The sequence below is a fragment of the Actinomadura rifamycini DSM 43936 genome, assembly GCF_000425065.1.
Lineage (GTDB): Bacteria > Actinomycetota > Actinomycetes > Streptosporangiales > Streptosporangiaceae > Spirillospora > Spirillospora rifamycini.
In genome coordinates, this window is the sequence record NZ_AULB01000022.1 from 115112 (window position 1) to 160350 (window position 45239).

The 45239-nt window shown below is 75.0% G+C and carries 36 protein-coding genes (1 of these 36 cut by a window edge); 20 read left to right on the forward strand and 16 right to left on the reverse strand.

All coding sequences use genetic code 11. The features are described 5' to 3' along the window. The 6 genes from H505_RS43540 to H505_RS43560 form a co-directional block, all read left to right on the forward strand. On the forward strand, positions 1–1366 hold the 3' portion of the coding sequence (locus tag H505_RS43540; RefSeq protein ID WP_211238528.1) for a bifunctional glycosyltransferase/CDP-glycerol:glycerophosphate glycerophosphotransferase. The gene continues 914 nt to the left of window position 1, outside the view; 1366 of the gene's 2280 nt are visible here — the last part of the coding sequence; its start codon lies off the left edge, out of view; its stop codon occupies positions 1364–1366. 87 nt (positions 1367–1453) lie between these two features. Next, the gene (locus tag H505_RS0121690) at positions 1454–4873 is read left to right on the forward strand and encodes a bifunctional glycosyltransferase/CDP-glycerol:glycerophosphate glycerophosphotransferase (protein ID WP_026403659.1); all 3420 of its coding nucleotides are present in this window, start codon (positions 1454–1456) and stop codon (positions 4871–4873) included. 33 nt (positions 4874–4906) lie between these two features. Further along, on the forward strand, positions 4907–6931 hold the full coding sequence (locus tag H505_RS43545) for a glycosyltransferase family 2 protein (RefSeq protein WP_051301000.1): 2025 nt from the start codon (positions 4907–4909) through the stop codon (positions 6929–6931). A gap of 87 nt (positions 6932–7018) precedes the next feature. Beyond that, entirely contained in the window at positions 7019–7774 is a 756-nt protein-coding gene (locus tag H505_RS47910) for a hypothetical protein (protein ID WP_051301001.1), read from the forward strand. Next, positions 7771–8916, forward strand: coding sequence for a glycosyltransferase family 4 protein (locus H505_RS43555; RefSeq protein WP_084550626.1), 1146 nt, complete (start codon positions 7771–7773; stop codon positions 8914–8916). Before H505_RS47910 ends, H505_RS43555 begins: the two co-directional genes overlap by 4 nt. A gap of 166 nt (positions 8917–9082) precedes the next feature. Next, positions 9083–10114: a CDP-alcohol phosphatidyltransferase family protein gene (locus tag H505_RS43560; RefSeq protein ID WP_051301003.1), complete on the forward strand. Its 1032-nt coding sequence runs from the start codon at positions 9083–9085 to the stop codon at positions 10112–10114. Between the two features lie 66 nt (positions 10115–10180). On the opposite strand, the gene H505_RS0121715 is transcribed toward H505_RS43560, so the two are convergent. From H505_RS0121715 to wecB, 4 genes are all read right to left on the reverse strand, one after another. After that, positions 10181–11008, reverse strand: a complete 828-nt coding sequence (locus H505_RS0121715) for an alpha/beta fold hydrolase (RefSeq protein WP_026403660.1) — start codon at positions 11006–11008, stop codon at positions 10181–10183. A gap of 118 nt (positions 11009–11126) precedes the next feature. Continuing rightward, positions 11127–13271 carry a glycosyltransferase gene (locus H505_RS0121720; protein ID WP_245592603.1) on the reverse strand — a complete coding sequence of 715 codons (2145 nt, stop codon included), beginning with the start codon at positions 13269–13271 and terminating at the stop codon, positions 11127–11129. A gap of 86 nt (positions 13272–13357) precedes the next feature. Further along, positions 13358–14122 carry a hypothetical protein gene (locus H505_RS43565; protein ID WP_125613193.1) on the reverse strand — a complete coding sequence of 255 codons (765 nt, stop codon included), beginning with the start codon at positions 14120–14122 and terminating at the stop codon, positions 13358–13360. Next, entirely contained in the window at positions 14115–15242 is a 1128-nt protein-coding gene (gene wecB / locus H505_RS0121730; protein WP_034519128.1) for a non-hydrolyzing UDP-N-acetylglucosamine 2-epimerase, read from the reverse strand. The genes H505_RS43565 and wecB overlap by 8 nt, the downstream gene beginning before the upstream one ends. A 24-nt stretch (positions 15243–15266) precedes the next feature. On the opposite strand from wecB, the gene H505_RS0121735 reads away from it, so the two are divergent. The 3 genes from H505_RS0121735 (at position 15267) to H505_RS0121745 (ending at position 19394) form a co-directional block, all read left to right on the forward strand. Further along, positions 15267–16769 carry a glycosyltransferase gene (locus H505_RS0121735; RefSeq protein ID WP_064743687.1) on the forward strand — a complete coding sequence of 501 codons (1503 nt, stop codon included), beginning with the start codon at positions 15267–15269 and terminating at the stop codon, positions 16767–16769. A 56-nt stretch (positions 16770–16825) separates the two neighbouring features. Next, positions 16826–18088: a nucleotide sugar dehydrogenase gene (locus H505_RS0121740; RefSeq protein WP_026403664.1), complete on the forward strand. Its 1263-nt coding sequence runs from the start codon at positions 16826–16828 to the stop codon at positions 18086–18088. 181 nt (positions 18089–18269) lie between these two features. After that, the gene (locus H505_RS0121745; protein ID WP_026403665.1) at positions 18270–19394 is read left to right on the forward strand and encodes a glycosyltransferase; all 1125 of its coding nucleotides are present in this window, start codon (positions 18270–18272) and stop codon (positions 19392–19394) included. Here H505_RS0121745 and H505_RS47915 read toward each other — a convergent pair. Beyond that, a complete protein-coding gene (locus tag H505_RS47915; protein ID WP_051301004.1) occupies positions 19369–21741 on the reverse strand; it encodes an outer membrane protein assembly factor BamB family protein in 2373 nt (790 codons plus the stop codon). The genes H505_RS0121745 and H505_RS47915 overlap by 26 nt on opposite strands. A gap of 109 nt (positions 21742–21850) precedes the next feature. Between H505_RS47915 and H505_RS0121755 the strand changes: the two genes are divergently transcribed. The 5 genes from H505_RS0121755 (at position 21851) to H505_RS0121775 (ending at position 26839) form a co-directional block, all read left to right on the forward strand. Next, the gene (locus tag H505_RS0121755) at positions 21851–22441 is read left to right on the forward strand and encodes an HD domain-containing protein (protein WP_026403666.1); all 591 of its coding nucleotides are present in this window, start codon (positions 21851–21853) and stop codon (positions 22439–22441) included. Positions 22442–22461: 20 nt separating this feature from the next. After that, positions 22462–22965: an SRPBCC family protein gene (locus H505_RS0121760; protein WP_034519129.1), complete on the forward strand. Its 504-nt coding sequence runs from the start codon at positions 22462–22464 to the stop codon at positions 22963–22965. Between the two features lie 32 nt (positions 22966–22997). Further along, the gene (locus H505_RS0121765) at positions 22998–23693 is read left to right on the forward strand and encodes an acetoacetate decarboxylase family protein (protein WP_026403668.1); all 696 of its coding nucleotides are present in this window, start codon (positions 22998–23000) and stop codon (positions 23691–23693) included. Beyond that, positions 23690–24289: an SDR family NAD(P)-dependent oxidoreductase gene (locus H505_RS0121770; RefSeq protein ID WP_026403669.1), complete on the forward strand. Its 600-nt coding sequence runs from the start codon at positions 23690–23692 to the stop codon at positions 24287–24289. Before H505_RS0121765 ends, H505_RS0121770 begins: the two co-directional genes overlap by 4 nt. A 135-nt stretch (positions 24290–24424) precedes the next feature. Further along, positions 24425–26839 (forward strand): HelD family protein, encoded by a 2415-nt coding sequence (locus H505_RS0121775; RefSeq protein ID WP_026403670.1) that lies wholly within the window; start codon positions 24425–24427, stop codon positions 26837–26839. 257 nt (positions 26840–27096) lie between these two features. Here the strand turns inward: H505_RS0121775 and H505_RS0121780 are convergent, their stop codons facing one another. The 6 genes from H505_RS0121780 to H505_RS0121805 all read right to left on the reverse strand — a co-directional run bounded on the left by H505_RS0121780 (position 27097) and on the right by H505_RS0121805 (position 31942). Beyond that, the gene (locus H505_RS0121780) at positions 27097–27951 is read right to left on the reverse strand and encodes a glycosyltransferase family 2 protein (protein WP_051301005.1); all 855 of its coding nucleotides are present in this window, start codon (positions 27949–27951) and stop codon (positions 27097–27099) included. A gap of 23 nt (positions 27952–27974) precedes the next feature. After that, complete coding sequence (locus tag H505_RS0121785) at positions 27975–28838, reverse strand: CDP-alcohol phosphatidyltransferase family protein (RefSeq protein ID WP_026403672.1); 864 nt, start codon at positions 28836–28838, stop codon at positions 27975–27977. Beyond that, entirely contained in the window at positions 28816–29889 is a 1074-nt protein-coding gene (locus H505_RS0121790) for an iron-containing alcohol dehydrogenase family protein (RefSeq protein ID WP_034519130.1), read from the reverse strand. Before H505_RS0121790 ends, H505_RS0121785 begins: the two co-directional genes overlap by 23 nt. Positions 29890–29976: 87 nt before the next feature. Beyond that, the gene (locus H505_RS0121795; protein ID WP_026403674.1) at positions 29977–30708 is read right to left on the reverse strand and encodes a phosphocholine cytidylyltransferase family protein; all 732 of its coding nucleotides are present in this window, start codon (positions 30706–30708) and stop codon (positions 29977–29979) included. Next, a complete protein-coding gene (locus H505_RS0121800; RefSeq protein WP_233617955.1) occupies positions 30705–31304 on the reverse strand; it encodes a DUF5941 domain-containing protein in 600 nt (199 codons plus the stop codon). Before H505_RS0121800 ends, H505_RS0121795 begins: the two co-directional genes overlap by 4 nt. Further along, the gene (locus H505_RS0121805) at positions 31301–31942 is read right to left on the reverse strand and encodes a hypothetical protein (protein ID WP_026403676.1); all 642 of its coding nucleotides are present in this window, start codon (positions 31940–31942) and stop codon (positions 31301–31303) included. Before H505_RS0121805 ends, H505_RS0121800 begins: the two co-directional genes overlap by 4 nt. Positions 31943–32060: 118 nt before the next feature. On the opposite strand from H505_RS0121805, the gene H505_RS0121810 reads away from it, so the two are divergent. After that, on the forward strand, positions 32061–32762 hold the full coding sequence (locus H505_RS0121810) for an IspD/TarI family cytidylyltransferase (RefSeq protein WP_026403677.1): 702 nt from the start codon (positions 32061–32063) through the stop codon (positions 32760–32762). Beyond that, a complete protein-coding gene (locus H505_RS0121815) occupies positions 32759–33508 on the forward strand; it encodes a glycerophosphodiester phosphodiesterase (protein WP_026403678.1) in 750 nt (249 codons plus the stop codon). Before H505_RS0121810 ends, H505_RS0121815 begins: the two co-directional genes overlap by 4 nt. A gap of 60 nt (positions 33509–33568) precedes the next feature. Here the strand turns inward: H505_RS0121815 and H505_RS0121820 are convergent, their stop codons facing one another. Together H505_RS0121820 and H505_RS43575 are read right to left on the reverse strand one after the other, a co-directional pair. Next, positions 33569–34306: a hypothetical protein gene (locus H505_RS0121820; RefSeq protein ID WP_125620021.1), complete on the reverse strand. Its 738-nt coding sequence runs from the start codon at positions 34304–34306 to the stop codon at positions 33569–33571. Positions 34307–34548: 242 nt separating this feature from the next. Then, complete coding sequence (locus H505_RS43575) at positions 34549–35619, reverse strand: glycosyltransferase family 2 protein (protein WP_051301006.1); 1071 nt, start codon at positions 35617–35619, stop codon at positions 34549–34551. Positions 35620–35865: 246 nt separating this feature from the next. Between H505_RS43575 and H505_RS0121830 the strand changes: the two genes are divergently transcribed. The 3 genes from H505_RS0121830 (at position 35866) to H505_RS47920 (ending at position 39121) form a co-directional block, all read left to right on the forward strand. Next, positions 35866–37542 (forward strand): LCP family protein, encoded by a 1677-nt coding sequence (locus H505_RS0121830; protein WP_026403680.1) that lies wholly within the window; start codon positions 35866–35868, stop codon positions 37540–37542. A gap of 28 nt (positions 37543–37570) precedes the next feature. Next, positions 37571–38356, forward strand: a complete 786-nt coding sequence (locus H505_RS0121835; RefSeq protein WP_026403681.1) for a thioesterase family protein — start codon at positions 37571–37573, stop codon at positions 38354–38356. 111 nt (positions 38357–38467) lie between these two features. Continuing rightward, on the forward strand, positions 38468–39121 hold the full coding sequence (locus H505_RS47920; protein WP_051301007.1) for a hypothetical protein: 654 nt from the start codon (positions 38468–38470) through the stop codon (positions 39119–39121). A gap of 63 nt (positions 39122–39184) precedes the next feature. On the opposite strand, the gene H505_RS0121845 is transcribed toward H505_RS47920, so the two are convergent. Continuing rightward, positions 39185–40318: an alkene reductase gene (locus tag H505_RS0121845; RefSeq protein ID WP_245592601.1), complete on the reverse strand. Its 1134-nt coding sequence runs from the start codon at positions 40316–40318 to the stop codon at positions 39185–39187. Between the two features lie 14 nt (positions 40319–40332). Then, entirely contained in the window at positions 40333–41532 is a 1200-nt protein-coding gene (locus tag H505_RS0121850; RefSeq protein WP_026403683.1) for an MFS transporter, read from the reverse strand. Between the two features lie 276 nt (positions 41533–41808). Here H505_RS0121850 and H505_RS0121855 point away from each other — a divergent pair, with 276 nt between their 5' ends. Then, the gene (locus H505_RS0121855; RefSeq protein ID WP_026403684.1) at positions 41809–44901 is read left to right on the forward strand and encodes an ATP-binding protein; all 3093 of its coding nucleotides are present in this window, start codon (positions 41809–41811) and stop codon (positions 44899–44901) included. Positions 44902–44909: 8 nt separating this feature from the next. On the opposite strand, the gene H505_RS0121860 is transcribed toward H505_RS0121855, so the two are convergent. Beyond that, the coding region (locus H505_RS0121860) for an acyl-CoA dehydrogenase family protein (protein ID WP_026403685.1) at positions 44910–45239 on the reverse strand (330 nt) is incomplete at its 5' end.

The window sequence follows — 45239 nt, forward strand, 5'->3', positions numbered from 1 at the left end:
GGACGAGCCGCGCCTCGCCGACAAGCACCGCGCGATCGAGCGGAACGACTTCCGCGCCTGGGAGCGGCTCAGCTCGCCGAAACTGGCGGCGAAGGCGAAGAAGGGCACGAAGAAGGTCCGCAAGCTGCAGAAGCGCGGCGTCGTCCGCTCCAAGCAGGTCGCGAAGGAGCGGTACTTCTACCAGATGCGGCTGCGGATGCCGATCGAGGAGAACCTCGCCGTCTTCGCCGCCTACTGGTACCGCGGGTACGCCTGCAACCCGGCCGCGATCTACGAGAAGGTGCGGGAGCTCGCCCCCCACATCCGCTGCGTGTGGGTCGTGAAGCCGGGCGGCCGCAAGGACATGCCCGAGGGCGTCGAGTACGTGGTGTCGGGGTCGGCGGACTACTACCGGACGATCGCCGCCGCGAAGTACTTCGTGAACAACGTCAACTTCCCCGACCACCTCGTCAAGCGGCCGGGGCAGGTGCACCTCCAGACGCAGCACGGCACGCCGCTGAAGAAGATGGGCCTCGACCAGATGGAGTACCCGGTCGGCGCCGCCGACATGGACTTCAAGGCCCTCATCGAGCGGTGCGACCGCTGGGACTACCTCGTCTCGTCCAACCCGCTGTCGAGCGAGGCGTGGGAGCGGGCGTACCCGTGCCGCTACGAGATGCTGGAGATCGGGTACCCGCGCAACGACCGCCTGGTCCGCGCCACCGGGAAGGACCGGGTGCGGGCGCGCGCCGACCTCGGCATCCCCGAGGGCAAGACGGCGATCCTGTACGCGCCGACCCACCGCGACTACCAGCGCCGCTACAGCCCGATGTTCGACATCGGGCGGGTCGTCGAGCAGCTCGGCGACGACCACGTCCTGCTGCTGCGGGCGCACTACTTCTACAAGCTCAAGGACATGGCGGCCGACATGGGCTGGCCCGAGGACCGCGTGATCGACGTGTCCAAGCACCCGTCGGTCGAGGACCTGTCCATCGCGTCGGACGCGCTGCTCACCGACTACTCGTCCGTCATGTTCGACTACGCCAACCTCGGCAAGCCGATCGTGATCTACGCCAACGACTGGGAGACCTACCGCCTCACCCGGGGCGTGAACTTCGACCTCACCGAGTTCCCGCCCGGCGTCGTCGCCCGCACGGAGGCCGAGCTCGTCGACGCGTTCGTCTCCCGGTCGGCGTGGGGCGACGCGGCCGCGAAGAACCTCGAGGCGTTCCGCGCGCGCTTCTGCCCGTGGGACGACGGGGACGCGGCCGAGCGGGCCGTGCGCCGCGTCTTCCTCGGCGAGAAGCTCCCGGCGGTCGCCGCGCCCCGCGAGTCGGGGAGCGTCGAGGCGGCGGGCGCCGGGCCGGCCGCGTCCGGCGCGTCCTGACCGCCGCACCGCAGGACCGTCACATCCCCCAATGACCGTCCCGCGACCGGACCCCCGTCCGGCTCGCCGGCTCACGAAGGAGTGGGCATGACCGCCCGCATCAGCGTCATCGTGCTCTCCCACGGCGCCGGGGACGACCTCGGCGACGTCCTCGGGTCGCTCGCCGCCCAGACGTTCCGCGACCTGGAGGTCCTGGTCGTGGACGACGGGACCGGCACGGCCGCGCGCGCGCCGCTGCCCGACGACCGGTTCCGGCTGCTCCGGCGGGGGGCGCCCAGCCGGGGCGCGGCCCGCAACCTGGGCGTGGCCGAGAGCGGCGGCGAGTTCCTGCTGTTCGCCGACTCCGGCGACCCGCTGCCGGAGGGCGCGGTCGCCGCGCTGCTCGGCGCCCTCGAGGCGTCCGGCGCCGAGCTGGCGAAGGGCCCCGACGCGTCCCGCAAGTGGACCGGCCAGGTGTCGCAGTGGAAGGCGCGCGGCGACACGGCCGCGCCGGCGACGGGCACCGACCTGCGGCGCAGCCCCGACCTGCTGTCCGACCGCAAGATCGTCGGGACGCTGCTGCGCCGCTCGTTCTGGGACGCGCACGGCCTGGAGTTCCCCGACCTGTCCCGCGACGACGACCTGCCGGTCATGGTGCGGGCGCTGCACCTGGCGAAGTCCGTCGACGTCGTCCCGGACGTCGTCCTGCACCGGCGGTCGCGGCGGTACGCGCCGACGACCGAGCTGCAGGAGATCGCGGACGGCTTCGCCGCGGCGAACCTCGCCACCACCTTCGTCGCCGAGCAGGGCGACGCCCGGGAGCTGCGGCGCCTGCAGCTCGCCCTCGTCGGCAACGAGCTGAAGGCGTTCCTGGACGTCCTGCCCGACCTGTCCGGGGACGAGCGGGAGCAGGTCATCGCGCTGGCCGCGGCGTACGGGAAGGGCGTGTCGGCGAAGGTGTTCGCCGAGGCGCCCGCGCTGACCCGGCTGAAGTGGCACCTCGCCGCGAGCGGGCACACGATGGAGCTGGTGAAGGTCGTCCGGTACGAGCGCGGCAAGTCGTCGCCGTCGATCGTCCGGGACCCGCTGCGCCGCTACGTCGTCTACCCGTACTGGAAGGACGCCAAGGTCGACGTCCCCCGCGACGTGTACCGGGCGCGCGACGAGGTGAAGATGCGCGGCCGGGCGCACAGCGTGGCATGGGACGGCGACCGGCTCGTCGTCACCGGCGAGGCGTACATCAACTCGGTCAGCTCCCGCCGCCGCTGGACGGCGATCAAGACGGTGACGCTGCGCAGCGGCGGCCGCAAGATCACCGTGCGGGCGCGGCAGACGCCGAAGCCGGGCAAGTCGTCCGGCGGCTGGACCGGTTTCGAGTTCGCGCTGGAGGCCGGGAAGCTGAAGGGCCGCGGCGGCTGGGCCGAGGGCACCTGGGAGGTGCACGCCTCCGTGCTGAACGCGGGCGTGTTCCGGCAGGGCCCGGTCCGCGGCGGCGGCTCGGGGACGGGCGCGAACCCGCCCTACCGGTACGTCGCCGACGACGTCCGCGTCGTCCCGAAGGTCGTGGAAGGCAACCTGGTCGTGCAGGTGGAGCGCGTCCGGGAGAAGGCGACGGCGCTGCGCTGGGACGACCGGACGCTCGTCGTCGAGGTCGAGTCGGCGGGCGGCGCGCCCGCCGAGGCGGTGCTGACGCTCGGCGACTCGCGGGTCCCCGTCCCGGTGGCGGCGCGGCCCGGCGGCTGGACGGCCCGCATCGACCCGGACGCCCTCGACGTCGACATCGACCCCGACTCGATCGACGACACCCGCGACTGGTCGCTGTCGGTGCCGTCGGACGGCGGGGACGACCGCCCGCTCGTCCTCGCGGAGGGCGTCGCGGAGGCGCCGCGCACGTTCGGCGCGCTGGAGGTGAGCGCGGGCCGCGGCCCCAGCGGGTACGTGCGGGTGCGGCGCGCGACGATCCGGCTGTCGGTGGACGAGTGCGGGTGGCGTCCCGACGGGACCCTGACGCTCGCCGCGACGCACCCCGCGCACGCGTCCGGGCAGATCGTCGTGCGCAGCCGCGGGCGCCGCAAGGAATTCGCGTTCGACCTGGTCGGGGACGGCTCGGGCGTGCTGCGCGCGGAGGTCCCGACGGCGGCGGTGCCGAGCGTCGCGGGCGTGCTGCCGCTGCGGCCCGGCCGCTGGGACGTGCTGTTCCGGCCGCCCGGCGAGCGGGCGCTGACCGTCCGGCTGACGGAGGACGCGCAGCGGTCCCTGCCGGAGCCGGTGGAGGTGGCGCGGCGCGGCTACGAGTTGGAGACCAAGAACGGGCGGCTCGTCGTGGCCGTCACCGGCGACGTGTCGGGCGAGGAGAAGAGCGCGGGCGCGAAGTACCGCGAGGAGGCGCGCAAGCGGGTCGCCCGCGACGGGCTCCGCGACGCGGTGCTGTTCTCGTGCTTCAACGGCCGCCAGTTCTCCGACAGCCCGAAGGCGATCCACGAGGAGCTGCTGCGGCGCGGCGCCGACCTGGAGCAGCTCTGGGTCGTCAACGACGCCCAGTGCGAGCTGCCCGACACGCTGAACGCCGTCCGGCTGAACGGCAAGGAGTGGCAGGAGGCGGTGACGACGTCCCGGTACATCGTCACCAACCACCGGCTCGGCGACTGGTTCCAGCGGCACCCCGACCAGATCGTCCTGCAGACCTGGCACGGCACCCCGCTGAAGAAGATCGGCCGGGACGTCAAGGAGGTCCACTTCGCGTACGCGCCGGGGATGAAGTCCGCGCTGCAGAGCAAGGACAAGGGGCCGTCCGGCCCGTCCGTCCCCGAGTGGAGCCACCTGCTGTCGCCGAACCCGTTCAGCACCGAGATCTTCAAGCGCGCGTTCGCGTTCAAGGGCGAGATGCTGGAGGTCGGGTACCCGCGCAACGACCTGCTGCACAGCCCCGACGCGGACGCCGTCGCCAAGCAGGTCCGGTCCCGGCTCGGCATCCCCGAGGGCAAGCGGGTGGTGCTGTACGCGCCGACGTGGCGCGACGACCAGTACTACAGCCGCGGCCGGTACAAGCACGACATGCGCCTCGACCTCGACCGGGCGCGCGACGCGCTCGGCGAGGACCACGTCCTGCTCGTCCGCCTGCACAGCAACGTGGTGGACGGCGTCCAGGAGGACCCGGACGGCTTCGTGCGGGACGTGTCGCTGTACCCCGACATCACCGAGCTGTACCTGATCTCCGACATGATGATCAGCGACTACTCGTCGGTGATGTTCGACTACGCCAACACCCGGCGGCCCATGCTGTTCTTCACCTACGACCTGGCCGACTACCGGGACCGGCTCCGCGGCTTCTACTTCGACTTCGAGGCGGAGGCGCCGGGCCCGCTGGTGGAGACGTCCGACGACCTGATCGACGCGATCCGGGACGTCGAGTCCGCCACCGCGGGGCACGCCGGCCGGTACGACGACTTCGTCGCGCGGTTCTGCCCGCTCGACGACGGCCACGCGGCGGCCCGCACGGTCGACCGCGTCTTCGGGTCGTCCGGCTGACGCCGGGCGACGACCTAGAGAGAACAACCGCACGTGACAACCATCAAGGTCAGCGTCGTCGTGCCCGTCTACGACTGCGTCGGGACGGTCGCGACGGCGCTGCGGAGCGCCCTGGAGCAGTCGATCGCCCCGGAACTCGTCGAGGTGATCGCGGTCGACGACGGCTCCACCGACGGCAGCGCCGAGGAGCTGGACCGGCTCGCGGCGCTGCATCCGCGGCTGACCGTGCTGAAGCGCCCCAACTCCGGCGGGCCCGGCGGGCCGCGCAACACCGGTATCGCGGCGGCCCGCGGCGAGTACCTGTTCTTCCTCGACGCCGACGACCGGCTCGGTCACGAGGCGCTGGAGCGGATGTGCGCCGCCGCGGACGCCCACGGCACCGACGTCGTCATCGGCCGGTACGTCGGGGTGGGGCGGCCCGTCGCGAACTTCACCGAGAACATCGCGCACGTCTCCGTGGACGACCCGGACTTCGACATCTACGCGAAGTCGCTGACCGCGCAGAAGCTGTTCCGCCGGTCGCTGGTCGAGGAGCACCGGATCCGGTTCCCCGAGGACGCGCCGACCGGCGAGGACAAGGTCTTCACCGCCCACGCGCTGCTGCACGCGTCCGGCGGCGTGTCCGTCGTCGCCGACCACGACTGCTACTACCTGGTCGAGCGCGACGACGGCAGCAGCCTCATGCAGAACGGGCTCGCGGCGCGGCCGGGCTACTACGCGAAGGCGGCGCGGCCGCTGCTGGAGAACGTCGTCACGCACCGCGAGCCCGGCCCGATCCGGGACCGGATGCTGCTGCGCCACTTCCACCGGGACGTCCTGCACGCGTTCAACCCCGACTACCCGGGGTCGTCCGAGGAGCGGCGCCGCCGCCTCTGGGAGGAGGCGCGCGCGCTCTGCGACGAGTTCCTCACCGAGCCGGTGCTGATGCGGATGCCGCCGAAGTTCCGGCTGGTCGCGCACTGCCTGCGGCACGGCAACGAGGACCTGCTGGTGCGGGTCATCGAGGCCGCGGACGCCGGGCCGGTCCCGGTCGTCGTCGACAAGGACCGCGCGCACGCCCGCTACCCGGGCTTCCGCGACCCGGCCGCCGGCGTCCCCGACGAGTACTACGACGTCACCGACCGGCTGCGGCTGCGGCGGTCGCTGACGTCGCTGGAGTGGGCCGGCGACCGGCTGCGGGTCGGCTGGACGGCGGAGATCCCCCGGCTGGACCCGGCGGACGGGGCCGTCGCGCTGCTGCTGCGGTCCCGGAAGGGGCGCGCCGAGCGGCGGCTCGCCGCCGAACCGGACGGCGACGGCCACCGGGCCGACCTCGACGCCGCCGCCGGCGGCGTCTGGGACCTGCACGTCGAGGCCCGGCACGGGCAGCTGGCGAAGGAGGCCCGGCTCGGCGCCGCGCGCGCCCCGGGCATCACCGTGCCCGCCGGACGGTTCGTCCGGTGCGCGGACGGGACCGGCGCGGCCGTCGAGCCGTTCTTCACCCGCGAGTACGGCAACCTGTCGTTCACCGTCACCCGCGGCACCGCCGGGGCGGTGCGGCTGCTGCGGTTCGAGGGCGCCGAGTGGGCGCCGGACGGGCGGCTGCGGGTGCGCGGCCGGCTCCCCGCGGCGCCCGCCGCGGCGGCGCTCGTCCGGCTCGGCGTCGCCATCGACCACCGCACCCAGGGCACGTCCCTGCCGGGCGAGGTCCGGTGGGACGAGCTCCCGGGCGGGCCGGCGGGCGACGGGGCCGGCGGCGGCACCGGCGGCGGGTACGGCTTCGCGGCGCTGCTGGACCTGCGCGGGCTCGCCGCCGGGCGCTGGGACGTCTGGCTGGAGGTCACGGTCGGCGGGGACCGGTCGCGGGTGCGGGTGCCGCTGGCGCCGGCGCCGGGCGCGGACCGGTCGGCGCCCGTCCCGTGCGCGCCGCTCGGGCTGCGCCACGCGTCGTTCTACCGCACCGAGGGCGGCAACCTGTCGGTCGAGGTGGTCCCCGGCAAGGTGCCCGCGCTCGCCCGGTCCGCCAAGCGGCGCCTCCGCGCGCCCTTCCCGAAGAAGGACGCCGGCGGCAAAGGGTGACTTCAGGGGCCCCAGCCGTCGTCTGACGTCCCATGGGCGTTGGTAAAATCTGCGTTTTCATCGGGGGAGGGCCGCACCTTGGCAACCGTGGCGAACCACGTCAGGGTCGATGCCGACGACGTCCTCACGATCGGCTGGGACGCGCCCCTGCCGGACGGCGAACGCGTCGTCCTGCGGCACGCGGCGTCCGGCGCCGTCCGGGCCGGACGCGCCGCCGGCGACGGCGCCCGCTGGACGCTGCCGGCCGGCGACCTCGGCACCGGCGCCTGGGAGGCGTGCATCGAGGCGGGCGGCATCGTCCGTCCGTTGCGCACCGACGACCCCGGGTTCTCCCTCGACGGCCTCCTTGTCTACGCCGACCGGCCCCGCGACCGCGCCGTCCGCGTCACCCGCACCCCGGACGGGCGCGCCGGGCTGCGGGTCCGCGCGGTCGCCCCGCACGCCGAGGTCCGCACCGTGCACCCGGGCGGCGGCGAGATCCGCATCGCGGGCCGCCTCGCCTACACCGGCCCGCGGCGCGGCGCCGCCCGCCTGGTCGCCGTCGCCCGCGGCACCGGCCGGCGGGCCGCCTGGCCCGCGCGCCTCGACGGCACCGCCTTCCGCGTCAGCGCGCCCGTCGACGTCCTGACCGCCGAGCCGCCCGCCATCTGGGACCTGTGGCTCGACGCGGACGACGTCCACGCGCGGCTCGCGACCCGCCTCGACGACGCCCCCGGCAAGCGCGGCATGGTCTCCTACCCGCGCCAGCTCGCCGGGGACCGCTCGGTCCGGCCGTACTACACGGTGCGCGACGAGCTCTCCGTCGCCTGCCACGCGCTCGACGGCGGGGACGGCGCCCGATGAGGATCGTCTTCATGCTGCTGGACGCGGCGGCGCTCGACGGCACCGTGCGCAGCACGTTCACGCTCGCGGGCGAGCTGGCCCGCCGCCACGACGTCGAGATCCTCAGCGTGCTGCGCACCACCGACGCCCCCGCGTTCCCGCTCCCCGACCGCGTCCGGCTCCAGCACCTCGTGGACGCCCGGGACGACGCGCGGCTCGCGCGGCTGCGGCCCGGCCGCGCCCGCCGCCTCCACGAGGAGCCCAGCGCGCTCGTCCATCCCGAGGAGCGCTCCTACCGCTTCTTCTCCGCGCTCACCGACGAGCGCATCCCCCGCGCCATGCGGCGGCTCCGCGCCGACGTGCTCGTCACCACCCGCGCGGGCCTGAACGTCGCCGCCGCCCGCTTCGCGCCGTCCCGCATCGCCCGCGTCGGGCAGGAGCACCTGCACCTCGGCATCCACGAGCCCGGCATCCTCGCCGAGATCGAACGCTGGTACCCGAAGCTGGACGCGGTCACCACGCTGACCGGCGCCGACCGCGAGAGCTACGAGCGGCTCATCCCCGGCACGACCGTCCGGACGCTCCGCAACGGCCTGCCCGACCGCGTGTACCCGCGCTCCCGGCAGGAGAACAAGATCGTCGTGGCGGCCGGCCGGCTCGCCTGGATCAAGGGCTACGACCTGCTGATCAAGGCGTTCGCCCGGGTCGCGGAGAAGCACCCCGAGTGGACGCTGCGGATCCACGGCAAGGGCGGCCGGTTCGAGCAGCTCCGCCGCCTCGTCACCCGCCTCGGGCTCTACAACAACGTCATGCTGATGGGCCCGTCGGACGACATCGAGGGCGAGTTCGCGAAGGCGTCGATCCTCGCCGTCCCGTCCCGCGCCGAGGCGTTCGGCATGACGATCGTCGAGGGCTTCGCGTGCGGCCTGCCCGCCGTCGCGTTCGACTGCCCCCGCGGCCCCCGCGAGATCATCACCGACGGGCACGACGGCCTGCTCGTCCCGCCCGAGGATCCGACCGCCCTCGGCGACGCGCTCGTCCGGCTCATCGACGACGGGCCCCTGCGCCGCCGGATGGCCGCGGCGGCGCCCGGCAGCGCCCGCCGCTACGCCGTCCGGTCCGTCGCCGCCGACTGGGAGGACCTCCTCACCGCGCTCCGGTAGCGGCCTCGCCCCGCGGCCCCCGGCAACGCCCATCGATACCGGACATGTCCGGAGGGTGAACGCGCGGTTCCGCTGATCTCACCCCGGCAGTCGGGGAGAATGCCGGAGGCCACTTCCGGACAGTCGCTAGCATCGGAACGGCCCTGACGACGAAAGGACACCCACCATGGCGAACTTCACGCTCGACGACGTTCGGCAACGGACGTACAAGGCGCGTGACGCGTGGTGGACGGTCCTGCTCGTCGACCCGCTCGCCGCGCGGCTGGTGAAGGTCACCGCCAACCGCACCCGCATCACCCCGAACCAGCTCACCGTCGCGGCGCTCGTCCTCGGCCTGGCGGCGGGCGCGTGCTTCGCGATGGCCGACTGGCAGTGGCTGCTCGCGGGCGCGCTGCTGTACCACCTGTCGTTCACGCTCGACTGCATGGACGGCAAGATCGCGCGGCTGAAGGGCACCGGTTCGGTGTTCGGCGCGTGGCTCGACTACATCTTCGACCGGCTGCGGGTCCTCGCCTGCGCGATCGCGCTGATGGCCGGGCAGTACGCCGCCACCGGCAACGTCGCCTACGTGTGGACGGCGCTCGCCGTCGTCTTCCTCGACATGCTCCGCTACATGGACTCCCTCGAGATCTTCAAGGTGCGGGCGCAGATGCGGTCGACGCTGGCGAAGACGCGGCGGGAGGCCGAGTCGCTGGAGCTGGCGGAGCTGCGCGCCGGGGGCGCCGCGCAGGACGAGGTCGGCGCGCGGCTCGCGTCGGCGGAGCGCACCCTGGACGAGGGCGACGCCGAGGACGAGAACCGGGTCGTCGGCGAGGAGGCCGCCGAGAAGGCCGCCGACGCGGTCATGCAGCGGGGCCTCTACACGCGGTTCCCCTGGTACATCCGGATCCGCGACGTGCTCATGCGCGGGCGCATCCGGCCGCACCTGTTCAGCGGCATCGAGTTCCAGATGGGCGTGTTCATCGTCGCGCCGGTCGCCGCCGCGGTCGTCTCGGGCGCGATCATCCCGGTCGTCGCGGTCAGCGCCGCCGGGATGCTGTTCTTCGAGCTCGTGGTCATCTACAAGTTCTGGATGGCGACCCACGCCTACAACCGGAACATGGCCGCGCTGGAGGAGAAGATCTCCGGACACCGGGACCGCCTGCCCGCCGAGGAGTTCGAGCGGATCCAGGCGGGCGCCGGCACCAGCGCCGGCTGACCCGCCCCTCCGGGCCGCCCGCCCGGTGCGCCCGTCCGGCACGCCCGTCCGCGCCGGGGGCCGGGGTCAGCGCTTGATGAACTCGAGCAGGTCGCGGTTGAAGCGCTCCTTGTCGCCCGGGACCATCGCGATGCCGTGGGACCCGCCCTCGTAGACCTTGAGCTCCGCGCCCGGGATGAGCTGCGCGGACTTGCGGCCGGTGGCGTCGATCGGGACGATCTGGTCGTCGTCGCCGTGGACGATCAGCGTCGGGACGTCGAACCGGCGCAGGTCGCCGGTGAAGTCGGTGCGCGCGAACGCGTCCACGCACTTCAGACCGGCCTGGATGTTCTCGTGCATCGCCATGAACCAGAACGCGTCCCGGTTGCCCTGGGTGGCCTTCGAGCCCGGGCGGTTCGCGGAGAAGAACGCCTCGGACGCGTCCTTCCAGTACTGCGAGCGCTCGGTGGCGATGCCCTTCTTGATGTCCTCGAAGACCTGCTCGGGGACGCCTTCCGGGTTGCCCGGCCCCTGGATCATCAGCGGCGGGATGGCCGACAGCAGGACCGCGCGGGAGACCCGGCCCGTGCCGTGGCGGCCGATGTAGCGGGCGAGTTCCCCGCCGCCCATGGAGTGCGCGACGAGCGTCGCGTCCCGCAGGTCGAGCCGCTCCATCAGGTCGTTGAGGTCGTCGGCGAAGGTGTCGAAGTCGTAGCCGGTGAAGGGCTGGCTGGAGCGACCGTGGCCGCGCCGGTCGTGCGCGACGCCCCGGAAGCCGTTGTCGGCGACCGTCCGCATCTGGTCCTCCCAGGCGTCGGCGTTCAGCGGCCACCCGTGGATGAACACCACCGGGTCGCCGTCGCCCCAGTCCTTGTAGAAGATCTCCTCTCCGTCGCGCGTCTTCACGTACCCCATGCGGGTGCCCCCCCGGTTCGCGATGGTGTCGGCCCTTCCTCGGGCGTGACTGCCCGAGGAAGGGCGTCCGGTAAGCCACCGGCGGACCAAGAAACCTTTGCGGCGCCCCGGTGCCCGGCTACGGCGCGGCGGGCGCCTCGGTGCGCGCCGGGGGCCGCGCGAGGAGGTCCGTCCACCGGCGGCAGACCTCGTCGAGCCCGTACGCCGCGCGGACCTGCTCGCGGGCGTCCGCCGCGTCGCCCTCCCAGCGGCCGAGCGCGACGGTGTCGGCGATGGACGCCGCCATGGCGGCCGGGCCGTCGTGGATCCACCGCCGGTCGTAGATCGTGTCGGAGCCGGGCCACGGCAGCAGGGCCGGGACCGCGCCGGACGCCATGCCCTCGGCGGGCGCGAGGTGGAAGCTCTCGTCGTCGCTGGTGGACAGGACGAACCCGATGCGGCGCAGCCAGGACGCGACGTCGCGGCCGTAGGAGTCGAACACCACGCCGCCGGCGAGGAGCGGGGAGCGCCGGATCCGGCGGAACAGCTTCTCGTAGTGCTCCCGCTCCTCGTCCTTCTGCCAGATCCACCAGTACTCCCACGGGAGCTTGGACTTGACGAAGAGCGTGAAGCGCGGGTCGTCGCGGCGCAGCTCCTCCAGCACGTCGACGGCGAGGTCGAGGCGCTTGCGGGACGGCGCGATGCCGATGATCCCGAGGTGGTGCTCCGCCCCGGCGAGCTTCGGCCGGTCGAGCTGCCGGTCGTCCACCCAGTTCGGGACGGTGACGACCTTCTCGGCGGGCCAGCCGGTCATCTCGCGGGTCAGGTCCGTGTAGTGCGGGCTGACGCAGACGACCTGGTCGACGGCGTCGATGTCGAGTTGCTTGGGCCAGGGCGCGTACAGCTCGAACCGGTGGAGCCGGACGACGAGGCGCTGCCCCGCGCGCTTGTTCTTCGCGTACCAGAGCGCGTTCGGGCCGCACCATTCGCAGACGACGACGTCGGCCCACTCGACGAGTTCGCGGCTGCGGTCGGCGTCGTGGGCCTTCAGCGCCGCCCAGTGGTCGACCCGGATCTCCATGTCGGGGCGCGACCGCAGGTAGTCGAGGAGGCGGGTGAAGAACTTCAGGTCGTGCCCCGCGACGCCGACGCGCAGCTTCCGCGCCCCCGGACGGTACGCGGCCGCGGCCGCCGCGACCTGTTCGGCGGGCTCGGGGAACGTCTCGGCGAGGTACCCGCGGAGCCGCGCGGCGGCGGCGTCGAGGCCGAAGCCGGCGGCGGCCGCGCGGCAGCGGTCGACGGCGAGGGTGAACACCTCGGGGTTCTTGCCGATGAGCGCGAGCGCGTCGAGGACGTCGCTCTCGGACGCGGCGAACAGCGGGTAGTCGGCGCCGAACAGCCGCTCGTGCATGGGCGTCCGGTTGAGGACGACCGGGACGCCGAGCATGCCGCATTCGAGGAGCTTGGTCGACAGTTCGAGGCTCGCGTCCATCTCGGGGTGCCGCCACGACAGGCCGACGTCGCAGCCCGCGGTGAGCCGCATCGCCTCGGCGCGCGGGTGGCCGCCGTGCCAGACGACGCCCTCGCCGGTCTCGAGGGCGGTGCGCATCCGGTCGGCGTAGCCGGGGTCGTCCGGGTCGTCGTGGATCTTGTCGCCGACCATGTGCAGTTCGGCGTCCACCCCGCGCCGGCCGAGCAGGCGCGGCAGCGCGCACATCTCGTAGGTGTTCCAGCGCGGCGCGAACTTGCCCGTGTAGACGAGGCGGAGGGCGCGTCCGTCCGGGGTCCCGGCGGGGCGCGGCTCCAGGCCGTCGGGGAGCACGACGACGGGCGGGAACAGGACGCTCTTGCCCGCGGTGGCGGGGACGGCGGCCTCCAGGAAGCCGCGGAGCTCCTCGGTCTGGCAGAGCAGCAGCCGGGACGCGTCGGCGATGCGGCGCAGGTCGGCCTTGGCGGCGTTGTCGAACCGCCCGGCGGACTGCGGCACGTCGGTGAGGTACGTCCACAGCCGTCCGGCGAGGGCGGTGTGGCACAGCTTCCCGGCGAGCCGGCGGCCGCGCACGACGGCGAGGTCGAACGGCCGCTCCGCGTCGATGCGGGCGAGCGCCACCGCGGCCGTCCGCGGCTGCATCGGGGCGTCGCCGTCGATGAGGCGCTCGGCGTGCGGGCTGCGGACGGTGACGCCCGGCAGGCCGCGCAGCGGGTCGACGAGGCGCCCGGTGCGCACCGGCGCCTTCAGGACGAGCGTCACCTCGCAGCCCGCGCGGGCCAGCGCCTGCACCATGCCCTGGACCCAGATCGCCGACCCGTCGATCAGGTTCAGGTCGACGTCGCCGTAGACGAGTGCGCGCGGCTTCACGTGGTCTCCTTTCAACGGGCCGGCTCCAGCGGGGCCCCGAGCAGCTCGGCGAGCCGGCCGGGCGTCGCCGCGACGGCGTCCCAGTGCAGGGTGGCGAGGGTGGCGGGCACGGCCGCGGCGCCGTCGTCCCGGCCGTTCCACAGGACGAGCGGCAGGTCGCGGGACGCGGCGAGCGCGCGGACGTCGTCCAGCGCGCGGTCGCGGTCGTACATGCCCGGGACGCCCAGGTACGCCCACGCCTCGCCGGGGGCGCCCGCGGCGGCGTCGACGACGAGCAGGTCGGCGTCGGCGGATTCCAGCGCGATCATGGCGTCGTGCGGGTACAGCCGGATGACCTTGGCGTGCGCGGCGAGGGTCTCCGCCGCGCGCGCGCCGAGGATCCCCGCGACGACGATGCCGTCGTAGGGGGCGGCGACGAGGAGCCGGTCCTCGCTGCGGGCCACCGGGTCGAGCCGGACCTGCCCCGCGTCGGTGGTCTTCGGGGCCGCGACGGGGGCGCTGCGCTTGCGCCACAGCCGGTACAGCTCCTTGGGCAGCCGCGTGCCGCGCCGCGTCGGGTTGCGGGCGGCGCCGGCGACGAGCCGGCCGAACTGCACGGTCGTCGAGCCTTCGAGGGCGGCCAGCCGCCGCTCGAGCTCGTGGACGCGGGCCTCCCGCTCGCGCAGCGCCGCGCGCAGCCGCGCGGCCTGCTGCTTCGCCTTGGCGCCGTCCTTGGCGGCGCGGGCGGTCGCGGCGGCCCGCGGGTCGTCCCCGCCGCGCCGGATCGGATCAGTCACCGATGAACTCCATGATCACTTCTGCGATGCGGGGGCCGGCCGCGCCGTCCCAGAGCGGGGGCCTCCGCGCGTTCTCGTACCGGGCCGCGGCGTCCTCGCCCGCCGCGGTGTTCGCCTCCAGAACCTTCCGCACCTGCGGCACCAGCTCCTCGAACGTGACGAGGCGGTTCGTGCCGTGGGTGACGGTGATGGGGCGCTCGGTGTTCGGCCGGACCGTCAGGCACGGCACGCCGAGGATCGTGGTCTCCTCCTGCAGACCCCCCGAGTCGGTGACGACGGCGGCCGCGCCGCGCACGGCCCCGATGAAGTCGGTGTAGCCGAGCGGCTCCAGGACGTGGACGCCCGCGTGGTCGTCCAGCCCGGCGGCCAGCAGGTTGGCGCGGCCGCGCGGGTGCACCGGGATGACCAGGTCGGCGAGGTCGGCGATGCCGTGCAGCCGCCGGACGAGGTCGGCCGCGGTGTCCGGGGCGTCCACGTTGGTGGGCCGGTGCATCGTGGCCAGGACGTACCGGTCCGGCAGCCCGTGCTCCGCGCGGACCCGACCGGTGTCGAACGCGTCCAGGTTGGCCAGCAGCGTGTCGATCATCGGGTTGCCGACCAGGTGGGCGCGCTCCACCGGGACGCCCTCGTTCGCCAGGTGCCCGATCCCCTCCGGGCTCGTGACCAGGCAGATGTCGGAGAGCTGGTCGGTGAGCCGGCGGTTGACCTCCTCGGGCATCGTCATGTCGAAGCTGCGCAGCCCGGCCTCCACATGGGCGACCGGGATGCGCAGCTTGGCCGCGACGAGGGCGGCGGCGATGGTCGAGTTCACGTCGCCGTACACGATGACGACCGAGGGTGAACGGCTCGTGAACTCCTCCTCCAGCCCGGTCATCAACGCGGCGGTCTGCGCCGCGTGCGAGCCGGAGCCGACGCCGAGGTTGACGTCGGGCTCCGGAAGGCCGAGCTCCGCGAAGAAGACCTCGGACATGCGGGCGTCGTAGTGCTGCCCGGTGTGGACGACCGCCTGCTCGGCGCCGGCGGCCTCCAGCGCCCGGATGACCGGAGCCGCCTTGACGAAGTTCGGCCGCGCCCCGAGGACGTGCACGATGGGTGCCAACACAATTTCCCTTCTGTTCATCGGGTCTGCCTACGCTTCCCCGCCGTGCTGAAGAAATCGGTCTACCTGCCGGGACTCGCCGTGCGGCAGCTCCGCGACGACCCGGCGCGCGCGCCGCGGCTCGCCGTGCGGATGCTGGCCCGCGCGACCCCGGGACGGCCGGGGGCGCGGCTCGCGCGGTCCCGGCTCGCGGTCCCGCGCCCCCGCGTCGTCGCGCGGGAGAACGCCGAGCTGCGCGCCCTGCTGGCGCACGTGCCGCCCGCCCCGCAGACCCCGCCGGCCGGTGCGGGGGCCGCCGTGCCGGCCGGCGGGCCCGCCCAGGAGGTCTCCCCGGCGGACGGCGCCGTCCTGCAGTTCGTGACGAACGCCTTGCCGAACACGAACGCCGGCTATACCGTCCGCACGCACCGCATCGCGCTGGCGCTGCGGGCGCAGGGCCGGGACGTGCACGTCGCGACGCGGCTCGGCTACCCGCTCAGCCAGGGCTTCGGCGACGCCCGGCCGCGGGTGGACGTCGACGGCGTCGCCTACCACCGGCTGCTGCCGTGGCTGCCGCCCGCCGACCCGGTGCGGGCCGTCGAGCGCGGCGCCGACCTGGCCGAACGGATCGTGGACGCGGTGCGCCCGGCCGTCCTGCACGCGGTCAGCAACCACCTGAACGCGGCCGTCGCGCTGGAGCTGCGGCGCCGCCGCGGGCTGCCGGTCGTGTACGAGGTGCGGGGCTTCCTGGAGGACTCGTGGCTGTCGCGCGACCCGGCGCACCGCGAGACGGACGAGTTCTACCGGCTCACCCGGGAGCTGGAGACGCGCCGGATGGCCGAGGCGGACGCGGTCGTCACGCTCGGCGAGGCGATGCGCGCGGAGATCGCGTCCCGCGGGGTGCCCGCCGAGAAGGTCTTCACGGTGCCGAACGGGGTGGACGAGGCGTTCCTGGAGCCGCTGCCGGACGCGTCCGGCCTGCGGGCCGAGCTGGGCATCGCGCCGGACGCCTTCGTGGCGGGGCTGACGTCGTCGTTCTTCGGCTACGAGGGCATCGACACGCTGATCGACGCGGCGGCGCTGCTGCGCGACCGCGGGACGCCCGTCACGCTGCTGCTCGTCGGGGACGGGCCGGAGCGCGGCGCGCTGGAGCGGCGCGCGGCCGCGCACGGCGTGCACGCCGTGTTCACCGGCCGTGTCCCGATGCGGTCCGTACGCCGCCACCACGCACTCCTCGACGTCTTCGCGGTCCCCCGGCGGGCGGACCGGGTCTGCCAGCTGGTCACGCCCCTGAAACCGATCGAGGCGATGGCAGGGGGAATCCCCGTTATAGCCAGTGATGTCAAGGCTCTTCGCGAAATCGTCGAACCCGGCGTGACCGGGACGTTAACAGTTCCGGAAGACCCGGAAGCATGGGCCGATCACCTGGAGGAACTGGCTTACAGTCCAGAAAGAAGGCGAAAAATCGGTCAGGCGGCCCGTGAATGGGTCCGGGCCGAGCGCACATGGGGCGCCGTCGCGTCCGGATACCGCGCCGCATACGCGTACGGGGCGGACGACGACCGATGATCGCGATTCGCCGTGAAAGTCCGTGATTTCCGTGAATCCGTGAAGGGAGCCGAGTGATGGATCTGGTCGTCATCGGACTCGGCTATGTGGGGCTTCCCCTCGTCCGGGAGGCGTGCCGCGCCGGGCTGAAGGTCGGCGGGCTCGATCTGGACGAGCGCGTCGTCGAGGGCCTGCGGGCCGGGCGCTCGCACGTGGACGACGTCTCCGCGGAGGAGGTCGCGGAGCTGCTCGCGGCCGGGTTCGCGCCGAGCACGTCCGAGGACGTCCTGGACGGCGCGCCCACCGTGGTGATCTGCGTCCCGACGCCGCTGTCGCCCGAGGGCGGGCCCGACCTGACGGCCGTGCGCGGCGCGGCCGGGGCGGTGTCCCGGCACCTGGCGCCGGGGGCGCTGGTGGTGCTGGAGTCGACCACGTACCCGGGCACGACCGAGGAGGTCGTCCGGCCGATCCTGGAGGAGTCCGGCCGGACCGCCGGCGCGGACTTCCACCTGGCGTTCTCGCCGGAGCGGATCGACCCGGGCAACCCCGTGTACGGCGTCCGCAACACCCCGAAGATCGTCGGCGGGCTCACGCCGGCGTGCGCGTCGGCCGCCGCGGCGTTCTACGGCAAGTTCGTGGAGCGGGTCGTGGAGGCCAAGGGCACCCGCGAGGCCGAGATGGCCAAGCTGCTGGAGAACACCTACCGGCACGTGAACATCGCGCTGGTCAACGAGATGGCGGTGTTCTGCAACGAGCTGGGCATCGACCTGTGGGACGCGATCGACTGCGCGGCGACCAAGCCGTTCGGCTTCCAGGCGTTCCGGCCCGGCCCGGGCGTCGGCGGGCACTGCATCCCGATCGACCCGAACTACCTGTCGTACAAGGTCCGCTCGCTCGGCTACCCGTTCCGGTTCGTGGAGCTGGCGCAGGAGATCAACGACCGGATGCCGCGGTACGTGGCGGAGCGCGCCCAGCAGCTCCTCAACCGGGAGGGTCGGGCGCTGAAGGGCGCGAAGGTCCTGCTGCTCGGCGTCACCTACAAGGCCGACATCGCCGACCAGCGCGAGTCCCCGGCCCGCCCGGTGGCGCGGCGGCTGGCCCGGCTGGGCGCCGACCTCGCGTTCCACGACCCGTACGTGTCCGGCTGGGAGGTCGACGGCGCCGCGGTGCGGGACGCGGGCGACGACCTGCCGGCCGCGCTGGCGGACGCCGACCTGGCGATCGTCCTGGCCGACCACGCGGACTACGAGCCCGCCGTGCTGGCGCGGCACGCGCGGCTGCTGTTCGACACGCGGGGCCGCACGCGGGGCGCCCGGCAGGAGACGGTGGAGCTGCTCTGACCGGCCGGTCCGGACGGACGGACGGCCCCGGGCGGCCCCCCATACCAGAGATCGGCAATCGCCCGGTGCCGTCCACGCGGTGGTCGGCGGGAATTCATCCACCATTTCCATCGCGGCAGCAGACTCCCGAGGAGAAGCCGGTTCGGCGGCATTGGTTCGGCAGGGTTGCGGAGTGAGTGGAATGCGTGTCTGTGTTTGCACGATCGTGCACCATCCGGAAGATGCACGCATTCTGCACCGGCAAATCCGGGCACTATTGGATGCCGGTCATGAAGTCACATATATGGCCCCGTTCCGGGCATGCAATGTGGCGCCGTGGCGCGAGGTCAGCCCCGTGGACGTGCCCCGCGCCACCGGCCGCCGCCGCCTGAAGGCGATGCGGGCCGCCCGCCGCGCCCTCGCCGACCACGCGTCCTACGCGGACGTCATCCTCCTGCACGACCCCGAACTGCTGATGGCGCTGCCCCGCCGGGCGCGCGCCCGGACGGTCGTCTGGGACGTCCACGAGGACACCGCGGCCGCCCTCGGCATGAAGGGCTGGCTGCCCGCGCCGGTCCGGCCGCTCGTGCGCCCGGCCGTCCGCCGCCTGGAGAGGCGCGCCGAGCGGCGGCACCGGCTGCTGCTCGCCGAGGAGGGCTACCGGACCCGGTTCCGCCGGGACCACCCGGTCGTCCCCAACACCACCTACGTCGCGGACGACCCGCCCGGCGCGCCCGACGACAACCGCGCGGTCTACGTCGGGCACATCTCGGCGGCGCGCGGCGCCCACGAGATGATCGAGGCGGCCCGGCTGCTCGCCCCCGAAGGCGTCACCGTCGAGCTGATCGGCTCGGCGGACGAGGCGGTGAAGCCCGCGCTGCGCGACGCCCAGCGCGACGACGTCCTGCGCTGGTACGGGTTCGTCCCGAACGACCGGGCGCTGCGGATCGCCGAGGGCGCGATGGTCGGGCTCGCGCTGCTGCACGACGAGCCGAACTACCGGCACTCGGTCCCCACCAAGGTCATCGAGTACATGGCGCGGGGCGTGCCGGTCGTCACCACCCCGAACCCGCCCGCCGTCGAGATCGTCGGCCCCGCGGAGTGCGGCTTCGTCGTCCCGTTCAACGACCCCGCCGCCACGGCGGAGGCCGTCCTGCGGCTGCGCAAAGACCCGGACCTGCGCGCCGAGTTCGGCCGGCGCGGGCACAAGGCCGCCCGCGAGCAGTTCCACTGGCCGGTGCACGCCGCCCGGTTCGTCTCCCACCTCGAAGCCTGGGCGGGGCACGCCCGGCCGGCGGCCGTCATGGAGCCCGCGGCGGATCACTGACCGGTCCCCCGGCCCCGTCGCGCTTCTCGCGGTCCCGCTCCGCCGCCTTCTCCCGCTGCTCGGCCAGCCGCTTCGCCGCGGCCGCCCGCGCCTCCCGCTCGCGCTCCTCCAGCCTGGCCGCGACCGACTTCGCGAGCCGGGCGGCGGCCCCCGTCGGGCTCCCCGCCTCCACCACCGCGATGACCCGCCCCACCCGGACGGCGATCACCCCGGCGGTCGTCCCGATCTCGTACATCTCGTCGCCGCCGAGGTTCTCCCGCCGCCGCACCTGCGACTGGACGGACTGGAACGCGTCCAGCATCTGCGACGCGGCGTCGTCGGTCTCGGCCACCCACCGGACGCTCACCGTCAGGCCCCGGACGGCCGTCGCCCGCTCCCCGTCCGCCGCGGTCGGCTCCCCGGTCGGCGGCGGCGGGCTCGTCGGGTGCGCGCTCGGCCCGCCGGTCCCCGGCGACGGCGACCCCGCCCCGGACGCCGACGCCGACGCCGACGGCCCCGCACCGCCCCGATCCCCGCCACCGGCGGCGCCGGGCCCCTCGGAAGCCCCGGATCCCTCGCCCGACCCGGTTCCCTCGCCGCCTTCGGTACCTTCGCCGCCCGCGCCTTCGCCGCCTCCGGCGCCTTCGCCGCCCGCGCCCGTCCCGTCGCCGCCCGCGCCTTGGCCGCCGCCCGCGCCTTCGCCGGCAGCGCCCGTCCCGTCGCCTTCGGCGCCCGCGCCCGTCCCGTCGCCTTCGCCTTCGCCGCCCGCGCCCGTCCCGTCGCCTTCGGCGCCGGGGTCGTCCTCGCCGGGGTCGTCGTCCTTGCGGGGCTTCTTCTCGACCGGTTCGTAGGTGCAGGACACCGGGTCGGGCAGGCGGGCCTCCCCGACCTCCGCGTCGGCGGGTTCGGTGACGTAGTCCTCCAGCCCCGCCCGCGCGAGGTCTTCCTTCTCCAGCAGCGCGCAGGCGTCCGGCCAGTCGGCGACCGGGACGCCGCCGAGCTCGTCGGGCCCGGGTCCGGTGCGGCCGCCGCGCAGCGCGACCAGCCGGGACTCGCCCGCCGGGCGCGGCACCGCCTCGGCGACCGCGACGTACAGCAGGCCGCCCGCCGCGGCGATCCAGGGGCGCTTGCCGGGCAGGTCCGGGTCCATCGTGAACGGCGCGGGCGCGGTCGTGGCGGTGCCGTCGGCGGGCGAGACGACGTCGATCCCCGCGGGCAGCAGCAGCTCCGCAAGGCGCGGGCGCAGCGCGTAGACGGCGCCGCCCGCGCGCGCCAGCGCCGTGTAGGACGGCACCTCGCGCGCCCACCCGACGTTGCCGGACGACACGTCGACCGCCTCCATGAGCGTCGTGCCGCGCTTCGTCCCGGCCGGATGATAGACGACGATGAGCCGCCCGTCCGCGAGGACGCTCGGGCACATGCCGTCGCCGCACACCGCGTCGCCGTCCCAGGAGGCGAACTCCTCGCCCTCCTCGTCGAACGCCCGCAGCGCCGTCCCGTCCGAGACGAGCGCGACGCCGTCCAGCATCGTCACCTCGGGCGCCTCCTCGGCGCCGAGCGCCTCGTCCCAGCGGACGTCGCCGTTGTGCGGGTCGAGGGCGAGCAGCCGGCTCGGCCGGGACTGCCGCGCGCAGTCGAGGGCGATCGCGACGAGCGACTCGCGGTCGCCGGACGGCTGCGCGGCGCCGTCGAACAGCCGGCAGCCGTGCCGCACCTGCCGCTGCCACAGCGGCTCGCCGGTCGCGGCCGCCAGTCCGACCAGCGTGCGGCGCTCGTCGTCGGTGGTGAGCACGACCCCGGCCCCGGCCGGGAAGCGCAGCGTCGTGCGGGAGACCGCGGCGGGCCGCCGCGCCCCCTCGTTCTTCCACAGCAGCGAGCCCGACAGCAGGTCGAACCCGACGAGGACCCGGTCGGCGCGGTGCCCGTCCCGCTCGAAGTAGCCGACGAGCCGCGTCTCGGTGGACGTCCAGCCGAGCAGCGACCAGTCCGACCGGCTGTAGCTCCACCGCCGCGCACCGGTGCGGGCGTCCACGACCTGGACGCCCTGGCCGGACACGGTGACGATCTGGCCCTTGGCGACGTCGTAGGAGACGGTGTCGTACCCGGCGACGGACCCGCGGTGGACGCGGGTCGTCCGCTCCCAGCTCACGGCGAGGGGCCCGGGCGGCGGGCCGACGTCGCCGAGCGGCGCGACGGACTCGCCGGTCACCCTGTGCCGGACCTCCCACCACTCCGCGTGCAGGACGAACCGGTCGACGAGGACGACGCACAGCGCCACGGCCAGCCCACCGGCGATGAGCCCGAGCACGATGCGGACCCTGCCCGCGGGCTCCGGCCGGCCGCCGGGCCGCTGCCGGCTCCCGACCACGACCGCGCCGCCTCCTTCCGCTTAAGGTGAACCTCCACCATGCCCTGTCCCGGGGCGCCCGCGCGACACGACCGGAAAAAGAAACTCCGGCACGGAAGGGGAGGAATCCATGGAGGTGTTCGACCGCTGGCGTACCTGGGACGACGCCCGCGCGGACCTCGCCGGCACCGGCCTCGACGCCGATCGGGTCGGGCGGGCCGCGGCCGCGGCCGTCCGCTGGCACGGCGACCAGCGGCGCCCCACCGGCGCACCCTACCTGGAGCACCTGCTGGAGGCGCTCGAGGTGCTGGTGCGGGGCGCGGGCGAGACCGACCCGGACGTCCTGGCGGCCGTCCTGCTGCACGATGTGGTCGAGGACACGCCCGCCACTACCGCCGACGTCGAGGCCGAGTTCGGGCCGCGGGTCGCCGAACTGGTCGACTGGGTGACCAAGCCCCCCGCCGGCGGCGCCGGGCGGCAGGCGAAGCGGGCCGCGAAGTCGGCGTACCTGCGGCGGCTGCGGGACGCCCCGCGCGACGCCGTCCGGGTGAAGCTCGCCGACCGGGTGAGCAACGTGCAGACGCTCGACCGGATGCCGCCCGACTTCCAGCGCCGCTACTACGCCGAGACCGTCACCTACATCCTGCCGCTGACCCGGGACGAGCCGTGGTTCGCGTCCTGGTACGCGGGCTGGCGGGAGCGGTACGCGCACCTGCTCTAGCGTGCGGGATGATCGGGGCCATGGAACGCGAGTGGGTGGTCGAGGAGAGCGTGGCCATCGACGCCGGGCCGGACGCCGTGTACGCGGCGGTCGCCGACCTGCGCCGGATGGGCGAGTGGAGTCCCGAGGTCGTCGCGACGTGGATCCGCGGGCGGACGATCGCGCCCGGCACCCGGTTCGTCGGGTTCAACCGGCTCGGATGGCGGCTGTGGTTCACGAACTGCCGGGTGACGGTCGCGGAGCCGGGCCGCGCGTTCGCGTTCCGGGTGTCGAGCTTCGGCATGCCGGTGGCGCTGTGGGGCTACCGCGTCGAGGGCTTCGACGTCGACGGCACGTCCCGCACGCGGCTCACCGAGTACTGGGAGGACCTCCGCCGCGACACCCGCGGCGCCGCGTTCGTCTCCCTCCTCGGCCGGGTCTTCACCGGGGTCCCCGCCGAGCGCCGCGCCGCGGTGAACCGGCGCGGGATGCGCGCCACCCTCGACCGGATCCGGACGGGCGTCGAACGCGCACCCGGTACGTGACAGGAAAACGAGAACCTGTTCTACTAAGAAGGGTGAGCACCGACTACGCCGTGCAGGGCGAACGGGTCGCCATGCCCGTCCGGATCCGCGACGCCGCCGTGGCCTCGGCGATGTTCGCCGTCCGCGCGCCCGCCGCCCGCGCACTGATCGCCTACTCCGGACTCGACGTCTTCGAACCCGTCCGCGGCCGGGCGGTCTGCTCGCTCGCGTTCGTCCGGTACATCGACGGCGACCTCGGCCCCTACCACGAGTTCGCCGTCGCGTTCCTGGCCCGCCCGCCCGGCGGCGAGGTCGGCGCGTTCATCCACTGGCTGCCCGTCAACCAGGAGTTCACCCTGGAGGCGGGCCGCGGCATCTGGGGCTTCCCCAAGGAGCTCGCCGACATCCCGATGCACCTCGCCTCGCGCGTCAAGCGCTGCGCCGTCCGCTTCGGCGGCCGCACGGCGGTCGAACTGGCCGTGCGGCCCGGCGCGCCCGTCCCGTCCGGGTCCCGCAGCCCGCGCGTGACGGCCTACTCGCACCTCGACGGCGTCACCCGCCGCGTCCCGTGGGAGGTGTCGCCCGCGCGCGTCCGGATGCGCCCCGGCGGCGCGACCGTCCGCCTCGGCGACCACCCCGTCGCGGACGAGCTGCGCACCCTCGGCCTCGACGGCGCCCGCGCGCTCAGCACCAGCACCGTCGGGCACCTGCGGATGACGTTCGAGGCCGCCGAGGAGGTCCGCCCGTGAGGCCCACCGCCCTGGTCACCGGCGCCGCCCGCGGCGTCGGCGCCCGCGCCGCGCAGCGCCTCGCCGCCGACGCCTGGGACGTCGTCGCCGTCGACACCGACGAGCCCGGCCTGGCCCGCACGGCGCTGCGCTCGCCGAACACCCACACCCGCGTCTGCGACGCCGCCGACCCGAAGGCCGTCGCGGACGTCCTCGCGGTCACGGGCCCGGTGCACCGCCTCGTCTGCGCCCCCACCGCCCCGCCCACCGACCTAGAACACGTTCTACGAAACGTGGCGCTGGCCGCGTCCCGCTGCGTCGACGCCGCCCTCCCCGGCATGCTGGACCGCGGCCGCGGCGAGATCATCGTCATCACCGAGCACCCGTCCCGCTCCCCCGCGCACGCCGCCGCGACCACCGCCCTGATCACCTACCTGGAGGTCCTGGCCGCGGACCACCCCGCCCCGGGCGTCCGCCTCCGCGTCGCCACCGCGCACCCCGACGTCCCGCCCCGCGACGTCCTCGACGCCGTCGACCGCTCCCTGGCCCGACGCCGCCGCGCCCTCGTCCTCCACCCCGCCCCCCGGCCCGGCCGCCTCCGCCGCCTCCGCCGCTGAGCACCTCCCGCCCCCGCGGGCCGGGGCGTTCGCCGGGTCGTCGGGCGGCGGACGGGAGAATAAGCTTGCTGTTCCGGCCCCTTCGGGGGTGCCGGGGACACCCCCCGGTGCAGCGATGCGGAGGAGCAAGCCTGCATGTCGTCCCAGGTCACCGGGCGGCCGGCCGATCCCGGCGGTACGGTCAAGGACCGCGAGATCGCGGCCGAGCAGCGCTACGTCGACATCGCGTACGCGCGGCTGGAGGAGATGCGCGCCGAGGCGCAGGCCATGATCCGCGAGGGGTTCCGGCAGTCGCAGGCGGGCACCAAGGCGTCGCTGGTGGACCGGGACGCCTGGGTGCACCAGGCCGCGCGCCGCGCGCAGGCCCTCGACATCGCCGACGACGGGCTGGTGTTCGGGCGGCTCGACCTGGCGGCCGGCGAGGTGCGGTACATCGGCCGCGTCGGGGTGCGCACCCCCGACCACGACTCCCTCGTGATCGACTGGCGGGCCCCGGCCGCCGAGGACTTCTACCGCGCGACGCCCGAGGATCCGCGGGGCGTCGTCCGGCGGCGGGTCCTGCACTCGCGCGGGCACACCGTCGTCGACCTGGAGGACGACCTGCTCGACCCGTCCGCGTCCGACGGCATGACCGTGGTGGGCGACGGCGCGTTCCTCGCGTCGCTGGCCCGCACCCGCGAGGGCGCGATGCGCGACATCGTCGCGACCATCCAGCGGGAGCAGGACGAGGTGATCCGCGCGCCCGCCGACGGCACCGTCCTGGTGCGGGGCGCGCCCGGCACCGGGAAGACGGCCGTGGCGCTGCACCGCGTCGCGTACCTGCTGTTCCGGCACCGGCAGCGGTTCGGGTCGCGGGGCGTGCTGGTCGTCGGGCCGAACCCCCGGTTCACCTCGTACATCGAGCGTGTCCTGCCGTCCCTCGGCGAGGGCACGGCCGCGCTGCGCTCGCTGGGCGACCTCGTGGACGGCGTGACCGCGTCCGCGCACGACGCGCCGGCGCTCGCGCGGCTCAAGGGCGCCGAGCCGATGGCGACCGTGCTGCGCCGCGCCGTCACCGATCAGGCCCCCGGCGCGCCCGACGAGCTGCGCGTGGTGTTCAAAGGGGTCGTCGTCGCCCTCGACCGGGCGCGCCTCGACCGGGTCCGCGCCGACGTGCACCGGCGCAGCCGCGGCAGCGTCAACGCCGCCCGGGGCCGCGCCGCCGAGGCGCTGCTGGACGCCCTGTGGGACCGGTTCACCGGCATCGGCGGGCAGGAGGCGGCGGAGGCCGCCGAGGGCGCCGATACCGGGCTGTGGAACGCGATCCTCGCCGCCGACGGGCTCGCCTCCCTCGACGACGACACCGGACGGTCCGGGACGTCCGACGGCTCGCCGCGGGAGAAGTTCGACGCGCGCGTCCGGGAGCAGCGCGCGTTCACCGACTTCCTGGTCGCCTGGTGGCCGCTGCGCACCCCGCTGGACGTGCTGCGCTCGCTCGGCGACCCGGACCGGCTGCGCCGCGCCGCGGGCCGCGACCTCCCCCGCGAGGACCTGCCCGCCCTCGCCGCGTCCTGGGCGGAGGGCCCGCTCAGCTACCAGGACGTCGCCCTGCTCGACGAGCTCGACGCGCTGCTGGGCGCCCCGCCGCGCCCGTCCCGGCGCCGCCGCGCGCCCGCCGCGGACGACCCGTTCGTCGTGGACGGCGTGAACATCCTGACCGGCGAGGAGGCCGCCGACGAGACGTGGGAGCCGGAGATGGAGGAGCTGACGACCTCCATCGAGCGGCTCGAACGGTCCCGCCGCGTCGACGACGGCGTCGTGGAGGAGCGCCCCGAGTACGCCCACATCGTCGTGGACGAGGCGCAGGACCTCTCCCCCATGCAGTGGCGGATGCTGGGCCGCCGGGGCCGGCAGGCGAGCTGGACGATCGTCGAGGACCCCGCGCAGAGCGCCTGGGAGGACCTCGACGCCGCGCGCGCCGCGATGGACGCCGCCCTCGGCGGCGAGCGGAAGGGGCGCGGACGCCCCCGCAAGCGCGCCCCCCGCGCCCGCCACGAGTACGAGCTCACCACGAACTACCGCAACTCCACCGAGATCGCCGCGGTGTCGGCGCGGGTGCTCGCCGAGGCGCTCCCGGACGCCCGCCCGGCCCGCGCCGTCCGCGCGTCCGGGATCGACCCGGTCGTGGACGTCGTCCCCGAGCCGGACCTCGCCGCTGCGGCCCGCGCCGCGGCCGGAGAACTGCTGCACCAGGTCGAGGGGACGATCGGCGTGATCGTCCCGCTCGCCCTGGAACCCGGCGGTCAGGCGTCCCTGTTCGACACGACCGCCTGGGGCGAGGCAGAGCGCGCGCGGCTCGCGGAGGGCCTGCCGGAGCGCGTCCAGGTGCTGGACGTCCTGGAGGCGAAGGGCCTCGAATTCGACGCCGCCGTGATCGTCGCCCCGGAAACCGTCGCCGCCCAGTCGCCGCGCGGCCTCCGCGTGCTGTACGTCGCCGTATCCCGCGCGACCCAGCGCCTGACCGTCCTCACCACCGATCCCGACTGGCAAGCCAAGCTCCTAGGAACTTGACCCACCCCCCCCCCGAACCGGCCACAAGCATCTCCGACCGCCCCACAAAGCCTCGGCCCCAGCCGAGCACAACCCACCACCCCAGCCAAGCCCCAGCCAGAGCGCACGGGAACAACTGCGATTGCGAGCGAAGCCAGGTTCGAGCCCGCGAGAACCTGATCGCGCAGCGAGCCCCAAGGGCGAGTAGGAGCGATGCAGCAATCGCCCGTGGCGCCCGTTGAAGGAAGGCCCCCTGGGGCCTGACGCCGAGGGCGCCACTAGATAACAGGCGGACGTCCGGTACGGGTCATGCGCCAGGCGGTGCGCCAGGAGATGGGGCGGCGCGGACCGGCGGGCTTGCGCCAGCCCTCCGCGAAGCCCTTGAACCACGGCTTGAGGGCCTTCGGGCTGCGCTCCCGCAGGACGGTCATGGCGACCCACACCCCGAGGTACGCGAACGCGAGGAGCCACGGCAGGTTGCGGCGCGCGAGCCAGACGCGGTTGCGGGCGTTGTACCGGTAGAACATGTCGTGCCGCGTGGGCAGGACGGCCGGGTGGTACATCACCGCGGACGCGTCGTAGGCGATGTGGTAGCCCGCGTTGAGGACCTGCCAGGCGAGGTCGGTCTCCTCGTGGGCGTAGAAGAAGTCCTCGGGGAGGCCGCCGCCGAGGTCGAACGCGGCGCGGCGGATCGCGCAGGCGCCGCCGAGGAAGGTCGTCACGGCGGACGAGCGCTCGGGGTCGCCGGCGCGGAGCCGCGGCACGTGCCGCCGCTCGCCGGGGCCGCCCTCGGGGTCGCGGACGCGGAACGACACGACGCCGAGCTTCGGGTCGGCGGAGAAGCGGTCGCGCAGGTAGGTGCCGAGGCGGGTCGACCGGTACCAGCCGTCGTCGTCCAGGAACAGGACGATCTCGCCGCTGGACGCCTCGACGCCCCGGTTGCGCCCGGCGGGGATCCCGACGTTCTTCGGCAGCGCGATCGTCTTCACGCGCGCGTCGTCGAAGGGCGCCTCGCCGCCGCGGTCCCCCACGGGATCGACGCCGTTGCCGACCAGCACGACCTCGATGTCCACGTGCTCCTGCTCCAGGGCACTGCGGACGGCACGCGCCAACTCCTCGGGCCGGTTGCCCATAGTCAATACGACGACACTGAGTTTCACTTCAGTCTCCGGGAGGCGAGGATGCTCACCAGGTGCAGGAGGGTCTGCACGACGGCCACGGCGGCGACGGCGACGGTGAGGACGCGGATCGCGGCGGGGGTCTCGCTGCCGAGGACGGTGTCGAGCGCGGCGGCGGCGAGGATCAGCAGGGAGAGTTCGACGGCGCCGATGATCCGGTGGAAGCGGAGCATGGACGCGGCCTGCCGGGCGAGCGCGATGCGGGTGGAGCGGGGGCGCAGCGCGCGGTCGCCGCCGGACGGGTCGGCGGCCAGGCCCGACTTGGCGCGGGCGACGACGACGTTGTCGGTCTCGGCCTTGATGAGCGCGGCGCCGAGGGCGGCGAGCATGCCGAGCTCGACGTAGCCGCCGGTCTCCCAGCCGCCCTGGGCGGCGAAGCCGAGGCCGACGAGCAGCGACACCTCGGACAGGTAGTGGCCGATGCGGTCGAGGAACACCCCGGCGACGGACGTCTGCCGCAGGTAGCGGGCGACCTCGCCGTCCACGCAGTCGAGGAGCAGGTAGACCTGGATGAGGACGGCGCCGCCGACGGCCGTCCACAGCGGTGGGAGCGGCAGCGAGACGACGGCGCCCGCGGCGATGCCGCTGAGCATCATCAGGTAGGTCAGCTGGTTGGGGCTGAACCCGAGGCGGAGGGCGATCCACGCGAAGTACGGGGAGAGCGACCGCATGTAGAGGCGGCCCGCCCAGTGCTCCTCGTTGCGCCGCTCCTTGAGGCCGGGCGGCTGGCCGTGGGCGCGGACGTCCGCGACGCGGGCGCTGCGGCGGGACGGACGGTCGTCGCCGGGCCGCTCGGGCTCCGCGGCGGGCGCGGGCACGTCAGCCTCCGTGGGCCTGGACATAGTCTTCCACCGCCTTGCGGGTCTCGTCGGCGTCGAGACCCAGATGCTCCAGGATCGTGTAGCGGCCGGGGCGGGTCCGCGGGGCGTACTGGACCGCCTCGGTGAACTGGTCGACGGTCAGCCCGACGTCGCCGGGCAGCCGGGGCAGCTTGTGCCGGTCGAGGCAGGCGAGGATCTCCGCGAGCCGTTCGGCGCCCTCGCCGAGGTGCAGGACGCGCAGGTGGTAGGTGAACGCGGCGCCGATGCCGGCGAGCTCGCCGTGGTTGGCGGTGCCGGGGAAGAGCTGGTCGACGGCGTGCAGGATCTCGTGGTCGCCGCCGGACGCCGGGCGGGAGTCGCCGGCGAACGCCATCGCCATGCCGGACAGCACGAGGCTCTCGGCGAGGACGGTGAGGAACCGGTCGGACTCGATGGACTCCGGCTGGTGCAGGAGCGCCTCGGCGGCGGTGCGGGCGACGGTGAGCGCCATCCGGTCGACGCGCTCGCCGCACTCGGCGGAGGCGAGGAGCCAGTCGTCCACGGCGGAGAAGTTGCTGAGGACGTCGCCGATCCCGGCGCGGACGAGCCGTTCGGGCGCGGCGCGCACGTAGTCGAGGTCGACGACCATGGCGAGGGGCATCACGACGCCGAACGAGCCCTTGCCCTTGTCGTGGACGAGGGACGCGACGGGCGAGCAGATCCCGTCGTGGGACAGGTTCGTCGCGACCGACACCATCGGGATGCCCGACAGGGTCGCGGCGTACTTGGTCGCGTCGATCGTCCGGCCGCCGCCGATGCCGACGACGGCCTCGTAGGACCCGCCGCGCAGCTTCGCGGCGAGGTCGACGGCCGCGTCGACGGTGGCGCCCGCCACCTGGAACACCTCGCAGGCGGCGAGGGACGGCCGGACGTGCTCGGCGATCTGGTCGCCCTGGCCGGGGCCGACCGCGATCGCGACCCGTCCCTCGGTGGCGATGCGCCCGTCGGCCAGCAGCTCGCCCAGCGCGGCGACGGCTCCGCGCCGCACGTCGATGGACAGCGGCGCGTTCAGCATCCGCGTCAGCAGGGGCATGGGCCTCCTCGCTCGGTCGCCCGCGCCGCCCGGGACGCGGGCCCTTCGTGTCTCTGCCGTCGGCCGCCTGCCGTCAGGCGCGCCCGCTCAGTACGTCTTGGCGATCGTGCGGGCCTTCTCGAGGTCGTCGTGGTTGTCGACCTCGACCCACTGCACGTCGCCGATGGGGGCGATCGCGATGCTGCCGCCCCGGTCGACGAGCTCCTGGTAGCCGTCCTCGTAGTACTGGTCGGGGTCGCTCTCCCAGGTGGCCTTCAGCGCGTCGGCGAGCGCGTCGGCGGCGGCGGGCTCGATGAGGGTGGCGCCGATGTACTCGCCGTTGGCGGACGCCGGGTCCATCAGCTTCGTGATGGTCTTGAGGTGCCCCTCGCCGTCGAGGATGACCTTCATCTCCTCGTCACCGAGCGTTTTCACGTCGTCCACGGCGAGGAGGATGTCCGGTCCGCGGTGCGCGAGTAGGGTCTTCTCGACGCTCACCGGATGGACCGTGTCGCCGTTGACCATGAGGACGCCCTTGGAGAAGTGCTCCCGCGCCAGCCACATGGAGTAGGCGTTGTTCCACTCCTCGGCCTTGTCGTTGTGCACCAGGGTGATCGAGACGCCGTACCGCTCCTCCAGGGCGGCCTTGCGCTCCTCGACCGCGCCCGCGCAGTAGCCGACGACGATCACCACGTCGGTCAGCCCGACCTCGGCGAGGTTGCCGAGGGCGATGTCCAGGATGGTGGTCTCCCCGTCGACGGGGACCAGAGCCTTGGGCAGCGTGTCGGTGTAGGGCCGCAGCCTCCGGCCCGCGCCCGCCGCCAGCACCATGCCGATCATGCTTCCTCTTCCTTCAGGTCGACGTGCACGCGTCCGCCGGATCCGGCCCGCGCCCACGCGGCGACGCCCTCGCCGCCGAACAACACGCCAAGGTAGGCGGCCAGGGCAGCGTACGCGAACGGGAGGCTCCCGGAGAGGCCCCCGCAGGCCACGATGAGCATCCGCCCCTCCCAGCCGAGCCCGGCGCGAAGGAGCCGCTGCCGCCGCGGCCCCCTGCGGGTGCGGTGCACGGTGTCGTGGTGGTGGAGCGCGAGGAGGGCGACGAGCGCGAAGACGAGCGGCGCCGCCACAGCGTGCGCGAACCCCAACACGGTGAGGTAACCATACTCGATCCCGCGGATCATGGGCGGCGCCGTCCAGTCGAGCCTGCCGGTGTGCGGGTGCGCCGACGCGGGACCGATCAGCAGCACCGCGATGACCGGCGCGAACAGCGCCGGCGACGGGTTCCCGCCCTCGCCCGCCGCGAACAGGACGGTCGTCAGGACGGCCGCGCCGACGGCTCCGGGCACGGGCGGGAGCCCCCCGCGCGCCAGCACGCCCAGCGCGCGCGCCAGCGGCCCGTCGTCCCGGTAGACGCGCAGGATCGCGCCGTTCACGGGGTCACCGGCCACAGGGAGCGGAGGAGGCATCCGGCCAGGACGGCGGCGACCGCGACGGCGCCCCACGCGGTGAGGACCGTGAAGACGAGGACCGGGTCGCCGAGCGCGGCCGTGACGGAGACGAGCGCGAACCGTTCGGGGCGCGGCAGCACGACGAGCCTCGCGAGGCCGGTGGGGCGGCCGGGGACCGCGGCGGGGTGGCGGGCCGCGAAGGACGCGGCGATCGTCCGGCCGAGGGCGGGCAGGACGAGCGCGAGCGCGGCCGCCCCCCACACCCCGGCGGGCCCGCCGGGCGCGACCGTCCCGGCGGAGGCGAGCGGTCCGGCGCCGCCGGCGGCGGGACCGGCGGCGGCCCCGGCCGCGAGGCCCGCGTAGACGATCGCCTCCTCGGCCCGGCGCAGCAGCGCCGACCGCCACACCTGCCGCCGCGTCGCGGCGCCCGCGCGGGCGAGGGCGGCGTCGACGCGGGCCAGCACGACGGTCGCGGCGAGCAGCAGCGCGCCCGCGACGGCCCCGGTGCGGGCGGCGTCCGAGAACCAGACGGCGGCCAGCACGGCGAGGCCCAGGGAGATCGGCGCCGTCGTACCGGGGGTGAGGCCCCAGCGGGCTGCGCGGCGCACCGTCTGCTGCTCCACGGTCGCCTCTCGGTTCGGGCGGGCCGGAGGCCCGCGGGTCCGGTACGTTGAGCGTGAGCCGTACGGTCATGGCAGAGCGTAATGCTTCGGTGACCGGTTGTGTCGAGAACGGGGAGACATGGGTACGCGGACGGTCGCGGTGGTGCTCGCCGGAGGTGTCGGCGCGCGGCTGGGCGCGGGGCGCCCCAAGCAGCTCATCGAGGTCGGCGGCCGGCCGATCCTGGGCCGTGCCGTCGCCGCGTTCGACGGGCATCCGCGCATCGACGAGGTGCTGGTCGTCATGGCGTCCGGGCACCTGCGCGCGGCCGGGACGATCGTCGCGCCGTTCGGCAAGGTCACGGGCGTGATCGCGGGCGGCGACACGCGTACCGGGTCGACGGTGGCGGCGCTGGAGGCGCTGGCCGGGCGGCCGGACGACGCGCGGGTGCTGTTCCACGACGCGGCCCGCCCGTTCGTCGGCGCCGCCGTGATCGACCGCGTGCTGGACGCCCTGGAGGACGACGCGGCGGTCGCGGTGGGGGTGCCGAGCCCCGACACGGTCGTCGTGGTGGCGGACGGCCTGGTCGCGTCGATGCCGCCCCGGGAGACGATGAGCCGGTTCCAGACGCCGCAGGGGTTCGTGCTCGGCACGATCCGCAAGGCGTACGAGATCGCGCTGGCGGATCCGGAGCTGGCCGCGACCGACGACTGCGGGATCGTGCACCGCTACCTGCCGGAGGTGCCGATCCGCGTGGTGGCGGGCGACGACCGGAACCTGAAGGTCACGCGTCCGCTGGACATCGCGCTCGCCGAGCACATCGCCGCGGAGGAGAATCCGTGATCTTCGAGAGCACCCCCACGATCATCGGCCACCGCGGTTTCGGGTCGGGCGACCAGCCGGTCCCCGGGACGGGCCGGACGGTGGCGGAGAACACGCTGGAGTCGATGCTGGCCGCCGTGGACGCGGGCCTGTCGTGGGTGGAGCTCGACGTGACGCGGACGGGCGACGACCATCTCGTCCTGCGGCACGACCCGACGATCCCGGACGGGTCGCACGTCGTCGACCTGCCCGCGACCGACAGCGGCCTGCCGCGCCTCGCGGACGTCCTCGACGCGCTGCCGCCGCACGTCGCGGTGGACGTGGACGTGAAGACCGTCCTGGAGGACGCGCTGGACGACCCGGACCGGCGGACGGGCGCGCTGCTGGTCCCGCTGCTGCGGCGGGAGGCGCGGCGGCGGCCGCTGCTGGTGACGTCGTTCGACCCGGCGCTGCTGGCGTTCCTGCGGGACGAGGTGCCGGGCGTCCCGCTCGGGCTGCTGACGTGGCTGCGGTTCCCGCTGTGGCACGCCGTCCCGGCGGCGGCGGGGCTGGGGCTGCAGGCGGTGGCGGTTCACACGGGGTCGTGCGGGTTCGAGCACCCCGACACCCGGCTGCGTCCGCTGGACCACTGCGTGAACGCGGCGCACAAGGCGGGCCTGGAGGTCGTCGCCTGGTGCCCGACGGCCGAGCACGCGCCGCGCTACGCGGAGGCGGGCATCGACGCGATGGTCGTCAACGACGTCCCGGGCGTCCTCGCCGCGCTCTGACCGCCGAACCGGGCGCGTGGCCCGCCCCGGCGGGGCCGGTCTCCGTGGCCCGGTTTCCGGCTAGCGCCCGCGCAGGTCGTCGTCCCCGTACATGCGGGTCCACTCGCCGCCCTCGCCCTGCCCGCGGTACGGCTCGGGACGGTCGCCCTCGCGCCCGAAGGGGACGGCCCCGGACGGCGGCGTCTGCGGCTCCTGGGGCCGCGCCGGCCCCGGCGGCTGCGGCTGCCCCGGCGGCTGCGTGAACGACGGGGCGAACGGCTCCGGCCGCTCCTGCGGCCGCGGCGCCCCGGCGCCCGGCATCGGCGGCGGCCCGCCCACCGGCGCGGGCGGCGGCCCCAGCGGACGCGGCGCGGCGGCGCGGCCGGCCCACCGGCTCGGCATCACCGACGCCGCGAGGAGCACCAGCCCGAGCAGCAGCAGGACGCCGTACGGGCCGGCGATGCCGATGTAGGGCAGTTCGAGATCGCCGGGAAGGACGTCCCGCGTGAACTGCTGCCGCAGCATCCAGCCGGGGTCGACGATCCACACGCCGCCGACGGCCGTGAGCAGGAGGCCGGGGAGCAGCGAGGCGAGCGGCGACACGCGGGGCGCGACGGCGAGGGCGACCAGCACGGCCGTGCCCAGCAGCAGCGCCGCGCCGAGCCAGCGCTCCGAGCCCGCGTCCCCGCCGAACGTGGCCGCCACGCGTCCCACGGAACGGTGCATCTGGTAGACGCCGTACAGCAGGACCAAGGGGATCAGCGGGGCCAGGACCACGCCGATCAGGCCGCCGAGCGCGTGACGTGCTCCATTGGACATCGGGCCACCTCCAGGGCGCCGGGCCGGTGGCGGGGTCTCGCCACCGTAACCCTGAGACGGCCCCGGGCACACCCCCGGTTCCGCCCAAGATGTCCGAAAGATACCCCCATTCGCTCCCGCCCGGGCGGAAGCGGCCGCCGGCCGCCCGACCGTCGGCCGGCGCTCCGGTCCGGCCGTCGGCCGGGCCGATCGCCGTGGGAGGGACGCCCGCGCCCCGGCGGACGCGGTCGTCCGGCCGGCGGTCAGACGACGGGCTCGCCGGGCTTCGCCGGGGTCGGCTGGCCGAGCCGCGGCGGGCTCGTCAGGAAGCCGACGCCCCAGGTGACGTGCATGGTCGCGAAGACGAGCGGGAGCCGCACCCACGCGGCGGGCGGCAGCCCGCGGCCCTCGACGGCCGCGCCCGCGACCATCGCGAGCGCGTACCCGCCGGGCAGGATCCAGCCGGGCCAGAACCCGAACGCCCCGGCGACGGCGCCCGCCGTCATCGCCACCACGGCGATGGGCGGCGCGAGGTAGCGCAGGTTGAGGGTGCCGGCGTGCTCGCGGCCGACGACGCGGCGCCAGCGGCCGGTCTGGAAGTACTGCTTGGCGAGGGCGCGCAGGTCGGGCCGGGGCCGGTAGGTGACGCGCATCCGCGGGGTGAAGAAGATCCGCCCGCCGGTCTGCCGGATGCGGTGGTTCATCTCCCAGTCCTGCGCGCGGGTGAACGTCTCGTCGTAGCCGCCGACCCGGTCGAGGGCGCTGCGCCGGAACGTCCCGAGGTAGACGGTCTCGACCTCGCCGGCCTCGCCGCCGGTGTGGAAGCGGGCGTTGCCGACGCCGAGCTTGGACGTCATCGCGCGCGCGACGGCCTGCTCGAACGGGGTGGTGCCCTCGGCGGCCATGATGCCGCCGACGTTGTCGGCGCCCGTCTCCTCCATCGTCTCGACGGCGGCGCGGACGTAGTCGGGCGGCAGCAGCGAGTGCCCGTCCACCCGGACGATGATCGAGTACTGCGACGCCTTGATCGCGATGTTGAGGCCCTGCGGCGTCCGGCCGGTCGGGTTGGACACCACGACGATGCGCGGGTCCTCGGCGGCGAGCCGGTGGGCGATGTCGTCGGTGCGGTCGCGGGACGGCCCGAGGGCGAGCACGAGTTCGAGCTCGCCCGGGTAGTCCTGGGTCAGGATGCGGCGCACGGCGTCGGTGAGGTGCCGCTGCTCGTTGAGGACGGGCATCACCACCGACACCGCGGGCCAGGTGCGTCCGCCGGCGTCGGTGCTGGTCCGTGGCGCGTGCTGCGCGGCGCGCTGCGCATGGGGAGACGGGTTCATGGGCTCGCGGGCGCATCCGGCCGGAGCAGGCCGGAGGAGGCCCCCCTTCCTCTCTCTTGCTCGCTTGTCCGACGCAGCCCACGTCGCCCAGGTTCGCGTGCGGGGCCGCCGGGGTGTGGTCAGGACGGCGTTACGTTACCGCAAGGACACGCGGTCCAGATGGCGGTGAGTCGGGTGTTCCCCACTTTAAGGTGGTCGAGACTCACCCAGCACATCCGACGACGTTCTTCGGGAGGCGGCGGCGGCATGACGGACGGGCACGGCCCGGGTCGCGACGACCCGTTCGCCGACGGTGACGCCGACCCGCTGGAGCGCTACTTCCGGCCCCGGCCGGGCGCGGACGGGCGGGCGGACGGCGACGACGGCGACATCGACGGCGTGACGATCGACGGGATGCCCGCGCCGCGGGTGCCGGTGGAGGGCCCGCGGGGGCCGCGCCGACCGGGGCCGCGGCTGAGCCCGCGGGCCGCGTCGAGCGCGCGGCGGCAGCGGCGGCTGCTGGCGGTCACGGCGGGGATGTCGGCGTTCGTGCTGCTCACGTCCGGTGGGGCGTGGGCGTTCCAGAACTACGTGACGGGCGCGATCGACAAGATCTCGATCGACGGCCTGGACAAGGACGCCGGGGGCGTCGAGGGCCCGATGACGGTGCTGATCGCGGGGGTCGACCGGCGCGACGGGCTGTCGAAGGAGCAGATCAAGGCCGCGAAGCTGGGCAAGTTCCCGGGCGAGCGCTCGGACACGATGATGCTGCTGCACGTGTCGGGCGACCGGAAGCGGGTCTCGGTCGTGAGCCTGCCGCGGGACTCGTACGTGACGATCCCGGCGCACGAGTCGAACGGGTCGGAGGGCGCGAAGGGGCAGAAGGTGCCGGCGCGTCCGGGCAAGCTGACGTGGGCGTACCAGTTCGGCGGGGCGAGCCTCGCGGTGAAGACGGTGAAGCGCGCGACGGGCGTGTCGATCGACCACTACGTCGAGGTCAACTTCTACGGGTTCGTGAAGATGGTCGACGCGCTGGGCGGCGTGGACGTGTGCGTCGAGCAGCCCGTCGACGACCCGAAGAGCGGGCTGCGGCTGGCCGCCGGGAAGTCGCACCTGGACGGGATGAAGGCGCTCGCGTTCGCCCGCACCCGGTACTCGCTGACCGGGGGCAGCGACCTCGGCCGGATCGACCGGCAGCAGCAGTTCCTGGCGGCGCTGATGCGGCAGGCGATGTCGACGGAGACGCTGCGGAACCCGGTGAAGTCGACGAAGTTCCTGGACGCGGCGCTGGGCACGCTGACGGTGGACGACCAGCTCGCCGAGGACCTGCCGAAGATGGTCGACGAGATGCGCGAGCTGTCGACCGACGACCTGACGTTCGCGAAGGTGCCGCTGGAGAACCCGGACCACCAGGCCACGCTGTGGAACGCGGCGGCCCCGCAGTCGACGGTGAAGTGGGACGAGGAGCCGGCGCGGGAGCTGTTCCAGAAGATCGAGGGCGACCGGCGGCTGGAGGCGCCGAAGCCGGCGCCGTCCACGCCGTCCCCGACGCGGAAGCCCGAGGACCGGCTGACGGTGCCGCCGGAGGACATCTCGGTGCGGGTGCTGAACGCGATCGGGACGCAGGGCCTGGCGACGGAGGCCGGACGGCAGCTGGAGGAGGCGGGCTTCGAGGCGAGCGTCGTGCCGGGGCTGGCGCGGCGCGGCCTGCAGACGACGGAGATCCGGTACGGGCCGTCCCGGGCGGAGGCGGCGAAGACGCTGGCCAAGGCGCTGCCGGGCGCGAAGCTGAAGAAGCTGGACGAGCTCCAGGCGGAGATCCAGGTGTACGTGGGCGGCGACTGGGACGGCGTCGAGAAGGTGAAGGTCGAGTCGGCGGAGCCGACGCCGTCGCCGAGCGCGGACACGTCCGTCGAGACGGGGACCCAGAAGCTCTGCGGCTAGAATTCGGTTCTAGTCGAAAGGAGCCGTTGTGGACGGGTTCTACGAGCCGCTGGCCGACGGCGGGTTCGCCTCCACTCCCGCGACCGCGGGGCCGTGGTCGCCGGAGTTCCAGCACGCCGGGCCGGTCGCCGGGCTGGTCGGCCGGGCCTTCGAGCGGCACGAGCCGGTCCCGGGCACCCGGGTGGCGCGGATGACGATGGAGATCCTCGGCCCGGTGCCGGTCGCGCCGCTGGGCGTCGCGGTGCGGACCGTCCGCCCGGGGCGGCGCGTCACGCTGCTGGAGGCGGAGCTGGCCCACGAGGGGCGCCCGGTGGTGCGGGCGACCGCGTGGCGGACGCTGCGGGCGCCGGACGGCGTCGCGCCGATCGTCCGCACGCCGCCCCCGCCGCCGCTGCCCGCCGGGTCCGGCCCCCTGGAGGCGTGGGCGGGCGCCCACATGGACGGCTACCTCTCGGCGATGGAGTGGCGCCTCGTCGAGGGCTCGTTCTCCGCGCCCGGCCCCGCCACGACGTGGGCGCGGTCGCGGGTGCCGCTCGTCGCCGGGGAGGACGACACGCCGCTGGTGCGGGCGCTCGTCCTGTCCGACAGCGTGTCGGGCGTGGGCAGCGAGATCGACATGACGGCGTGGCAGGTGATCAACACGGACCTGACCGTGGCGCTGCACCGCGACCCCGCCGGCGAGTGGCTGTGCCTGGCCGGGTCGCTGCAGGTCTCGCCGGGCGGCGGCGCGCTGTGCGAGGGCACGCTGGCGGACGCGTCCGGCGACATCGGACGCGTGCTGCAGACGATGTTCGTGGACGCTCTCCCCCGCTGACCACACGCCGGAGCCACCCCCAGTCGATCATGATTCCGGGACGATCGCTTACTCTCTGTGATGAGAGGCATACAGAGTGATGCCGTAGTGCGACCGTCAGGAGTGCACACCATGTCGACCAGGAATCTCGGTCTGCTGACCTCGACCGCCGTCGCCGCGTTCGCGCTCGGCGGTTTCGCCGCCGCCGCGCTCGGCGATGCACCGGCCACGCTCGGGGCGGACACCGTCCCCGCGGCGGCCGTGGCGGCGCCCAACCCGCCCGTGGTGCCCGCGCCGCCCGCGCCGCCCGAGCCGCCTCCGGGGCCGAAGTCGGCCGCGAAACCGGCGAAGGCCGCCGCGGCGGACGGCAGGGACCTCGCCGCCTGCACCGACGGCAAGTGCGAGGTCATCGTGCAGGACGGCGATGTGATCAAGCTCGACGACCGGTTCCGGATGGGCCCGATCGGCGTCGGGATCGACGGCGGCCTCGTCACGTTCACGCGCCAGGACGACGGGACGCGGGCGACGACCACGATCATGACCGGGATCACGAGCACGCAGATCCACTGGAGCGGGCTCACGCTGCGGCCGCGCATGACGGAGGAGGGCGAGCTCGTCCTCAAGCTCCGCCACCGGGACGCGGGCAAGCTCGCGGAGAAGAAGCCCGCAGCGGACAAGCCCGCGGACGCCAAGCCCGCGGAGCAGAAGCCCGCGGAGGACAAGCCTGCGGACACCAAGCCCGCGGACACCGAGCCCGCGGAGGACAAGCCTGCGAACCGGCAGTGACGAACGCCGCGCCGCCCTCGTCCGTCCGGCGGACGAGGGCGGCGCGGCGTCCAGGGGCGGCGCTCAGGCGAGGGCGGGCGCCCCGAGGGCCGGGTAGTCGGTGTAGCCGGTCGCGCCGCCCGTGTACATCAGATGGCCCTCCCGCACCGCGTTGAGCGGCGCGCCGCGGCGGAGCCGCTCGACGAGGTCGGGGTTGGCGAGGAAGGGGCGGCCGAGCGCCACCAGGTCGGCGCCCGCGCCGGCGAGCCGCCCGGACTCGCGGACGACGTCGGCGGTGGTGAGGTCCGGCAGCCTGGGGTTCGCGATCAGCGTCCCGGGCCACAGGCCGCGGACGGTGCGGAACAGCGGGTCGGCGGGGTCGGCGTAGACGACGTGCAGATAGGCGGGGCCGATCTCGGCGAGGGCCCGGACGAGCGCGGGGTACACCCGGTCGGCGTCGTCCTCGCGGATGCCGTTCGCGGTGCCCCCCGGCGAGATCCGCACGCCGACGCGGTCCGCGCCGACGGCGTCCGCGACGGCCCGCGTCACCTCGGTCGTGAACCGGATCCGGCCCTCGACGGACCCGCCGTACGGGCCGGTGCGGCGGTTGGTGTTCGAGGCGAGGAACTGGTGCAGCAGGTAGCCGTTGGCCGAGTGCACCTCGACGCCCGCGAAGCCCGCGTCGATCGCGTTGCGCGCGGCGGCGGCGAAGTCCGCGACGGTCGCGCGGACGTCGTCGTCCGCCATCTCCCGGGGGACGACGGGCGGCCGCGGGCCGGACGGCGTGTGGATCGGCTCCGGGAGCGGGACGGGCGAGGGCGCGACCGGGTGCAGCCCGGAGTTGTCGGGGTGCCCGACGCGGCCGCCGTGCTGGAGCTGCAGGAACATGCGGCCGCCGTCCGGGTCGGGGGCCGCGCCGCGGACGGCGGCGGTGACGCGGCGCCAGCCCGCGACGTGCTCCGGCGCGTGGATCGCCGGGATGTTCGGGTACGTCTGGCCGACGGCGTTCGGGGTGGCGGCCTCGGCGACGATCAGCCCGGCGGCGGCGCGCTGCGCGTAGTACGTCGCCATGAGGTCGCCCGGGACGCCGTCGGCGCCCGCGCGGTTCCGGGTCATCGGGGCCATGACCAGCCGGTTCGGCAGGGCCAGGCCGGCGAGGCGGGTCGGGGCGAGGAGCTCGGGGTGCAGGGTCTCGTGCGTCATGCTCTCGTGCGTCATGGTCGTCTCCTTTTTCAGCGGTGGGCGGGGAATCCGTGGGCGCGGGCCGCCAGGACGGCGGCGAGCGCGGGGGCGAGGAGGGCGAGCGTCCCCCACGGGAACGAGCCGGCGCCGAAGGCGCCGAGGAGGAGGCCGCCGGCGATGCCGCCGCCCGCCATGGCGGCGTTCCAGAGGGTGACGAGCATGGCCTGGGCCGCGTCGGCGGCGTCGCCGCCCGCGTTCCCGGCGGCCGTCTGCAGCAGGGTCGGGGCGCCGCCCCAGCCGAGCCCCCACAGCGCGGCGGCGAGGTGGACGAGCGCGGGTTCGTCCGCCGCGAGGGCCAGGACGGCGGCGCCGGCGCCCACGAGCAGCGTCGCGGCGATGGTGAGCGCGCGGAGGCGGCGGTGGATGTGCGCGCCGACGATCCAGATCCCGGCGAGGGACGCGGCGCCGAACACCAGCAGGACGACGTCGGTCGAGCCGCCCATCCCGGCGCCGTCGAGGAACGTCGCGATATAGGTGTAGAGGATCGTGTGGGCGAGGACGAACACGAGCGTGACGAACAGGACGGGCGCGACCCCGGGGACGCGCAGCGGGTTCGCCTTCGGGCCCCGCTCGTCCGCGCGGCGTCCGGGGAAGTCGGGCACGGCCGCGGCGATCCAGCCGATCAGGACGAGCGTGAGCCCGGTCATCAGCAGGAACGCGGCCCGCCAGCCCGCGGCCGCACCGAGGAAGGTGCCCGCCGGGACGCCGAGCGACAGCGCGACCGGGATCCCCGCCATCGCGATCGCGATGGCCCGGCCTTCGAGGCCCGGCGGCGCGAGCCGCCGGGCGTAGCCCGCCAGCAGCGCCCAGGCGAGCCCGGCCGCGACCCCGGCGGCGAACCGCGCCGCCATCGTCAGCGGGTAGGAGGCGGACAGCGCCGTGACGGTGTTGGCGACGGCGAACCCGGCGGCGGTCGCCAGCAGCAGCGCCTTGCGCCGCCACGCCGCCGTCGCGGCGGTCAGCGGCACGGCGGTGAGCGCCGTGCCGATCGCGTAGACCGTCACGGTCTGCCCGGCGGCGGACTCGCCGACGCGCAGGTCGCCGCTCATCGCGGGCAGCAGTCCCGCGGGGAGCGTCTCGGTGAGGCTGGTGATGAAGACGGCCGTGGCCAGCGCCAGGAGCGCGCCCATCGGCAGCCGGGGGGAGCTTTCGGATCCGGCCGGCCCGGCGGCCCGTTCCGCAGTCCGCATGGTGATCGTTTCCTTCGTGGTCGGTACGGGGAACGACCATGCCGGGCCGGGCTTCGGATCCCCTGACGCTCCGCTGACGCCCCGCCCGAAGCCACCCGCCCCATCCATAACCCCAGCCAGAGCGGACGGACCAACGGCGATCGCGTCCGAAGGCAAGTTCGAGCGAAGCGAGAACCTGATCGCGCAGCGAGCCGCCAAGCCCGTTGAAGGAAGGCCCCCTGGGGCCTGACGCCGAGGGCGACGCGAACGAACACAGGGCCGCAATAAACTCCTCGGATGCGTTTCGGTGTGCTCGGTCCCGTGGCGGTGTGGGACGGTGCGGGGACGCAGGTGCACATCCGGGAGACGAAGGTGCGGGCGCTGCTCGCGGACCTGCTCGTCCACGAGGGGCGTCCCGTCCCGGCCGACCGGCTGATCGACGACCTGTGGGGCGGCGCGCTGCCCGGCGACCCGGCGAACGCGCTGCAGGCGAAGGTGTCGCAGCTGCGGCGGGCGCTCGGGCGCGACCGCGTGGTGCGGGAGGCGAACGGGTACCGGCTGGTCCTCGACCGGCCCGGCGACGAGGTGGACGCGGACCGGTTCCGGGCGCTCGCCGCCGGTGCCCGCGCCGTGGACGATCCGCGGCCGCGGGCCGCGCAGCTCACCGCGGCGCTCGACCTGTGGCGGGGGCCCGCGTTCGCCGACGTCGCGGACGCGCCGTTCGCGCGTCCGGCGGCGGAGCGGCTCGACGACCAGCGGCTCGCCGTGCTGGAGGAGCAGGCCGAGGCGCGGCTGGCGGCGGGCGAGCACACGCTGCTGGCCGGGGAGCTGGGCGGCCTGGTGGCGCGGCACCCGCTGCGGGAGCGGCTCCGGGCGGTCCAGATGCGGGCCCTGTACAGGGCGGGGCGGCAGAGCGAGGCGCTGGAGTCCTACACCGAGCTGCGGACGCTGATGGCAGACGAACTGGGCGTCGACCCGGGCCGCGAGCTGGCCGACCTGTACGAAGCGATCCTGCGGCAGGACGCGTCGCTCGCGCCGCCGGCCCCGGCGCGCCCGCGGCTGCCGGTGCCGCTCACCGCGCTCGTCGGCCGCGACGCGTGCGTCGACGACGTCGCCCGGCTCGCCGGCTCGTCCCGGCTGGTGACGCTGACGGGGCCGGGCGGGGTCGGGAAGACGCGGCTGGCGCTGGCGGCCGCGGACCGGCTGGCGGGCGGGTTCCCGGACGGCGTGTGGCTGGTGGAGCTCGCGGGGCGGCGCGGGGACGCGGCGGCGCTCGCGCAGGCGGTCGCGGACGTCCTCGGCGTGCGGGACGAGCCGTCCGGCGCGCCCGCCGGCCCGGCCGACCGGCTCGCGGCGGCGCTGCGGGACCGGCGGCTGCTGCTGGTCCTCGACAACGTCGAGCACGTCGTCGAACCGGCCGCCGAACTCGCCGCGTTCCTGCTGCGCGGCGCCCCCGGGCCCGCGATCCTGGCGACCGGGCGGGAGCCGCTCGGGCTCACCGGCGAGACGGTGTACGCGGTCGGGCCCCTCGGGGAGGCCGACGCCGTGCGGCTGTTCACCGAGCGCGCCGCCGCGGCCGCGCCCGGGTTCGCGCCGGACGGCGCCGACCGCGCGGCCGTCGCGGAGATCTGCGCGCGGCTCGACGGGGTGCCGCTCGCGCTGGAACTCGCGGCGACGCGCGTCCGGTCCCTCGGGGTGCGGGAGCTGGCGGCGCGGCTCGGGGACCGGTTCGGGCTGCTCACCGGCGGGTCGCGGGACGCGCCCGCCCGGCAGCGCACGCTGCGCGCGGTGATCGACTGGAGCTGGGACCTGCTCGGCGCGGACGAGCGCGCCGTGCTGCGGCGGCTCGCGGTGCACGCGGGCGGCTGCGACCTGGACGCGGCGGAGGCGGTCTGCGCGGCCGGGGGCGTGCGGCGCGCGGACGTCCTGGACGTGCTGGGCCGCCTGGTCGACCGGTCGCTCGTCGTGATGGCGGAGGGCGCGGCCGGGCCCCGGTACCGGCTGCTGGAGTCGGTCTCCGCGTACGCGGCGGACCGGCTGGCGGAGGCGGGCGAGACCGCCGCGGCCCGGGACCGGCACCTGCGCCACTACCTGGGCCTCGCCGAGCGCGCCGAGCGGCACCTGCGGGGCGCCGGGCAGCGGGCGTGGCTGGACCGGCTGGACGCCGAGTCGGCGAACACGCGGGCCGCGCTGGACGAGGCGCTGCGGCGGCCGGCCCCGGCCGAGGCGGTGCGGCTGGCGACGGCGCTGGCGTGGTGGTGGCTGCTGCGCGGACGGCTGCACGAGGCGCGGCGCACGCTGGACGCGGTGCTGGGCGTCGCGCCGGACGACGCGGAGGCGCGCGTCCTGCGGGACGCGTTCGGGCTGCTGACCCGCGACCGCGCCGCCGGGCCCCCCGGGGACGGCATCGCGGACCCGGCGCGGCGCGCCCGCGCCGGGTGGCTCCGCGCGTACGCCCTGTTCCAGGCGGGCGACCGCGCCGAGGCGGCGGCGGCGAACGCCCGCGCGCTCGCCCTGTTCGAGGAGCTCGGCGACCCGTGGGGCGTCGCGGCGGCGCACGGGCTGGAGGCGACGCTCGCGTTCGTCCGGGGCGACCTGGCGACCGTCGGACGGGCGGGCCCGCGGGCCGCGGAGCTGTTCGGCGGGCTGGGGGACCGGTGGGGCCGGTTGCAGACCGTGTCGCCGCTCGCCGACCTCGCCGAGATCAGGGGCGACTACGCCGCGGCCGGACGGCTCCAGCGGGAGGGGCTCGCGATCGCCGAGGAGCTGGGGCTGCGGGCGGAGATCTCCGCCCGGCTGTCCGGCCTCGGCCGGCTCGCGCTGCTCGCCGGGGACCACGACCGGGCCCGCGACCTGCACGAGCGGTCGCTGCGGCTGGCCGCGGAGCAGGGGTTCCGGTACAGCGAGGTGCACGCTCTGATGGGGCTCGCGCTGGGAGCGCGCCGCGCGGGCGACCTCGGCGCCGCCGAACGGCACCTGCACCGGATCCGGGACGGGTACGAGTCGTCCGACATCGGGGAGCATCTGCTGTTCGCGGAGCTCGGGTTCGTCGCCGAGCTGCGCGGGGACGCGGCGCGGGCCTTCGCGCACCACCGCCGCGGCCTGGAGGTCGCGCGGGCCGTCGGGGAGCCGCGCATGCTCGCGCTGTCCCTGGAGGGCCTGGCGGGCGCGTGCGTCCTGGACGGCGACGCCGAGCGGGCGGCCGAGCTGCTGGGCGCGGCGGACGCGGCGCGGCGGGGCGCGGGCGCGCCGCTGCCGCTCGCCGAGCGCGGCGACGTGGGCCGGATCGAGGCGGCGGCGGCGTCCGTCCTGGGGGCGGAGAGGTTCGCGTCCGCGTTCCGCCGGGGCTCTTCGCTCGCCCCGGCGGACGCGGCGCGTCCGGTCGCCTGAGGGACCCGCTACTTGAGGAGCTGGCGGGCCATGACCATCCGCTGGATCTGGTTGGTCCCCTCGTAGATCTGCGTGATCTTGGCGTCGCGCATCATCCGCTCCACCGGGAAGTCCCGCGTGTACCCGTACCCGCCCAGCAACTGCACCGCATCGGTCGTGACGTCCATCGCCACATCCGACGCCAGCGCCTTGCACGCCGACGACACGAACGTCAGATCCGCGACCTTCTCACCCCGCATCGCACGCTCGGACTTCACCGCCGCGTGATACGTCAGCTGACGCGCACCCTCCAGCCGCATCGCCATGTCCGCCAGCATGAACTGCACACCCTGGAAATC

Coding starts and splice junctions, on each gene's coding strand:
- H505_RS0121690 (WP_026403659.1), top strand. CDS start 1,454: ATGACCGCCCGCATCAGCGTCATCGTGCTCTCCCACGGCGCCGGGGAC.
- H505_RS43555 (WP_084550626.1), top strand. CDS start 7,771: ATGAGGATCGTCTTCATGCTGCTGGACGCGGCGGCGCTCGACGGCACC.
- H505_RS43560 (WP_051301003.1), top strand. CDS start 9,083: ATGGCGAACTTCACGCTCGACGACGTTCGGCAACGGACGTACAAGGCG.
- H505_RS0121715 (WP_026403660.1), bottom strand. CDS start 11,008: ATGGGGTACGTGAAGACGCGCGACGGAGAGGAGATCTTCTACAAGGAC.
- H505_RS0121720 (WP_245592603.1), bottom strand. CDS start 13,271: ATGGTGCAGGCGCTGGCCCGCGCGGGCTGCGAGGTGACGCTCGTCCTG.
- wecB (WP_034519128.1), bottom strand. CDS start 15,242: ATGAACAGAAGGGAAATTGTGTTGGCACCCATCGTGCACGTCCTCGGG.
- H505_RS0121740 (WP_026403664.1), top strand. CDS start 16,826: ATGGATCTGGTCGTCATCGGACTCGGCTATGTGGGGCTTCCCCTCGTC.
- H505_RS0121745 (WP_026403665.1), top strand. CDS start 18,270: ATGCGTGTCTGTGTTTGCACGATCGTGCACCATCCGGAAGATGCACGC.
- H505_RS0121755 (WP_026403666.1), top strand. CDS start 21,851: ATGGAGGTGTTCGACCGCTGGCGTACCTGGGACGACGCCCGCGCGGAC.
- H505_RS0121760 (WP_034519129.1), top strand. CDS start 22,462: ATGGAACGCGAGTGGGTGGTCGAGGAGAGCGTGGCCATCGACGCCGGG.
- H505_RS0121775 (WP_026403670.1), top strand. CDS start 24,425: ATGTCGTCCCAGGTCACCGGGCGGCCGGCCGATCCCGGCGGTACGGTC.
- H505_RS0121780 (WP_051301005.1), bottom strand. CDS start 27,951: ATGGGCAACCGGCCCGAGGAGTTGGCGCGTGCCGTCCGCAGTGCCCTG.
- H505_RS0121785 (WP_026403672.1), bottom strand. CDS start 28,838: ATGTCCAGGCCCACGGAGGCTGACGTGCCCGCGCCCGCCGCGGAGCCC.
- H505_RS0121790 (WP_034519130.1), bottom strand. CDS start 29,889: ATGCCCCTGCTGACGCGGATGCTGAACGCGCCGCTGTCCATCGACGTG.
- H505_RS0121795 (WP_026403674.1), bottom strand. CDS start 30,708: ATGATCGGCATGGTGCTGGCGGCGGGCGCGGGCCGGAGGCTGCGGCCC.
- H505_RS0121810 (WP_026403677.1), top strand. CDS start 32,061: ATGGGTACGCGGACGGTCGCGGTGGTGCTCGCCGGAGGTGTCGGCGCG.
- H505_RS0121820 (WP_125620021.1), bottom strand. CDS start 34,306: ATGTCCAATGGAGCACGTCACGCGCTCGGCGGCCTGATCGGCGTGGTC.
- H505_RS43575 (WP_051301006.1), bottom strand. CDS start 35,619: ATGAACCCGTCTCCCCATGCGCAGCGCGCCGCGCAGCACGCGCCACGG.
- H505_RS0121830 (WP_026403680.1), top strand. CDS start 35,866: ATGACGGACGGGCACGGCCCGGGTCGCGACGACCCGTTCGCCGACGGT.
- H505_RS47920 (WP_051301007.1), top strand. CDS start 38,468: ATGTCGACCAGGAATCTCGGTCTGCTGACCTCGACCGCCGTCGCCGCG.
- H505_RS0121845 (WP_245592601.1), bottom strand. CDS start 40,318: ATGACGCACGAGAGCATGACGCACGAGACCCTGCACCCCGAGCTCCTC.
- H505_RS0121850 (WP_026403683.1), bottom strand. CDS start 41,532: ATGCGGACTGCGGAACGGGCCGCCGGGCCGGCCGGATCCGAAAGCTCC.
- H505_RS0121855 (WP_026403684.1), top strand. CDS start 41,809: ATGCGTTTCGGTGTGCTCGGTCCCGTGGCGGTGTGGGACGGTGCGGGG.